Consider the following 56,537-nt stretch of genomic DNA (forward strand, 5'->3'; position numbering starts at 1 on the left):
CGTCACTTCACCTCGACCAACCACCCCACACCGTTAACACAACCAGCACATCGACTCACCCAAACCCACACAACCACTTACAGGACACGCCCTAGCCGCCCCCACGGGTACCCTCACCTCCCCCAACGTCTGGTCAGCCCTCGACTGCCCCGGCGGCTGGGTGGCCATCCTCGCCTCCGGCATGCGGCCGGGCGGCCTCACGGCGGCCATGCGGGTCACGGTGCATCAGCCTGTCAGCGCGGGGGAGGAACATCTCGTCCACGCGTGGCCGATTTCGGTGGATGGGCGCAAATACACTGTGGGCGTGGCGGTTTCGACGGCCGACGGCACGCCGTGTGCCACGGCGGAGGCGTTGTGGATCGGGCCGCGGGGCTGAGACCTTGCCGTCCCTTCAGTACCGTGGACGCATGATTTCGGCCGTGGTGTTCGACGTCGGTGAAACACTCGTGGACGAGACACGCGAGTACGGAACCTGGGCGGATTGGCTCGGGGTGCCGCGACACACGTTCTCGGCGGTCTTCGGCGCGATCATCGCGACCGGACTGGACTACCGGGAGACTTTCCAGGTATTCCGCCCCGGCTTCGATCTGGATCGCGAACGGCAGGCGCGGGTGGACGCCGGGCAGCCGGAGACCTACGGGGAGGATGATCTGTACCCGGACGCGCGACCCGCGCTGGCGAAGCTGCGCAGCCTCGGGGTCTGGGTTGGCATTGTCGGCAATCAGACCGTGCGCTCGGGACGCATCCTCCGAAGTCTGGGATTGCCAACCGATTTCATCGCGACCTCCGACGACTGGGGTGTGGCGAAACCGGCACCGGAGTTCTTCACCAAGATCGTGGAGGTAGCTCCCTTCCCGGCGCACGAGATCGTCTACGTCGGGGATCGAATCGATAACGACGTCACCCCGGCCAAGGAGGCGGGAATGCGCACGGCCTACATCCAGCGAGGGCCTTGGGGATGGATCCTCCGAGACAAGCCAGAGGTGGCCGAGCGGTCGGACTGGGTGATTCACGAACTCACCGAGTTGGCGGAAATCGTTGCGCGGGAGAACAACTCGTCAACTTAGGGCGTCGCCGAGGGATAACACCCCACCGTCGCGGCGTGAGCAAGCCGGGCATTCCTGAGTCGTAACCTGAACATATGGACCTCGGGGACCGGCTCCAATCCGCCCGAAGACGGCGAGGACTGACCCGACGCGAACTCGCGGAGTCCTCGGGAGTCGCGCCGTCGCTGATTCGCGAGATCGAACGAGGCGAACGCGAGGACATCGGCCTGACGACCCTGCGCCGCTTCGCCGTCGCTCTCGGATGCCCCGTGACCACGCTGCTCGGCCCGAATCCGGCACCGCCCGACACGAACGACGGCAGTACCCTCTGGGCACCCACCCGCGCGGCGCTGGAATCGCTCCCCGACACCCCCGCATCGGCCCCGACCCCCGGCCTCGAGGCGACCCTGTCGCACGCCACCAGGCTGTACCACGACAACGAGTACGAACGATTGGCCCGCGTGCTCCCCCTTCTGATCGAAGAGGCCGCGTCGGCCGCACCGCTTCTGCGTTCGCGCACACTGCAACTCGCGGGATCGGTGATGGTTCAGACCCGCCAACCCGCCCCCGCCCGCCGCGCACTGCACCGAGCCCTCACCGACGCGGAATCCACCGGCGATACCCTCGACGCCGCCTCGACGGTCGTCACGCTGTGCTGGCTCCTGATCGTGGAACGGCGATTCGACACGGTCCGCACCCTCGCCAGCCAGTGGGCCGACCGCACCCAGCCCCACCTCTCGACCGCGACCACCCGCGAGATCTCCACCTGGGGCTGGCTGCTGCTCCGCGGCTCCGCCGCCGCGGTCCGCGACAACCGCCCCGACGAGGCCGAGGACATGATGCGCCTCGCCGTCGCAGCCGCGGCCGCGCTCCGCCCGGAACCCGCTCCCTACCACCACTATTGGACGACATTCGACCCCACGACCGTCGCCATGAAACGCGTCGAGAATCTCGTGGTCGACAATCGTCCCGACCTGGCCCTGCGCCTCGCCCGCGACATCCCGCCCGATCCCCGCCCGACCTCCGACAACCGAAACCGGCACCGAATCGATGTCGCAGCCGCCCATCTCGAATTGGGCGACCCCGAGGCGGCATTCGACGTCCTGACCTCCCTCGCCCGCGACGCCCGACCATGGCTGGCCGAACAGCGTTCCGCACGAGACCTCCTCGGCCGGATCATCGCCGAGCGCCGCACGCTCACACCGGACATGCGGCAACTGGCCGACACGCTGCGGCTCGACATCCGATAACGAGTCCGCCGCTCACACCGGAATATCGAGCGCGACGGCGAGCTGCTCGGCATCGGGACGCACATTGGCCCCGCCATGCTTCACGAGTTCGGGAATGAGTGAACGAGCGTACAAACTGAAACCGAAGGTGTCCGGGGACGTCTCGTGCGCGCGCTTCAGCATCGTCACCGCCCCCAATGGCTCGCCCTTGAGATGGTAGGCGCGACCGATCTCGGTCTCGTGGAAACTACGCCGCGTGCACGAGGTAACCGACCCGAGGTTCAGCTTGTTGGCGTGCTGAACCGCGTAACCGCCGCGGACGAGGTCGCAATGGATGGAAATCGCGTAGCTCTCGACCATCGGCACACCAAATTTCAGCCACGGATGCTCCCGCGTCAGTGAACGCGCGAGCTCGAGCGCCTTGTCCCAATGCCGCCAGGCGTCGCCCTCCCGCCCGATCTTGGCGAACGACAACGCCATGGCGAGTTGCATCAGACCATGGAGTGCACGGTCTTCTTCGCTCCGCTCGAGATTCAACAGCGTACAGGCGTCTCGCGCCAATTCGACTCGAATCTCGGCTTGTTCACCGGCATCTCGGTAGACATGATTCACATACCACGCCGCGGCGGCGATGGCATAGGGGTCGTCCGCGTCCTGCGCGGCGATCATCGCCCTGTCCCCCGCCATCAGTACGAGATCGGGAACCGGCTGGAAACTGAGATACAACTGAACCAGGTGATAGACCTGAGCCAGCACGATTCGCGCGCGGCGGCGCTCGTCGTTTTCGAATTGCCTTGCGGCCAACCGGGCATCGGTCAGTAGTCCGGCCAATACCGGCGCGACCGTCGAACGCTGATGTCTCGTACCGTGCCACAATTCCCACGTCTGCCGGACCTGCGCCTCGAGAGCATCGATGTGGATCGGCTTGTCCCGCGCGGACGGATGCGGATAGCTCACCAGTGCCGCGGTGATCTTGTCCAACAGCGGATGCCGGAGTTTGCCATAGGCCGCCCGCGAAAGGGATTGGTCCCCGGTGAGGGTCGAAAGATCGTCCAGCCCGAGCGCTTCCGCCAATTTGATCAGCATCGGCAAACGCGGCTGCTGCAATCGACCGACCTCGAGGGCCTTGACCCACCCCTCGCTTCGCCCCACCAGCTGCCCGAGCACAGGCCGGGTCAGGCCCGCACCGATGCGCGCAGCCTTCAACCGCTGCGGAAATTCAGACATGCCAACAGGATACGCCGAATCACCACCAGGGGTATCGGCCGCAAGGGCACATTCTGTGCCTATCTACTGCCCGGCGCGAGCATAACCTCGTTGCGGAAGCGGTCAGCCGACCCGCATCGCACTCTGCTTCACATCGGTTGCCGACCAATTCCGAATTTCTACTCCGGTATTCCAGTGTCGCAGATCATTCATCGGTATGAGGATAAGGAGAAAGACATGGTCGCAGAAGGTTCGACGCTCGCTCGCCGCGCGCTCGGTCGGCAGTTGGAGTCGCTGCGGAAACGGGCGGGAATCAGCCAGTTCCAGGCCGCGCGCGTGCTGGGAATATCACCGCAGACGATGGGACGTCTGGAGGACGGATTGTCCGCGCCCTCGGCGCGCGATCTGTACATGAACGCGCTGTGCGATCGTTACGGGGTCTCCGATGACACGCGCCGCATGATTCTCGCTCTGGCACACGAGGTTCGGGCCGCGGTGAAGCACGGGGGCGGTTGGTGGCGGCCGCATGTGGACCGCGGGACCGACGGCTCCGATCCGTATTCGACCGTGGACGACGCCGTCAAGCGACTGACCGCGTGGTCGGTCATCCTGCTGCCGCCGGTCGTGCGGACTCCCGACTACTGCCGTGCGGTCGCGTGGACCGCGGACCCCAACGCGCCCACCGAGCAGGTCGAGGCGCGGATCGAGCGATCGCTGAAACCGCTCGAGCGGCTGAACGATTCGAACTTCACCGCCGAAATCTTCCTGTCCGAGGCGGCGATCCGCGAGGAATGGGGCGGCCCCGGCGTCATGGCGGAGCAGCGCCGCCATCTCGCCGAACTCACCCAACGCCCCAACGTCTCGATCCGCCTCGTTCCCTTCAACACCCGCAATCACATCGGCGCCCTCGTCGGACCCTTCTCGCTGCTGGAGTTCCCGCTCCTCCCCCACTCGAAGTTCGTCGAACCGCCACTCGTCTACATCGAGGAATACGTCGGAAATCTCTACCTCGAGCGTTCCGAGGAGGTTGGTCGCTACAAAGCCGCGTTGACCGAACTCCGCCGGGTCTCGTTGAGCGAAAGCGATTCCGCCGCACGGATTCTGGCAATATCGGACGAATAGTCGAGTGAATCCCGCTGCGGTCCAGCGAAATTCATTTGTTCATCTGTTCCGAAATCTCCCACAGACGGCGGGCGTTGTCCGGGTCCAGGGCGTACGCGGCGACCCCGGCGGCATCGATTCCGGCGGCCGTCGGGTCGTCGGGATCGGCTTCTCGGCAGTTCTCGAAGTAGCGGCCGACCGTCCCGGCGAGTTCGGGTGCGGTCGCGACGTAGACGCTGGTGGCCGCGCCTTGGGCGAGGGTTTTGAAGGTGTAGCGGCCCGAGGTGCGGAATTGGTCCACGGTGGCCTGGTCGTAGTGGCGCACGAGGTTGGAGTCGAGGATGGCCCCGGGGTGCACGGCATTGGCCTCGATGCCGTCCTCGGCCCAGCGGCGTGCGGCCTCGACGGCGAAGAGGACGTTGGCGGTCTTGGATTGCGCGTAGGCCAGGGCGGGATCATAAGCGCGCGTTCGGAAGTCGATGTCGTCGAAGTCCACGTTCGAGTTCAGGTGTGCGCGTGAGCTGACCGACACCACGCGGGCGCCGTCGGTCGCCCGCAACGCGGGCAGGAGCGCGGTGGCGAGTCGGAAGTGTCCGAGGTGGTTGGTGGCGAATTGCAGCTCGTGGCCTTCGGGGCTGCGCCGCAGTTCGGGGATGGCCATCACACCCGCGTTGCCGATGAGGATGTGCAGCGGTCTGCCGATGCTGGCGGCCGCGAGCGAGTCGATCGACGCGCGGTCGAGGAGGTCGAGGTGGGCGATGTGAACGTCGTCGTTGCCGGTGCTCGCGCGGATGTCGTCCGCGACGGCGGCGGCAGCGATGAGATCCCTTGCGGCGAGGACGGTTTCGGCACCCGCGGCGGCCAGCGCGCGGGCGGTTTCGACGCCGATACCGCTCGCCGCGCCGGTGATCAAGGCTCGGCGCCCGGTGAGGTCGACGCCCTCGACGACCTCGGCGGCGGTCGAATGCCAGTCGAATCGGGACGATGCGGATGTGGTGGTCATGTGGTCTCCTTCGGGTTGACGCGATCGATCAGGGGCCGGATCAGGGCGGCGATCTCGGTGGCCTCATCGAGATCGCCCCGCTCGCGCGCGGCCCAGTACCGGACCTTGAGTTCGAGGTAGCGGCGACGCAGCTCGAGCGTTTCGATCTCCTCGGCCAGACGCTGCGCGTGGGCCTCGAACAGGGCTCGCTGTTCGCCCGCGGCATCGTCGCCGCGGTGCCGACCGGTGAGGTAGCGGCGCATGTCCGCGACCGACATGCCGACCGCGCGGAGGTTGCCCAGCGTGTCGAGAGTGTCGATATCGTCCTCGCCGTAGCGGCGATGACCGCTGGAGAGATCGCGGTCGACGGGACGAACGAGCCCGATCCGTTCCCAGTACCGCAGCGTGCTCTCCGGCAGGCCCGTCAGCGCGGATGCCTGCGCGATCGTCCACTGGCGCTCGGTCACGCTCCGAGTATCGAAGACCTGAACCGCTTCAAGTCAATGAATTTCCCCATTCCGTCTCGTCTGTTCCGGTAAGGAGAATTCGAGAGCGAGGAGTGCGGATGCGGGATCTCGTGGTCACCGAGAACATCACCCTGGACGGGGTGATCGACGCGTCGGCGGGATGGTTCACCGTCACGGCCGAGGAGGACACCTCGGATGTGCTCGCCGAGACCATGCGGCACACCGAGCGGTGCGACGCCGTGGTGTTCGGGCGGGTCACCTTCGAGGAGATGCGCGGCTACTGGCCGCGGCAGATCGACGACGAGACCGGGATCGCCGCCGAGCTGAACGCCATGCGCAAATATGTCGTCTCCCGGAGTCTGGACGACCCGGGGTGGGAGAACAGCGTCGTGTTACGCGGACCGCTGGCCGAGGAGATCAACGCGCTGAAAGCCTTGCCGGGCAAGGACATTGTCACCACCGGCAGCATTCGGCTCGTGCACTCGCTCATCGCGGAGAATCTCGTGGACGAGTATCGGCTGTTCGTCTACCCGGTGGTTCTCGGCGAGGGCGCGCGGCTGTTCACGACCGGGCTGCCCCGGCTGCGGCTCATCGAGACCAAACGGTTCCGGTCCGGCGTGGTCCTGCTGCGCTACCGCACCGATCGAGACGAATCGCGACGACCCTGAGGTAACACTGCTCCCCGGCGAATCGGATCACCTCATACACCCCCGAATTCCGCACTCGCCGACAGGAGCAAGGCCGTGCGTACCTCAGCAGCCTCCCTCGTCCTGGCCCTCTGGGCCACGATCCTCGTCGCCGCCGGTACGACAGTGAGCGCGGCCGCACCGCCGGTAACCGACGTCACCCCGGGCGCGTTCTGCGACATCCCCAACCAACGCGGAGTCACCAAAACCGGCAAGCCCATGATCTGCGCGACCACCGCCACGGACGGCAAGTTGCGCTGGCGCGACGCCTGACCCCGAAACGACGAATGCCACGTGAACTCACGTGGCATTCGGGCGTCGCTGCGGGCCGTCACAGGGGCGGGAAACCCGCCGAACCCGTGCTGGCCCAGGTCCAGAATGCCGTCGCGTGCGCGATGAGGACGTTGGCGAGATCGATAACCGTGCTACCCATGGGGTTCCTTACATCAGGTGGTGACTTGCAGGGCCCAGGGTAGCGGGGGTCAGAGATTGCCCACGGCGTGTTCGAGTTTGCGGGCGACCAGGTCGCGGGCCTGCTCGCGCAGGGCGGGACGATAGCCACTGGGGTAGACCGGGTCGGCGGGGGCGTACTGCTTGAGGACCTCCTTGGCGAGAGTGATCTTGTGGACCTCGGTGGGGCCGTCGGCCAGGCCCATCACCTCGGCATAGGCCAGCATGTCCATGAAGGGCAGATCGTCGCTGACGCCGAGAGCGCCGTGCAGGTGCAGGGCGCGGCGGGCCACATCGTGCATGACCTTCGGCATGGCGACCTTGATGGCGGCGATGTCCTTGCGCACGTTGCGGTAGTTCTGTTCCTTGTCGATGCGCCACGCGGTGCGCAGCACGAGCAGGCGGAACTGCTCCATCTCGATCCAGGAATCGGCGATGGCCTCCTGCGCCATCTGCTTGCCGCCGAGCACACCACGGCCCATCGGCCGCGACACCGCGCGCTCGCACATCATGTCGAATGCCTTGCGCACCAGGGCAACCGTGCGCATGGCGTGATGCACCCGCCCGCCGCCGAGCCGGGTCTGGGCCACGAGGAAGCCCGCGCCCTCCGCGCCGAGCAGATGGTCGGCGGGCACCCGGACGTCGGTGAACCGCAGATGCGCCTCGTGGTCGCTGAAACCGGGGACGCGGAAGTTCTTCACGATCTCGAGCCCCGGCGTCTCGGCGGGCACGATGAACATCGACAGCCGCTCGTGCGGCGCGGCGTCGGGAGCGGTCACCACCATCACGATGTGGAAGGCGGCGTGCTCGGCGGCGGTGTTGAACCACTTCTCGCCGTTGATGACCCACGAATCGCCGTCCCGCACCGCGCGCGCCTGGAACGAGGTGGGATCCGAACCGCCGGTGGGTTCGGTCATCACATAACAGGATCCGATCTCACCGGCGAGCAGCGGGCCGAGATAGCGCTCCTTCTGCTCGGGGGTGCCGAAGTGGGCGAGGATCTCCGCGTTCCCCGAATCGGGGGCCTGGTTGCCGAAGACGAGCGGCGCCCACATCGACGTGCCGAGCATCTCGTTGAGCAACGCGAGCTTGAGCTGCCCGTAACCGGGGCCGCCCAGCTCGGGCCCGAGGTGACAGGCCCACAGTCCCTGTTCCTTGACCCGCTCCTGCAACGGTCGCAGCAGCGCCCGCACCTGCGGGTCGGCGCGGTTGTACGGGTTGAGTCCGATCAGGTCGAGGGGCTCGACCTCCGTGCGGACGAAGTCGGCGACCCAGTCCAGCTTGCGCTGGTACTCCGGGTCGGTCTCGAAATCCCAGGACATGATCAGCCTTTCGTGTGAGTGAGAGCCGTCGCCCGGTCCACACCGGGCGCGGTCATTCCGTCCAGAACCGTGGTGGCGACGATGTCGCCGATCTCCTCGGGGGTGCGCCCGCCGCCGGGCCGGTACCACAGGGTCACCGAATTCAGCATCCCCAGCACGCTGTTGGTGACCACGTGGTCGGCGGTGCGCAGCAGGCCCTCGCCGTGCCCGGCGTCGATCACCCGCTGCCAGCGCTCCTGCACCCGGTCGCGCAGGTCCTGCAGGTCGTCGGCGCGCTCGCCGGTCAGCGCCGAGACGTCGCGCAGCTGGATGGCGACCTCCTGCCGATGCTCGATGATGAGCCGCACATGACTGTGGATCAGCTTGCGCAGCTTGGCGATCGGATCGTCGTCGCTCGCCTCGATCTCGCTGGCCTCGGCGAGCATCACCTCGGTGTAGCCGCGCAGGATCTGGAACAGCAGCTCCTCCTTGGAGCCGATGTGGTAGTAGAGCGCGCCCCGCTGCACGTCGGCGCGGTCGCCGATCTCCGCGACGCCGGTGCCGTGAAATCCCTTGGTGGCGAACAGGTCCACGGCCACCCGCGTGATCCGCCACCGCGTCTGCTCGGCCGTGGCGGCCGGGGGTCTGCCGCGGCGGCGCTCGGGGGTGGTGGTCATCGCCAGCCTCCGTCGAGCGCCAGCGTCGCGCCGGAGCAGAATCCCGACGCCTCCCGATCCGCGAAATACAGTGCCGCGCCGACGATTTCCGCGGCCTCGCCGACCCGGCCCGCGGCATTGTGTCTGCTCAGCTCCGCGCGCAACTCCTCCGGCCACGACGCCGAGATGTCGGTGGCGAACGGGCCGCACTGGATCGTGTTGACCCGCACCGACGGTCCGTAGGTCTGCGCCACACCCAGCGTGAGCGCGTTCAGGCCCGCCTTGGCCGCCGAATACGGCACCGCGAACGGCTCGGGCCGCACCGCCTCGAGGGAGGAGACGTTGATGATCGACCCGCCCCCGGCCGCGGCCATGCGCGCCCCGATCAGCGCCGAAAGCCGGAACGGCCCTTTGAGATTCACGCCGATGACCTTGTCGAACAGGGCCTCGCTGACCTGATCGAGGCTGGGATACAGCGGGGAGAGCCCGGCGTTGTTGACCAGGACGTCGACCCGGCCGAACTCCGCGTAGGCGGCCTCGACCAGCTCGTCGCACTGCGACCACACGCTCACGTTGCACGCGACCGGCAGTGCGCGCCTGCCGAATTCGTCGGCCACCCGCTTCGCCAGCTCGGCGCACGCGTCGAACTTGCGACTGGCGATCACCACGTCGGCGCCGGCCGCGGCGAAGGCCAGCACCATCTCCCGGCCGAGCCCGCGACTGCCGCCGGTGACCACGGCGACCTTGTCGGTGAGTCCCATCCCCGCGCCCCTTCCGTCGTAATGTTCCATCCAGTACATTAAAGGCAGCGCGCGATACGATCAAGGGGTGTGAGGTCCGGCTTCTACCGCCGAGTAACATGACAGGCGTACTTTTTCCATCCGGCTTCTCGAAATGAGGCAGTAGATGACAGAGCGGATTCAGGTCGGCGAGCTTCAGGTGGCGAAAGTTCTCCACGACTTCGTCGAGAACGAGGCGCTCCCCGGCACCGGCATCGACTCCGCCGCGTTCTGGTCGGGTGCCGAGCGGGTCATCAGCGACCTCGCGCCGCGCAACCGGGCGCTGCTGGCCGAACGCGACGAGATCCAGGGCAAACTCGACGCCTGGCACGCCGAGAACCCGGGCGCGGGCTACGACAAGGCCGCCTACAAGCGGTTCCTCAGCGAGATCGGCTACCTGCGCGAGGAGCCCGCCGACTTCCGGATCGGCACCCAGAACGTCGACGACGAGATCGCCACCACCGCCGGTCCGCAGCTGGTCGTGCCGGTGATGAACGCCCGCTTCGCGATCAACGCCGCCAACGCCCGCTGGGGTTCGCTCTACGACGCCCTCTACGGCACCGACGCCATTCCCGAGACCGGCGGCGCGGAGAAGGGCAGCGGCTACAACAAGGTCCGCGGCGACAAGGTCATCGAGTGGGCCCGCAACTTCCTCGACGACGCGGTCCCGCTGATCACCGGCTCGCACGTCGGCTCGAAGAAGTACGCCATCGTCGACGGCGAACTCGAGGTCACCCTCGAGGACGAGACCACCATCGGCCTCGGCGACCCGCAGGCGCTGGTCGGCTACCGCGGCGAGCCGGAGAACCCGACCGCGGTGCTGCTGAAGCACAACGGCCTGCACATCGAGATCCAGATCGATCCGGAATCGCCCATCGGCAAGACCGACGACGCGGGCGTCAAGGACGTCGTGCTCGAGTCCGCGGTCACCACCATCATGGACTTCGAGGACTCGGTCGCCGCGGTCGACGCCGAGGACAAGGTGCTCTGCTACCACAACTGGCTCGGCCTGATGAAAGGCGATCTGGCCGAAGAGGTTTCCAAGGGCGGCAAGACCTTCACCCGCACCATGAACCCGGACCGGGTCTACACCGCGCTCGACGGTTCCGAGCTGGTGCTGCACGGTCGTTCGCTGCTGTTCGTGCGCAACGTCGGCCACCTGATGACCTCCGACGCCATCCTCGACGCCGACGGCAACGAGGTGCCCGAGGGCATCCTCGACGCCCTGATCACCTCGCTCATCGCCACGCACTCGCTGCGCGACGACGCCAAGCTCAAGAACTCGCGCACCGGCTCGGTCTACATCGTGAAGCCGAAGATGCACGGCCCCGACGAGGTCGCCTTCACCGACGAGCTGTTCGGCCGCGTCGAAGAGGTGCTGGGCCTGCCCACCAACACCCTCAAGGTCGGCATCATGGACGAGGAGCGCCGCACCACGGTCAACCTCAAGGCGTGCATCGCCGCCGCCAAGGACCGCGTGGTGTTCATCAACACCGGCTTCCTCGACCGCACCGGCGACGAGATCCACACCTCCATGGAGGCCGGGCCGATGGTCCGCAAGGCGGACATGAAGTCCCAGCAGTGGATCCTGGCCTACGAGGACTGGAACGTCGACACCGGCCTGGCCACCGGCCTGCCGCACAGGGCGCAGATCGGTAAGGGCATGTGGGCCATGCCCGATCTGATGAAGGCCATGCTCGAGCAGAAGATCGGCCACCCGCGCGCGGGCGCCACCACCGCGTGGGTCCCCTCGCCGACCGCCGCCACCCTGCACGCCACCCACTACCACCTCGTGGACGTGTTCAAGCGGCAGGCCGAGATCGCCAAGGGCGGCCTGCGCGCGAGCGTCGACCAGCTGCTCGAGATCCCGCTGGCCGCCGACACCAACTGGACCCCGGAGGAGATCCAGGGCGAGCTGGACAACAACGCCCAGTCCATCCTCGGCTACGTGGTCCGCTGGATCGATCACGGCGTCGGCTGCTCCAAGGTCCCCGACATCCACGACGTCGCCCTCATGGAAGACCGTGCCACCCTGCGCATTTCGAGCCAGCTCATGGCCAACTGGCTGCGCCACGGCATCGTCACCACCGACCAGGTGATCGCCAGCCTCGAACGCATGGCCCCCGTCGTCGACCGCCAGAACGCCAACGACCCCAACTACCGTCCCATGGCCCCCGACTTCGACGCCAGCGTCGCCTTCCAGGCCGCCAAGGACCTCATCCTGGAAGGCACCCGCCAACCCAACGGCTACACCGAACCCATCCTCCACCGCCGCCGCCGCGAGGCGAAGGCACTGGCCGACAAGAACTGAGCCGGCACAGCGAGAGAGGCCCCGGACGCATTGCGCCCGGGGCCTCGTCGTTCGCCGATCACCAAACCTCCAGGGTAGCAACGAGGTTGTCGACTAGACTGCTCCGTCATCACGGTCGGCTGAACCGGAGGGGGAATCTTGTCACGACTCGCGGAGCCCGCGCCCTTGGTGGACGGTGTCGACGAGCTCGCCGAGCTGCTCGGCCGCATCGATCGGGTTGTCGAAACCGGCGCGGGAGACGTGCTCGTCGTCCAGGGCGAGGCCGGAGTCGGAAAGACCAGTCTGCTGGAAACGTTGGCTCACCACGCCGTTCAGCGTCACGCCGACCGGGGCCTGCTGGCCGGATACGGACAGGCGATGCTGAATTCCCTGGCGTCCGACTCCTTCCAAGCGGTGCGGGAATGCCTGCGGTCGCTGACCTCGTCGGCCGAGCGATCGGGCTCTCGATCGAGGCTCGAGCGGTTGGCCCGCTCGTTCGGCGAACATGCTCCGGATTGGATCGAATCCGTTCCGGTGGTCGGTCAGTTGCTCGCGGCCGGAGTGCGCACGGGTCGGACCTTCGCGGCGTCCGGTCACGATCAGGCGGAGATCGACAGTCGGCTCGATCAGTTACTGCGTTTCATCGAGGACCTGCTCGCCGACGGTCCGGTGTTGATGATCCTCGACGACCTGCACTAGGCCGACACCGCCACCATCGATCTGCTCACCACGATCGCCCTGCGGATCGACGGGCCGCTCATCCTGGTGCTGGCGTTCCGCCCCGATCAGCTGCGCGGACAGGATCAGACACATCCCCTGCAACGGGCGGTGTACCGCCTGTGCCGGTATCGGCCGGGAACCATGGTGATGGAACTGCCGCGGTTGTCGAGCGCCGACACCGAGCTGCTGGTCCGCCGAGCGACGAAAGGCGCTGTGCTCCCGGCGCATTCGATGTCGCGCATCGTGCGACTGAGCGCGGGCAACCCGCTGTTCGCCGAATCCCTCGCGCGCTTGGGCGACCAGACGGATCGCGTTGCGCCACAACAGATCACCGCGGTCCTCGAGGAGCGGCTGTCCTACCTCACCCTCGAGGATCAACGGCTGCTCGAGACCGCCGCGCTGATCGGTTACAGCTTCGAGGTCGACTACCTCGCGCGACTCGCGCGCCTGGATATCGACGATGTCTACGACCGTCTGCACGTGCTGTTCGAGGAGTACGCGTTGGTGCGGCCCGCCGAACCCCGCGGCGACCTCGACCGGTATCTGATCCATCATCCGCTGTTCGCCGAGATCCTGCGGGAACGCGGGGCCCAGAACGCGCCGCGGTGGCGTCGCCAGCACGCCCGATTCCTGGAGATCCTCGAGGCCGAGCCGCACTGGGACGACGAAACGCAGGTGCGGGCGGCGGCGGTCGCGGTCGCGGCCCGCGATCGGGCCAAGGCGGGGCCCCTCTCGCTGGCGGCCGCCCGCCGCCAGCTCGCGCTGGGCGCGGTATCCAAGGCACGCGAACTCGCGGACATCGCGGTCGAGCACGCACCGTCGTTCCACTCGTGGTCACTGCTCGCCGAATCCCAAACGGTCAGTGGCGATCACAGCGCGGGCACCCGATCGTGCGCGGCGGCGCTGGCGTTCAGCGGAGCGGAACCGCTCGAACCCGATCAGGTCGCCGGCGTGCGGTTGCTGTGGGCGCGGAACCTGCGGATGACCTGCCGGTGGGAGGACGTGGACCGCGTACTCGACGAGTTGCTCACCCAGCACCTGACCTCCGGCGAGATCCGCGCCGAGGCGTTGATCCTGAGGGCCGAGGTCGCGCTGTGCGGTCCGGTTCAGGACACGGCCGGATGTATCGACCTGTGCGAAGCGGTCGCGTCGATGACCGCCGAGGCCGAGCTACGGTCGCGGGCCTTCGGGCATCGAGGTCTCGCCCACCTCGCCGCCTACGAACCGCTCGAGGCCGATCGGTGGCTGACGCGGTCCATCGAGGCGGCCGAGGACTCCGGCCATCCCTACGCCAGATACGAGGCACTGCACTGGCTGAGCAAGAAGACGATGGCCTGCCTCGAACTGGAACGCTCCTGGGCGCTGCTGGAGGAATTGGGCCGGATGTCGCGGACATCCGGTGTGGCGAGCGACAATCCGCCGCATCTGCGGGACTCGAGCCGCGTGCTCGGCTTGCGGGGGAACCACGCGGGCGCGGCGGAGGCGTTCGCACGGTACCTCGACGTCAGTCTCTCCCCCGGGCTCGACAAGGTGGCTATGACCCTCACCTGTCAGGTGATCGAGTTGGACGGCCTGCGCGGCCGGGAATCCGGCGCGGAGTTGCTCGCCCAGCTCCGGGCCGTGTGTGACCGGGATCTGCTCGCCGCGGACCGACGGGAGCGACTGATTCGACTGCTCGACACCCTCGAAGGCCGCGCTCGGGGGGCCAACCCCGTCGAATTCGCCGTCGCTCGGCTCGGTGTCGCACCCGACGACGCTCTCGCCGCCGACGCCATCTTCCGATTCGACGTCCCCAGTCTCACGAAACTGCGATCGCTCCTCGGACACGGTGCGGGATCGTGAAAGACCTTGCTTACGAGGACTTTCCATTCGCGCCGGGTGTGGTGCAGCTCAACCACGCCTCGTACGGCGTCACGTCCCGCCGGGTGATGCGCGCCGCCGAATCGGCCCGAGACCGGATCGAGGGCGATCCGAACATTCGACTCGGAGCCGAGTTGGTCGATCTCCTCCGGGACCGGACCGCGCGGGTCGCCGAGGCGTTCGCGCTCGAGCCCGAGCGGATTACGTTCTGCGCCAACGCGACCTCGGCCGCGGCCGCCGTCATCGCCTCGCTGCCGCTCACCGGAGCCGACACCGTGGTCGTCCTCGACACGGAGTACTCCTCGATCATCCGGGCATGGGAACTCGCCGCGGCCCGCGCGTCGGCGAATCTCGTTGTCGTGCCGGTGTCCTTGCCGTTCCACAGCGCGGAGCAACTGCTCGACGCGCTCGACACCGCGGTTCCGGGCTCCGTCCGTTACCTCCAGATGAGCCTGGTCAGCTCCTCGGCCGCGATCCGAATGCCGGTCGAGCGGGTCGCCGAGTGGGTGCGCGATCGCGGCGGCCGGTTGATTCTCGACGCGGCCCACGGCCCCGGCCACGTCCCGATGACTCCGTCGACATGGGGTGCCGCCGCGATGTTCGGCACCCTGCACAAATGGCTTCCGGCGGTGCGCGCCGTCGGGCTCCTCTGGCTCGCCGCGGATCTCGTCGACCGGGTCCGCCCGGCCGAGGTATCACTCACCTGGGACGCACCGGACCTGATCGAAAGATACTCCTGGCCGGGCACATTCGATCCGGTACCGCGCTTGACGATCGACACCGCGCTCGCGCAATGGGCCGAGTGGCGGGCACGCCACCTGCTGGCCGAATGCGAGGCCCTGGCCGACACCGGCTCCCGCCTGCTCGCCGACTGCGGCGCCCACCCCACAGCCGAAACCGCGTATCTGCCACCGCGATTGCGGGCATTCGTCCTCGAGGGTGTGACGGTCCGGCAGGTGAAGGACGCCACCCGCGCCGTGCCGCTACGGATCTGGGCAGGCCCCGGTCCGCGCGGTGAATGCCTGCTTCGCTTCGCCACCCACATCTACAACGACGAACCCGACCTCGAAACGCTCGCCCGCACGATCAAGGAGGTTCTCACCCGATGACCGTGCCCGCCATCCCCGAACGCCTCGAACGGGCGATCCTGTTCCTCCGCGGGGAAGACGAGGGCCGACGCTGGCTCGACGCCCTCCCGGATCGAATCGAACGCTACGCCCGGGCATGGCGGCTCGACCTGGACAGCGTCGCCGACAGCGGTGCGATGTCGTGCTGCGTCTACGCCACCACGGCCACCGGCACCGCGGTGGTGCTGAAGCTTCCGGTCGATCAGGAGTCCGGAGCGACGGAAATCGGTCTGCTCGACCATTGGTCGGCCACCGGAGCCACCCCCGCGGTTCTGGAACACGACGACTCCGGCGTCTTCCTGATGACCCGGATCGTGCCCGGCGATATCGTCTGGCCCACCGACGGCCCCGCCGACGCCGAACGATTCGGTGCGCTCCTGTCCCGGCTCAACGCCGCCGACCTCCCCGCACCGCCCGCTCTGAAGGATCTGGCCGAGGTCGCGGCCATGCGAATCGCCTGGGCCAGAGAGCGTTTCGCCGACCCCCGCTATGCCGTGGCGATGGCCGCGTTCGGCGCGGACCGTCATCTTCCCGCGGCCGAGCGGATCCTCGACCGGCTGCTCCGCACGACGACGCGACGCCACGTCCTGCACGCCGATCTGCAGGCGAAGAATATCCTGCGGGGCCCCGATCACTGGTACACGATCGATCCGCTCGGGGCACTGGGCGATATCAACGCCGAGGCGGCCCTGTGGGTGGCGATTCAGGACGGTCCGACGACGATCGCCGAGCGGCTGACGCAACTGAACGCGCATCCGTTGCTCGACGAGAGTCGTTTGCACGCTTGGGCTTACGTCTTCGCGGTGGCCGAATACCGAAGTTACCTTCCCGCGTCCGCCGAGCGGATGGCGACATTCGTCTCGGGTGTAAACGCGGTCGATACCGCACGCCGACTCGGCGCTGTCTGAGGTTGTCGTGTCGAATTCCCCTCCGCCACTCAGCCTTCCGACGGATGCGCCAACGGCCACCCGCCCGCCGCCAACCGGGACGCCACCCGGTTCACATCCTCCGCACTCGGCTTCTCATGAGCCAGCCCGGTGATGGCCGCCTCGATATCCGCGCGGTCGATGTCGGTGACATGCCCGTCGGTGAGGAGGCGTTCGACGACCTCGGCGATCTCTTCCTCGGTGAGTTTGCGGTGCAGGACCGCGAACAGGGCGACGTAGTCTTCGCGGGGGACGCCCTGGGGGTAGCCCGCGCGCAGCCAGTCCAGGACGCAGGTGAGGATCGACCGGTGTTCGGTTGTCATGGGGAAGCTCACTTCTTGGGGGGTTTGGCGCCGAACAGCTGGACGTCGAAGGTGTGGCTGATGAAATCCTTTGCGACGTAGAGGATTCCGGCCACGATGGCGGCGAGGACGATCGCGAAGCAGATGTAGGCGACGGCCTGGTAGACCGGGTTGCGGCGGGCGACCGCGCCGTCGGCGCCGACGGTCTCGAGGGACCAGAAGCGGATGCCGACGCCGCACAGGATCGGCAGGCCCGCGCCGAGGACGATGCCGATGGCCACGACCTCGCCGAGCGATTTCACGATGGAGACGAAGGTGTGCACGGTGCCTCCTAGACCGACGCGCCGGTGGTGGGGGTCGACACGTTGGACGGCGGGGTGAGGCCGCCCTCCCACTCGTCGTTGACGTTGTGGGTGCCGACCGGATTGCGCCGCGCCCGCAGGAACATGTACCCGGAGACCGCGAGCAGGATCACGAAGTCGACCAGCACACCGGCCAGCCCGCCGAACAGGTCCGCGATCCCCCAGCACAGCGCGCCGACCACGGCCGCCAGCGGCAGCGTGAGACACCAGGCGACGACCATGCGGCCCATGACCGACCAGCGCACCTCGGCCCCCGGCTTGCCCAGGCCCGTGCCGAGGATCGAACCGGTCGCGGTGTGCGTGGTCGACAGCGGCAGACCGAACTGCGCGGAGGTCAGGATGATCGACGCCGACGCCGATTCGGCCGCGAAGCCCTGCGGCGAGTCGATCTCCACCAGGCCCTTGCCGAGCGTGCGGATGATCCGCCAGCCACCGAGATAGGTGCCCAGCGCGATGGCCAGCGCGCAGCACACCTTCACCCACAGCGGGATGCTGTCGCTGTTGGTGTAGGTGCCGTGCGCGACCAGGGCCATGAAGATGACGCCCATCGTCTTCTGCGCGTCGTTGGTGCCGTGCGCGAGCGACACCAGCGAGGCCGACCCGATCTGCCCCCAGCGGAAGCCGGTGCGCACCTTGCCCTCGTTCGCCGCGCGGGTGAGGCGGTAGATCACGAACGTGCTCAGCGCCGCGATGAGCGCCGCCACGAACGGCGCCAGCAGGGCGGGCACGATGATCTTGTTGATCAGGCCGGTGCTCTTGTCGCCGGTCCAGATCACCCCGCTCGCCCCGAGCGCGGCCATCGCGGCGCCGATGAGGCCGCCGAACAGCGCGTGCGTGGAACTCGACGGCAGGCCGAGCAGCCAGGTCAGCAGGTTCCACAGGATGCCGCCGACCAGTCCGGCGAACACGATGTGCAACAGGTCCATGTGATGGACGTCGTTGATCTTGAGCAGCCCCCCGGAGACGGTCTTGGCGACCTCCACCGACAGGAACGCTCCGACAAGGTTCAGTACTGCCGAAAGTGCAACCGCCACACGAGGTCCGAGCGCACCCGTGGCAATCGACGTCGCCATCGCGTTGGCGGTGTCGTGGAAACCATTGGTGAAATCGAAGGCAAGCGCGGTGACTATCACAATCGTGAGCACAATGAGTTCTGCGGTCACGAGGTAGATCTTCCCCCGTTACCGCGCCTCGTTCCCGCCGTGGCGAGCAATTCACCGAAAGTTCAGCCCGGGAATACGAACACCGATGAACCCGTTACCGGCCGAGGTGAACATCTTGATCGTATACGCGCACCCCGAACCGGATTCGCTGACAGGATCATTGAAAGATGTTGCGGTGCAACAGCTTCGGCAGGACGGTCACGAGGTCCGGGTGAGCGACCTGTACGCGATGGGCTGGAAGTCCCACGCCGACGCCGCGGATTTCGGCGACGTCGCGGAAACGAATTTCATGCTCGCGTCCGGCGAGGCGTACGCGAACGGCTCGCTCACCCCCGATATTCGCGCCGAACAGGAGAAACTCCTGTGGGCCGACACCGTGCTGTTGCATTTCCCGCTGTGGTGGTACTCGATGCCCGCGATCCTCAAGGGCTGGGTGGACCGGGTGTTCACCTGCGGGTTCGCCTACGGCGTGGGTTCGCGCGCGTTACCCCGTTACGGCGCGGGCATTCTCAGCGGCCGCCGCGCGATGCTGGTGGTGACGATCGGCGGGCGCGAGCCGGGCTACTCCGACCGCGGCGTGAACGGGCCGATCGAGGATCTGCTGTTCCCCATCCACCACGGCATCCTCTACTACCCCGGCATGGACGTGCTGCCGCCGTTCCTGGTGCACGGCAGCCTGCGCGTGAACGACAAGCGGTTCGCCGAGATCGCCGCGGACCTGCGGGAACGCCTGGCGAAACTGGAGACGATCGAGCCGATCCGCTACCGCCCGCAGGACGGCGGCGACTACGACCGGAGCCTGCGGCTGCGGCCCGGGCTGGAACGCGACGGCCGGACCGGCTTCGCGGTGCACATCACGTCCTGAACCGGGGAACAAATCCGGCGGCCCCCTCGTTGAACAGCGCGACGAGGGGGTTTCCCGTGCGGCGCAGCGCGTCTCACCGGGAGAAAAATCAACCGACAACGGCGTAACGCTGTGTCACCATTGGCGATGTTCCCTCCGGCCCCGCGACGGGCCGGACGCAGCCACGAACAGCAGGAAGGAGGAGGTGGCCGATGCCCGACAAGGTAATGAATCCCGCAGGCGAACAACGACTTTCGAGTCCCGAGCAGCGACGCGAGTCCGGCCGCCTCCAGAGCCGGGCCTGACCCGCCCCGTCGATCTCCCCTTCCGCTCTCCACGAAACATGGTGGCTCCCATGCTGTTCGATTCTCCCGACGCGCCCGACAATTGGATACACACCGGTGTGCTGCTGCTCAACGCCTCCTACGAGGCGTTGTGCGAGATCGGCGCGGACCGGGCGATCGTGCTGCTCGTCTCCGGCGTGGCCGAGACCGTCGCCGATCGCGAGCCTTACGTCCCCATCCGTTCGCGGCATCTGGAATTAGCGCTGCCCGAGACGATTCGTCTGCTGCGTTATGTCTATCTCGAACACAGGGTGGCGCGGCACGACCACAGCCGCGCCACGCTCGCGGGCGTGCTGCGGCGCGACGGTCAGCGGTGCGGGTACTGCGCGGGCCCCGCGCGGACCGTCGACCACATAGTCCCGCGCAGCCGGGGCGGGACGAACACCTGGAACAACCTCGTCGCCGCGTGCGGGCCGTGCAACACCCGCAAGGCCGACCGCACCCCCGAGGAGGCCGGAATGCGGCTGCTGTGGGAGCCGAAGGCGCCCGACGAGCTGGCCCGCAGACAACGGCGGATCTGGAAGGACCTGTCCGCCACCCGATAGACCCCGAGAAAGGAGGGGATCCGATATGACGAACGCAGTACAGGAGCTCACCCTGGTGGATCTGCTCCCGCTCTCGGATTCGCAGAGCTGGGAACAGGCCGCGTGCAAGGGTGATCCGAATCACGAGGCGTGGTTCCCGTACCCGTCGCAGGACTTCGCGTACGCGCGGAGCGTCTGCGCGAGCTGCCCGATCCGCCGCCAGTGCGGGCAGTTCGCGGCCGACACCGGTCAGACCGGTGTGTGGGGCGGGCACGAGTACGACCGCGGACGGTTGGTCCGGGAGTAGCTCTCTACACTGGCAACCCGTGGGTACACATCGCAGTGCGGACGGTTCACGGGGTGTCAGCAAGGGGCTGGTGATATCCGTGGCGGCCGTGCTGCTGGTGATCGCGGGGATCGGTGGCTGGTTCTGGCTCAGTCACCGATCCGCCGACGAAAGTCGCAGCGCGGCCGCCGAATGCGTCGAGGGCGAGGCGACGCTGGCCGTCACCGTCGACCCCGATATCCTCGCGCCCGTCCGCGCCGCCGCCGACCGCTACAACGCCACCAAGCCCAAGGTTCGCGATCACTGCGCGAGCGTGCGGGTGACCGGGCGCCCCTCGGCGGCGATGGTGGCCGGATTCACCGGCCGCGCTTGGGATTCCGCGCTCGGACCCGAACCGGCGCTGTGGATTCCGGATTCGTCGCGGTCGATCGAGGCGATGCGGGTGCCCGGCCTGGTGGAGGGCGCGCCCGCCTCGGTGGCGACGAGTCCGATCGTGCTGGCCGTGCCGGAGCCGTTGCGTGCGGCGCTGGAGTCGGCGAAGACCGGCTGGGCGGATCTGCCCAAGCTGCAACAGGGTTCGCTGAGCGACGTCGGATTGCCGGGCTGGGGCGGGTTGCGGCTCGCGTTGCCCGACGGGGACGCGACGCTGGCGACGGCGACGACTGTCGGTGCGGCGCTGTCGAGTTCGGATCCGCTGGACGAGACGGCGGCCAAATCCGGTCAGGTGGTGTCGGCGATCTCCCAGCTCGCCGCGGGCGCGCCCGAGCCCGGGGATGTCACCGCCACGCTGGGCGCGCTGGCCGGGGCCGCGGATCCGGCGAAAGGGACGGTGCACGCGCTGCCGGTAACCGCTCAGCAACTGAAGGCGGTGTCCGGTGTCGCGCAGTACCGGCCCGCCGGTGCCGCGCCCGTCGCCGATCATCCCGCGGCCCTGCTGACCGGGCCGTGGGTCGACAAGACCGCCAACCTCATCGCGGGCCTGTTCGTGGACTATCTGCGCGCCCCCGAGCAGCAGAGGCTGTTCGCCGACCAGGGTTTCGAGCCGCCCGCCGCGACGGCCGTCCCGGTGCCCGCCAAACCCGTTCTGACGCAGGTGCGTTCGGTGCTCGCCAACCCGGTCCTGGGCGTGCACGCGACCGTGCTCATCGACACCACCGCCCCCATGGGCGCCACCGACGGCACCCTCACCAAACTGGGCAATACCCTCGGCGCCCTCCAGTCCACGATGGCCACCATGCCCGCCGACTTCGGCCTCGGCGTCTGGACCTACGCGCACGACTCCGACGACCCGTACAAGATCCTCTCCCCCACCGCACCCCTCACCGAACAGCACCGCACCGACCTGGCCAAGGCCCTGTCGAACGTCAGCCCCACCACCGACAAGAAGGACCGCGCCTACCCCGCCTTGGTCGCCGCCTACCGCAACGCGGTGAGCGAATTCTCGCCCGGCCGAACGAATTCCATCCTGTTGATCACCTCGGGCCCCAACGACGATTCCACGGTCACCGGCGACCAACTCCTGGCCGACATCACCCCCGACCCGAGCCACCCCATCCGGATCGACGTGATCGCGCTCGGCACCCAGACCACCCCGACCCTCCAGTCCCTGGCCCAGAAGACGGGCGGCACCTACACCCACGTCACCACCACGGACGACCTCGCCTTCGGCACCGCGGTCAACCAGGCCCTCACCAACCCCTGACCTGTCGGACCCCTCTGCCATCCTCTCCCCATGGGGAGGAGACCGACCAACCAACCACCACCGTGCACCTACATCCTCGCCAGCGCCCCGCACGGCATGCTCTACATCGGCTCCACCCGCAACCTGGTAGCCCGCGTCTGGCAACACAAGAACAACGTCGTCCCCAGCCACACCCGCCGCCACGGCATCCACACCCTGGTCTGGTACGAAGCCCACCACACCCTCGAGAACGCGATCCTGCTCGAGAAGCGGCTCAAGACGTGGAGCCGGGCTCGCAAGATCGCGTTGATCGAGGGGATGAATCCCGAGTGGGACGATCTCTATCGATCGCTGCTGTAGGCGTTCACTCCGAATCGGCGTACGCCGACAACGGCGGGCACGAGCACACCAGGTTCCGGTCGCCGTACGCCCCGTCGATGCGGCGGACAGCGGGCCAGACCTTCGGGCGCGGCGCGCCCAAACCCTGTGGGTAGACGGCGGTTTCGCGGGAGTAGGGGTGGTTCCAGTCGCCGACCAGGCTGGCCGCCGTGTGGGGGGCGTTGCGGAGGGGACTGTTGTCGACGGGCCATTCGCCCGCGGCTACTCGATCGATCTCCGCCTTGATGGCGATCATGGCGGCGATGAAGGCGTCGAGTTCTTCCAGGTTCTCGCTCTCGGTCGGTTCGACCATGAGGGTGCCCGCGACCGGGAAGCTCATGGTGGGGGCGTGGAAGCCGTAGTCGGCCAGGCGTTTCGCGACGTCGTCGACGGTGACGCCGGTGCGTTTGGTGATCTCGCGCAGGTCGAGGATGCACTCGTGGGCGACCATGGCGTTCTCGCCGGTGTAGAGGACCGGGAAGTGCGGATCCAGGCGGCGTGCGATGTAGTTCGCCGACGCGATGGCGGTGAGGGTGGCTCGGCGCAGGCCGTCGGCGCCCATCATGCGGATGTAGGCCCAGGTGATCGGGAGGATCGACGCGGAGCCGTAGCGCGCGGCGGAGACGGCGTGCGAACCCGACTCCAGCGGGTCACCGGGGAGATAGGCGGCGAGGTGGTCGCGGACCGCGACCGGGCCGACGCCGGGACCGCCGCCGCCGTGCGGGATGCAGAACGTCTTGTGCAGGTTCAGATGCGACACGTCGCCGCCGAAGCGGCCCGGACGGGCAAGGCCCACAAGGGCGTTCAGGTTCGCGCCGTCCACGTACACCTGGCCGCCCGCGTCGTGCACCAGCGCGCACAGCTCGGCCACCTCGTGTTCGAAGACGCCGTGCGTGGACGGATAGGTGATCATGATGCAGGCCAGGCGGTCGGCGTGATCGGCGATCTTGGCGCGCAGGTCGTCCAGATCGACGTCACCGTTGTCGCGGCACTTCACCACCTCCACCCGCAGCCCGGCCATGGCGGCCGAGGCGGCGTTGGTGCCGTGCGCGCTGGACGGGATGAGGCAGGTGTCGCGGTGGGTGTCGCTGCGGTCGAGGTGGTAGCGGCGGATCGCGAGCAGGCCCGCGTACTCGCCCTGGCTCCCGGCGTTGGGCTGCAAGCTGACCCGGTCGTAGCCGGTGATGGCGGCCAGCCACTTCTCCAGATCCTCGATCACGCGCACCATGCCGGGCACGTCCTCGACGGGCGCGTAGGGATGCAGGCGGGCGAAGCCGGGCCAGGTGATCGGCTCCATCTCCGCGGTCGCGTTGAGCTTCATGGTGCACGAGCCGAGCGGAATCATGCTGCGGTCCAAGGCGATATCCTTGTCCGACAGCTGTCGCAGGTAGCGCAGCATGGCGGTCTCGGTGTGATACCGGGTGAACGCCGGATGGGTCAGGAACTCCGAGGTGCGCGTCTCGATCGAGGGCAGCGCCGACTCGGAAACGCCCTCCGCGCCGAAACTTTCGAGCACGATCGCCACATGCGCCTCGGTGGTCGCCTCGTCGCACGCCACCGACACATGATCGGCGTCGACCGGCCGCAGATTCACCCCCCGCCCCTTCGCCTTGGCCACCACGGCCTCCGCCCCGCCGGGCACCCGCACCAGCACCGTGTCGAAGAACCGTTCGTGCACAACGGCTTCCCCGAGTCCGGCCGCGAGCCGTTCGGCGTGCCCGTGCACCCGCCGCGCGATCGCGCGCAGCCCGTCGCCGCCGTGATAACTCGCGTACATGGCGGCCACGATCGCCAGCAGCACCTGCGCGGTGCAGATGTTCGAGGTCGCCTTCTCCCGGCGGATGTGCTGCTCGCGGGTCTGCAACGCGAGCCGGTAGGCGGGATCGCCGTCGGCGTCCACCGACACCCCGACCAGCCGCCCCGGCAACTGCCGGGCGTGCGCGGTCCGCACGGCGAGATATCCGGCGTGCGGGCCGCCGAAGCCCATCGGCACCCCGAACCGCTGGGTGGTGCCGAAACACACGTCCGCGCCCTGCTCGCCGGGCGGCGTCACCAGCGTCATGGCCAGCAGATCCGCGCCCGCGGCCACGAGCGCGCCCCGATCGTGCGCCGCCGCAATGACATTCGTCCAGTCCACGATCCGGCCGGACGCGCCGGGGGTCTGGATCAGCACGCCGAAGAACTCCCCGTCGGGCAGCCCGCCGGAGGCCAGATCGGCTTCGACGATCTCGATGCCCAGCGGTTCGGCCCGGGTGGTGAGGATCGTGCGGGTCTGCGGGAACAGGTCGGCGTCGATCACCAGCCGCGCCGACTTGCTCGACCGGTTCGCCCGGCGCAGCAGGGTCATGGCCTCCGCGGCGGCGGTCGCCTCGTCGAGCATGGACGCGTTGGCGACCTCCATACCGGTCAGATCCGACACCATGGTCTGGAAGTTCAGCAGCGCCTCGAGCCGCCCCTGGCTGATCTCGGGCTGATACGGCGTGTAGGCCGTGTACCACGCCGGGTTCTCCAGGATGCCGCGCAGCAGCACGGGCGGGGTCAGCGTGTCGTAGTAGCCGAGCCCGATCATCGAGGTCGCCACGGTGTTCGAATTCGCCAGTGCCGCAAGCTCATCGAGCACCTCGTGCTCGGTGCGCGGGGCGGGCAGCGCGCACAGGCCGTGCGCCGCCGGGTCGTCGCGGATGCTCGCGGGCACCGCGCGGACCGCGAGGTCGTCGAGCGAATCGATGCCGAGCGCGGCGAGCAGCACCTCGACGGCGGCGGCATCGGGTCCGATATGGCGATCGGCGAAGGAACGGGTCACGGCAGCTCCCAGGGGTGCGGGCGGGCCCTCCCCCTCTGTCGTGGCGCCTGAGAGATTCAGGTCCCGGGCTCGGGCTCCTTTTCCCCATGGGCGGATGGCCCGCAACCGAATGCGGCCACCTCTTTCCAGAGGCGTCGAAAGTCCGTGCGGTCCCTGGTGCCTGAGAGATTGACGGGGAGGTGCTGCTCCTTCGGCGCCCGGGTCGCAACCCGGAACTCTCCCGCACGGCCGCGACGCACCGCCAAGTCTAGGCGGTCCCGGATTGCGCCGGTGTTACCGACCCCTAGCCGGTTTTGCTCATGCGCGCCTTGCGGCGGTAGGCCAGCTCGTCCTCGGGGCGGTCGCTGCTCGCGTGGTTCTCGGCGCGCTCGGCCGGGAAGTTGGCGATCGCGCCCGTCAGCTCGCGCATGGCGCCGCTGACCGCGATGCCGAACACGCCCTGCCCGCCCTGCAGTAAATCGACGACCTCTTCCGGCGAGGTGCACTCGTAGACGGTCGCCCCGTCGGAGAACAGCGTGATCCCGGCCAGATCCTCGACCCCGCGGCTGCGCAGATGATCGACGGCGATGCGGATGTTCTGCAGCGAGATGCCCGCGTCGAGCAGCCGCTTGACGATCTTGAGGACCAGGATGTCCTTGAAGGAGTACAGTCGCTGGCTGCCCGATCCCGAGGCGCTGCGGATGGACGGCACGACCAGACCCGTGCGGGCCCAGTAGTCGAGTTGCCGGTAGGTGATCCCGGCGACCTGGCAGGCGCTGGGCACGCGGTAGCCGACGAGTTCGTCGGGGACGGTGTCGTCGGGGAACAGGCCGGGCTGCACCGCGGCGGGCCGCGTATCCGCCGCGTCGGACCCCGTCTGCTGCGGTTGATCTCCCACGAACAACTCCCCTCACTGCTTCGCCGAAGTGGAACCACGGCCTAACTATCGAGGTTACTCCCTCGATTGTCCCGGCTCGATCCGCCTCGAGCCAGTCACCGCGAGGGGCGTGTTTTTCGACCTCTAGCTGAGGTTGATACTCCGCCGTCGGGGCCCGGATTGCCCCGGAATGACCGTTAACTATCGGTGGCCTTGAAATCGTCCGGCGACACCGACTCGAGGAACTCCTTGAACTTCTCCACCTCGTCCTCGCGCTCGTCGGGCATCACCAGCCCGGCCTCCTCGAGCACCGGCTCCTCGGCGTAGATCGGGCAACCCACCCGCAAGGCGATGGCAACCGAATCCGAGGGCCGCGCGGAGATGCGCACGTCGTTGTCGAAGACCAGATCGGCGTAGAAGGTGCCTTCCTGCAGGTCGACGATCCGGATCTCCTTGAGGGTGTGGCCGAGCTCGTGGATCATGATCTTGATCAGATCGTGGGTGAGCGGCCGGATCGGCGTGACGCCCTCCTGCTCGAGGACGATCGCGGTCGCCTCCGCCTGCCCGATCCAGATCGGTAGGTACCGATCCCCGGCCACCTCGCGGAGCAGCAGCACAGGCTGATTCTGCGGCTGCTCTACACGGATGCCGATCACTCGCATCTCACTCATGACTCCACCTCGCTGGCGCTCGACGGCCGTATCACCGAGTCTAGGCGATGAATTCAGCCGCCGAGTGCGCCGCGCACCGAGGTCTTCACCAGACTGGTATGCAGCGTCAGCGACAGGGCGGCCAGCTCGCGGATGGTCTCCTCCGCGCGGGCGCGGGCGTCGGCGTCGCGGCCCTTGGCGATGGGCGCGGCGATCTGCGCGATCATCGCGGCCTCGCGATCGGCGGCGAGCTTGAACGCGCGCAGATGCCTTGCCTCCAAACCGAATTCGCTCATCGCGCGGGCCGTGCGGGCCAGCGTGACCGCCTCGGTGTCGAAGAAGCCCGCGGCGCCCGGGGTGATCAGATTGGCCCGGATGAGTTCGGCGAGGAACTTCTCGTCGATACCGGCCTGCTCGAGCAGATCCGTTCGCGTGACGCGGATCTCGTGATCGAAGCGCAGCTCCTCCGGCGAGACCTCACCGGGAACCACGCCGAGCCTCCGGGGCGGGGGCGGGCCGGCCGCGGACGCGGAATCGGGCGCACGCCCCGATCCGTCCGCGTCGGCGCCGTCGGCCCGGGCGCGCGCCTCGCGCACCCCGAGCGTCGCGGCGCCGCTGTCGATCGCCTCGAGTTGTTCCTTGATCACCTTCAGCGGCAGGTACTGGTCGCGCTGAGCGGTCAGCACGAATTTCAACCGCTCGACGTCGGCCACCGAGAACCGCCGATAGCCCGAGGGCGTGCGCTCCGGGCTGATCAGCCCCTCCGATTCGAGGAAGCGGATCTTGGAGATGGTGATGTCCGGAAAATCCGGACGCAGCAGGTCCAGCACGGAGCCGATCGACATTCCTCCGCGGGTCCACTGCGCTGCGCCTGTCATCGCATCCGGCCCGTCAGACGCCCGCCGCGTCGTTCTGGGCGGCGCGCGGGCCGGTCAGGAACACCAGCCGGAACTTGCCGATCTGCACCTCGTCGCCGTTCTGCAACTCCGAGGAGTCCACCGGCTCGCGGTTGACGTAGGTGCCGTTGAGGCTGCCCACGTCGACGACCTGGAAGGTGTCGTTCTCGTTGCGGAACTCCGCGTGCCGACGCGAGACCGTGACATCGTCGAGAAAGATGTCGCTGTCGGGGTGGCGTCCCGCGGAGGTGGTCCGCTGATCGAGCAGGAACCGCGAGCCCGCGTTCGGACCGCGCTTGACCACCAGCAGGGCGGCACCCGGAGGCAGGCCCTCGACCCCTTGCACCGGCTGTTCGCCGGTCTGTTCCCCGGAGCGCGACGCGTCGACCTCGTTGAGGAAGTCAGCGCGGAACACCGATGTCGTCTCGGCCGCGCTCTCCCCGTAACCCGGGTCTTTGTTCTCGCTCACCCTTGCTCTCCTCCTCGAACCGATTATCCGTACAAGCATCGCGGCCCGGAATCCGTCCGCACCCGGCGCGACCGGCTGTCGCGCCCTTGGAGATTCCGGCACCGGTCGCCGGCACTTCTGTTGGCATTGACCGTACCCTGCCAGGGCGATCCCGTGCAGGTAGAACTGTGAAGGCCGCTTCAGCCCCCGATAACTCCTTGATAACCTGCGGCATCGAGGAGTTCGTCCAGCGCCGCGTCGAGTTTCGCGGCCTCGCCGACCTGCAATTCGAACAACCAGCCGTCCCCGTAGGGGTCGGTGTTCAGCGTCTCCGGCTCGGCGTCCAGAATGTCGTTCACCGCAACGACTTTCGCGTGCAGCGGCGCGTAGATGTCGGAGACGCTCTTGGTGGACTCCACCTCCGCGATGCTCTGGCCCGCTTCGACGTCGGTATCGACCTCGGGCAGCTGCACGAACACGACGTCACCGAGCTGTGACTGAGCGTAGTCGGTGATGCCCACGCGCACGCGGGTCGCGTCCACCCGGAGCACCCATTCGTGCTCCTCGGTGTAGCGCAGATCCTCGGGAACTGAGGTCACAGGTGCAATCCTTTCGAGGGCTCGTTTCTCGGCCGCGTCGTGATCACTTTATCGGCTCCCCGCTCGGGGGTCCGACGGCCGGTATCGCCCGGGCCACCGCCACCGCCTTGCCGACGTACAACAGCCCGGTCCAGACGTAGGCCGCCGTGCCCCACAGCAGCAGCGCCCAGCCGAAGGCCCGGCCGAATCCGGCCGCGCCCCAATCCATTTCGCCCGCCAGCAGCCACGGCAACGCGGACATCAGCGCGAACGTGGCCGCCTTGCCGAGATAGATCACCTCCGGCGGCGGGAGGTCGCGGCGGCGGTAGATCGCCAGCGTGAGCGTGAGGATCGCGTCGCGGGCGAGCAGGATCACCACGAACGGCCACGGCAGGATGCCGCGCACGAGCAGCCCGAGCACGGTCGCCACCAGATACAGCCGGTCCACGAACGGGTCCAGCAGCGCGCCCAGCCGCGAGGACTGGTCCAGCAGCCGGGCCAGCTTGCCGTCCAGGAAGTCGGTGAGCCCGCTGACGATCAGCAGGGCGAAGGCCCACCCGTTGGCGTGCTCGATCAGCAACAGCCACAGCAGCACCGGAACCCCGATCAACCGCAGCACACTCAGCGCGTTGGGCACGGTGAGGACGCGGTCGCCCGGATCTCCGGCGGGTTCGGTGGTCACAGCCTGTTGCATACCCGAATCGCGCGGGGGCCGCCATTCGGGCACGCCGGAGGGGTTGCGGCGACAGGTTAAGGTGAGTCGGCAATCGAGGGAGAGGAAGTCCATGCCCGACTTCGACTACGACGTGGTGGTGATCGGCTCCGGGTTCGGCGGGAGCGTGAGCGCCCTGCGGCTGACCGAGAAGGGCTACCGGGTGGCCGTGCTGGAATCCGGCCGCCGCTGGCCGGCCGAGGCCATCCCGAAGACGAATTGGAATGTGCGCAAATCCCTTTGGGCCCCGCGACTGGGCCTGACCGGTCCGCAGCGGATCAGCGTGCTCGGCAAGTGCGCGGTGTTCTCCGCGGCCGGGGTCGGCGGCGGTTCGCTGATCTACGGCAACACCCTCTACGAACCGCTGCCCGCGTTCTACGACGATCGGCAGTGGGCCCACATCACCGATTGGCGCGCCGAGCTCGCGCCCTACTACGACCAGGCCAAGCGCATGCTCGGCGTCGCGCCGAATCCGCGGGTCACCCCGGCCGACGAGGTGATCCGCTCGATCGCCGACGACCTCGGGGTGGGCGACACCTACCACCCGACCAATGTGGGCGTGTTCTTCAACGAGGCCGCTCCGGGCGAGGAGGTGGACGATCCGTACTTCGGCGGGGCGGGCCCCCGCCGCAGCGGCTGCATCCATTGCGCGCGTTGCTTCACCGGCTGCCCGCACAACGCCAAGAACACCACCCCCACGAACTACCTCTACCTCGCCGAGCAGGCCGGGGCCACGGTCTTCGAGCTGACCACCGCGACCAAGGTGCGGCCGATGCTCAAGGGCGGGTACGCCATCGAGACCGTGCGCTCGGATCGCTGGATTCGCAAGCAGCGCAAGACCTTCACCGCCGAACAGGTGGTGTTCGCGGCCGCCGCGCTGGGCACCCAGAAGCTGCTGCACAAGATGCGCGACGAGCGGGTGCTGCCGAATCTGTCGCCGCGGCTGGGCGAGCTGACCCGCTCGAACTCCGAGGCGATCCTCAACGTGGTCAGCGGCACCCGCGCCGATTTCGCCGAGGGCATCGCGATCACCTCGTCGATCCATCCCGAGCCCGACACCCACATCGAGGTGTGCCATTACGGCAAGGGGCAGAACGCGCTGTTCCCGATGTCGGTGCCGATGGTCGACGGCGGGGCGTTCCGGTTCCTGCGGTTCCTGCTGGCGATGTTCACCCGGCCGCTGGTGTTCCTGCGCAGCCTCAATGCCCGCCGGGCGTCGGAGAAGTCGGTGATCCTGCTGGTGATGCAGTCGCTGGACAACTCGCTGACCTCGTTCCGGCGCTGGGGACAGCTGAAGACGCGGCAGGGCACCGGGGAGCCGAACCCGACGTGGATTCCGTTGGCGCACGACATCGCTCGCCGCTTCGGCGAGAAGGTCGACGGCGATGTGCACGGGCTGTTCCTCGACGTGGTGAACATCCCGGCCACCGCGCACTACATCGGCGGCTGCGTGATCGGCGAGGGCCCGGAGAGCGGTGTGGTGGATCCGTATCAGCGCGTATTCGGCCATCCCGGCCTGCACGTGGCCGACGGTTCGGCGGTCACCGCGAACCTCGGGGTGAACCCGTCGCTGACCATCACCGCGCAGGCCGAACGCGCGATGGCCTTCTGGCCCAACAAGGGTCAGCCCGATCCGCGTCCGGAACTGGGCCGCCCCTACCGCCGCATCCGGCCCGTCGCGCCCGCGCGGCCGACCGTGCCCGACACGGCCTTCGGCGCCCTGCGCCTGCCGATCAGCCCCGCCGACCCCCGCGTGCCGACCGTCTGACATACCCGGCGGACGCGGGATCCCACCGGAACCCGCCCGGCCACATATGCTTTCGGTACCGAGTGTCGACGGGAAGGGCGGGCCGCAATGCTGGTGCGAGTGCAGAATCCCACCGGCACCCGAGCCGAGCGGGTGCTGATCGACTGGCTGCGCACCTGGAAGGGGCCCGGCGATCCGCACGGCGTGGCCACGGTGAACGTCAGCCTGTTCTACGCCGAACGCCTGCACCGGTTCGACGCGATCATCTGGACGCCGACCAGTTGCGTGATCATCGAGACCGAGACGCTGGTGGAGAACGTCAGCGGCGAACTCGAGGTGCCGCTGAACGGTCCGTGGCGGGTGGGCAGTCAGGTGGTGACGCTCGAGGGCACCGATCGCGGCACGCCGCTGGACCAGTCGCGCGAGCACACCTTCGCGTTGCAGAGCTGGCTGGCCGAGCGCGGCCTCGGCCAGCGGGTGGTGCACGGCGTGGTGCTGGTCGTCCCGCCGAGCGGCGCGAATCTGCGGGTGCGCCAACTGTGGAACGATCCGAGTTTCGAGGTGATCGTCGGCGACGACCGCAACCGGTTCGCCGCCTACCTCAACAACCTCGCCTCGCAGGGCCGCGCCCAGTGGACGGTCAACGACGTGGCGCTGGCGTTCCGCGGCCTGGCCATCCTGCCGTATCTGCCGTCCCCGCAGGATCTGGTCGGCGAGGGCTTCGGCGGCACGGTCGACATCACGCTGTGGTACGGCGGCCCGCAGCAGGCGCAGGCCGAGGCGTATCACGAACAGCAGCAGGCCATGGCCGCCGCGGGCGGAACGAGCGGGCTGGCCTTCTCCGCGCCCTGGTACAGCCCGTGGCAGCTGTACCCGCGCGAGCACGAGAAGATCGATATGGGCCGCACGTTCCTGCGCGTCACGATGGCCCTGGGGATGCTGGTCGCGGCGGCGTGGGCGATCTGGTTCGTGGTGTCGGTGCTGCTGACCTACGCGCCCTGATCGCCACGGCCGCACCGTAACTCGCGGTCACCAGCGCGATCGCCGCGCCCGCGCCGCCCAGCACGTCGGTCGGGTAGTGGTAGCCCAGCCCCACCATGCCCACGGCCACCCCGGCGAGCACCACCACCGCCACCGCGGCCGCAACGATCCGCGCCCGCGCACGCTCCAGCACCAACACGAAAGCCGTTGCGACCGCGACGAATTGGACCGTGTGCCCGCTCGGATACGCCAGGTAGTCGTGTAAGTGCCGGTGCCACAAAGGTTTCAGCAGCCAGGTGTTGACCGCGACCACCAGCTCCGGCACCACCAGCAGAAAGGCCACCGCCCACCACCGTCGCCGCAGCGCGCACCACAGCGCGGCCAGCGCCAGCAACGGCAGCACGACATAGCCGTTGCTCGGCACGACCAGCGCGTCGAGCACGCTTGGGCCGACCGTGCGGTCGACCTCCGCACCCACGGCCCGATCGAGGTCGGTGGGTCCGCCGTTCGCGGGAAAACCCAACGGCAGCAGCGCGGTGGTCAGCGCACCGGCCGCCACCGCGACGAGCCACCGCACCTATTCGCCCTGATGGGAGCTCGGGTCGTCGAGCATGGCCGCGTGCAACAGGGATTCGGGCACGCCGAGCGCCTCGACCAGGGTCGGAGCGTGCGGGCGCAGCCGGTCCACCAGCTCGTTCACCCCGCGCCGAACCGTCTTGGCGCGGTCGACCGACATGAAGCGGTGCATGATGTACCACGCCTGGTTCTGCTCGATGCTCGCGTACACGAACAGATCGCACACCGTCTCGGCCAGCTCGCGCGCCTCCGGATCGTCGATGCCCGCGATGCCCTCGATGAACGCCTCCAGGATCAACCGCTCGATGTGCGCCTCGCCTGCCAGCAGGATGTGGTCCTGCGCGTTGTTGAACGCCTCGAACGGGTTGGTGTCCTGCGCGCGGGCCCGCAGCCGGTGCGCGGCGGTGCGGACGAGATAGTCCTCGCGATCGGCGAACAGCTGCAACTGCACCGAGCGCCGCGCCAGATCGCCGTCGTCGATGCCCTCGTCGGAGCGGTCGCGCAACCGCTGGATCAGTTGGCGCACACCGGAACTCTCGCGCACCACGTCGCGGGCCATGGTGGCGGCGAAGCGCACCCAGCCCATGGCGTCCAGATCGCGGACCTCGTCGGCGTAGGCGGTGAGCAGTTCCTTGGCGACGAGCTGGGTGAGCACCAGGTTGTCGCCCTCGAAGGTGGTGAACACGTCGGTGTCGGCCTTCAGCGTCACCAGCCGGTTCTCGGTGAGATAGCCCGCGCCGCCGCAGGCTTCGCGGCACTCCTGGATGGTCACCGTGGCGTGGCGGGTCTGCGCGCCCTTGAGTCCGGCCGCCCGCTTCTCCAGCGCGCGCTGCGCGGTGGGGTCGAGATCCTGCCCGGTCTGGATGGCGTGCATGCGCCGCACGAGATCATTCTGCGCGAAGGCCAGCGCGAACGAGCGCGCCACCAGCGGCAGCAACCGGCGCTGATGGCTGCGGTAGTCCAGCAGCACGATCTCCTCGCCGGTCTCCGGATCGCTGAACTGCCGGCGCTTCTCCGCGTAGCGCAGCGCGATGCTCAACGCCACCCGGGCCGCCGCGGCGGCCGCGCCGCCCACGCTGATCCGCCCGCGCACCAGCGTGCCGAGCGTGGTGAAGAAGCGGCGGCTCGGGTTCTCGATATCGGAGCGGTAGGTGCCGTCAGGTTCGACGTCGGCGTACCGGTTGAGCAGGTTCTCGCGCGGAATTCGCACGTGGTCGAACATGATTCGGCCGTTGTCGACCCCGGGCAGCCCGCCCTTGAGACCGCAATCGGAGGTGGTGACGCCGGGCAGGTCGTTACCCGCCTCGTCGCGGATGGGCACCAGGAAGCAGTGCACGCCCTGACTCTGGCCGCCGGTGATCAGCTGCGCGAACACCGCCGCCATCCGGGCGTGCTCGGCCGCGCCGCCGATATAGTCCTTGCGCGCCGACGCGGTCGGGCTGTGCACCACGAACTCTCGCGTCGCGGGATCGTAGGTCGCGGTGGTCTCCAGATTGGCGACGTCGCTGCCGTGCCCGGATTCGGTCATGGCGAAGCAGCCCAGCAGGTCCAGCGACAGCAGCCGCTTGACCACGTCCCGGTGCCGCTCGGTGCCCAGGTTCTCCACGGCCCCGCCGAACAGCCCCCACTGCACGCCGCACTTCACCCACAGCGACAGATCGGTGTAGGCCAGCATCTCCAGGCCGGTGACCGCCGCGCCCGGTTCGCCGGTGCCGCCGTTCTCGAGCCGGAAACCCTTCTCGGCGAGACCGAATTCGGAGACCAGCCGCATCTGGTCGAGCACCCGCGCCCGCGCGGCCTTGTAGTCGAGGTAGGGATCGCCGAACAGTCGATCGTCGTCGAGCTGCCGCCGGGCCTGCTCGCGCACCTCGCCCCAGGGGCCGTCGAGTGCCGCTCGTAGATGTTCCGCTGGGGTCTTGCCTCCGGTCGCCATAATCCGAAGATAACCACGAGCGAACCGGTGACACCCGTGATCGGCCTCACGTGTCGGTACGCGGAGCTGACGATTGTGTAACACGTCGCTAACTTGGCGAAGTATGAGCGATGAGGTGATGACCCAGCCGATCCAGGTGCTGCCGCCACCGGATCCGCAGACCCGGCTGCGGCATTGGGCAGGTCGTGTCGTGGGCCGGTTGGTGGCCGAGCGGCAGGCGACCGTCGACGCCGTCGTCCCGGCGCCGACGCCGTTGCAGCCCATCGATCTCACCGACGACGCCCGCGTGACCCAGGTGCTGGACCTGGCCGAACGCGTCGGCGACGTGGTGCTCGCCTCGGGCACGTCGGTGATGGACACCACCACCCAGGTCGAGTTCATCGCCTCCACCTACGGGTTGTCGCAGATCGATATCGATGTGACCTACAACGCGATCCGCATCTCCGCCGACCGCGGCCCGTCGCTGCCGCCCGCGAGCACCATGCGGGTGGTCAACTATCGTTCGCTGGACTTCACCCGGCTCGCCGCGGTGGACCGGCTGACCCGGCGCATCCGCCGCGAGGTCGTCCCGCCCGAGGAGGCGCACGCCTATCTCGATCGGATCTGCTGTGCGCCGCATCCGTACAGCCGCTGGGTGGCGACCCTCGGCTGGTCGCTCATGGCCGCGGCCATCGCGGTGCTGCTCGGGGGCGGGACGCTGGTCGCGTCGGTCAGTTTCGTCGCCACCGCGCTCATCGACCGCACCAACCGGGTCTTCAACCGGCTCGGGCTGCCGTTCTTCTTCCAGGCCATGGCGGGCGGGGCGATCGCGACCGCGCCCGCGATCCTGCTGGCCACCTTCGCCGGACGCATCGAGGCCAATCCCTCGCTCATCGTCGCGGCGGGAATCACGGTGCTGCTCAGTGGTTTACAGCTGGTCGGCTCGGTCGAGGACGCGATCACCGGGGCGCCGATCACCGCGGCCGCGCGCATGCTCGAGGTGATGATGATGACCGGCGGCATCATCGCCGGGGTCGCGCTGGCGTTGCGGGTGGCGGAGATGGCGCACGCGGTGTCGCCGACGATCGATATGTACTCCTCCACCGGCATCTCGAATCTGGGGATGCAAGTGCTGGCCGGTGCGATCGCGGCCCTGGCCTTCGCGCTGGCCTGCTACGCCGAGCGCCGCGCGCTGGCCGCGGCGGGGTTGAGCGGTGCGGCCGCGACGGTGTGTTACGTGCTGGCCGAGGCGGCCGGTTTCGGTCCGGTGGTGTCCTCGGGGTTCGCCGCGACGGTCGTCGGTCTCGCGGGTGGTCTGATGGCCCGTCGCTCGCTCACTCCCCCGCTGGTCGTGGCGATGGCCGGGATCACCCCGCTGTTGCCGGGTCTGAAGGTGTATCGCGGCCTGTCGGCGCTGCTCAACGATCAGTTGCTGATGGGGTTGAGTCAGCTGCTGGCCTCGTTCGCGGTCGGCTGCGCGCTGGCGGCCGGGGTGACGCTCGGCGAGTGGATCGCGCGTTTCCTGCGGCAGCCGCGAATCCTCAAGCGGTTCCGCGGGATTCGGCGACCGGTGATCGCGTCGAATCGCTAGGCCGGTCCGGGGGTCAGGCCGATGGTCCGGGCGAGATCGGCCAGTGTCGCGTCGAACAGCGCGTCGGGATCGCTGACCGGCATCGGGTAGTTGCCGAACACCTCGAGGGTCACGTGCCCGTAGAGCCGTGCCCAGAACTGGATCATCAGGTAGGTGACCCCGAGGTCGAGTTTCTCGGCGGGGAACTTGCGCTCGGTGATGCCGAGCAGCGCGCCCTGGAATCCGATCAGGTCCTCCCGCAACGCCTCCGGGATGACGTCGGCCGAGGGCGTGACGATGTCGTAGGCGGCCAGCAGCCGCCCGGCCGCGGCGAGGAAGATCCGCCCGAACGGTTCGTCGAACTGCCGCATGGCGCTGGTGCCCGCGCCCGCCGGGGAGGCGAACACGAGGGTGAACTCGTGCGCGTGGTCCAGCGCCCAGCGCCGAAAACCCTTGCAGATGGCGAACAATTGCACGATGCCGTCGTCGGGCAGCTCGGCCACCTGACTCGCCAGTTCCTCGGCCAGATCCGCGCAGATGTCCAGGCGCAGCGCGGCGACGAGCTCCTCCCGGGAGGCGTAGTACCGGTACAGGGCGGGGGCGGTGATCCCGAGTTCGCGCGCGATCGCGCGCAGGGTCACCGCCTCCGGACCCTGGTGCACCAGAAGGGTTCTCGCCACTCGCCGGATGTCCGCGTCGCTGACCGCGGGCACCCGGCCCCTCCGCGCCGGCTCGCTCACCCGTCCGAGCCTAGCGGCCCTGGACAACTCACTCTCAGGTGACCTGCCGGTTCGTGATGCGGTCACGAGTGGCTCACTCGCAGGGGACCTGCCGGTTCGCGGTGCGCTCGCGGGCAGCTCACTCGTAAGCGACCTGCCAGTTCTTGATGCCGTTGAGCCAGCCCGAGCGCAGGCGGGTGGGCTCGGAGATCTGGCGCAGGTTCGGCATGACGTCGGCGATGGCGTTGAAGATCAGATCCAGTTGCAGCCGAGCCAGATTCGCGCCCACGCAGTAGTGCGTGCCGGTGCCGCCGAAGCCGACGTGCGGGTTGGGGTTGCGCAGCACGTCGAAGTCGAAGGGCTTGTCGAAGTGCTCCTCGTCGAAATTGGCCGAGGCGTAGAACAGGCCGACGCGCTGGCCTTTCTTGATCTGCTGCCCGCCGAGTTCGTGATCGGCCAACGCCGTGCGCTGGAAGGCGATCACCGGGGTGGCCCAGCGCACGATCTCGTCGGGCGCGGTGCGCGGGCGCTCGGCCTTGTACAGCTCCCACTGCTCGGGGAAGTCCACGAACGCCTTCATGCCGTGCGTGGTGGCGTTGCGGGTCGTCTCGTTGCCCGCGACCGCGAGCAAGATCACGAACCAGGCGAATTCGTCGGAACCCAGTGCCTCGCCGTCGATGTCGGCGGTGACGAGCTTGCTGACGATGTCGTCGGCCGGGCACTTGCGGCGTTCCTCGGCCAGGTTCCAGGAGTAGCCCATGACCTCGGCGGTGGCGACCCGATGGTTGCCGTCGAAGTCCGGATCGTCGTAGCCCATCATCTGATTGGACCAGTCGAACAGCTTGTTGCGGTCCTCCTGCGGCACGCCCAGCAGTTCGGCGATGGCCTGCAACGGCAGCTCGCAGGCGACCTGCTTGACGAAGTCGCCGCCGCCGGTCGCCTTGGCCTCGTGGACGATTCGCGCGGCGCGCTCGGTCAGCGCCGCGCGCAGGCTCTCCACCGCGCGCGGGGTGAAACCGCGGGAGATGATGCGGCGCAGCTTGTCGTGCGCGGGCGGGTCGGTGTTCACCAGCATGGCCCGCTGGATGTCGATCTCCTCGCGGGCGATGTCGCCGTTGAAGCGGATCACCGCGGTGTTCTCGTGGGTGGAGTAGAGCTCGGAGTTCTTCGAGATCTCCTTGATGTCCTCGAGTTTGGACACCACCCAGTAACCACCGTCGTCGAAACCGCTGACCCCGTCGGGCTGGTCGACCCACCAGACCGGGGCGGCGCGGCGCAGCTCCGCCCACTCCTCGATGGGCAACCGGCGGGCCAGCAGGTCGGGATCGGTGAAGTCGAAGTCGTGCGAGATGGACGGAGCGGACACGGAACCTCCTTTGGAACACGTTCCACTGGAGTGAACCACATCACAGAGCTTTTGTGAACACCTATTAGTAAATAATGTTCACAAGACCTCAGTACGCCCCGTCGCCGCGGGTCACCGCGCCGATCGTCTTCGCGATGAGCAGCAGGTCCATCACCATCGACCAGTTCTCCACATAGGACAGGTCCAGCCGCATCGAATCCTCGAGCGACAGGTCCGAGCGCCCGCTCACCTGCCACAACCCGGTGAGGCCGGGCTTGACCAGCAACCGGCGGCGCATGACCCCGTCGTAGGACTCGACCTCGCGGCGCACCTGCGGGCGCGGACCGACCACGCTCATCTCCCCGCGCAGCACATTGAAGAACTGCGGCAGCTCGTCGAGGGAGAACTTGCGGATGATCCGGCCCACCGGGGTGATGCGCGGATCGTCGCGCAGCTTGAAGAACAGCGGGTTGCCGCCGTTGGCGTCGATGAGCGCGCTGATGTGCCGGTCGGCGTCGGCGTACATGCTGCGGAACTTGATCATCCGGAACGGCCGGCCGTCGCGGCCGATCCGCTCGGAGCGGTAGAACACCGGCCCGGCGCTGGTGGCCTTCACCGCGACCGCGATGGCCAGCAACACCGGGGCGATCGCGAACACCGCCGCCGCGGCGAAGCAGAAGTCGAAGGCGGACTTGCCGATCGAGCTGGCCCGCCCGTACTGCGGCCTGCCCACGTGCAGCATCGGCATATCCGCGACGAAGCGGTGGGTGAGCCGCGCCCCCGCGATGTCGACCAGTCCGGGCGCCACCACCAGTTCCACCCCGAGCGGGTCGAGTTCCCACGCCAGATGCCGCAGATCGGCCGGGCCCAGATGTTCGGTGGCGGTGATCGCGACGGTGTCGGCCCCGGTGAGCCGCACCGCCGCCGCCACCGACCGGTCGTCACCGACCACCGGCACCTCCCGATCCCCCACGGCCAGAACGGATTCCGAGTCATCGGGCGTACACACGCCGACGACCTGATGGCCCGATCCCGGATCGCGGGAGAAGGCGGTGACCATGGCCCCCGCCGAGCTCCGCCCGCCGACCACCAGCACCCGGGTGCGGTAGCCGCCCGCCTTGCGCCGCCGGGTCACCCAGCCGCGCCACACCCGCCGCTGCACCATCAGCCCGAGCACGCCGAGCGGCAGCGCGATCGCCAGATAGCCGCGCGCGATATCGAAGCGGAACAGCAGCGAACCGATGGCGATCGCGCCGAACAGTCGCAGCGTCGCCGCCACCACCCGGCGGTATTCCTCTGTGCCGGAACCGATCACGCGCGGTGAACGACTGCCCGAGACGGCGAGGAACACCGCCCACGCCGCGCCGAGCAACACCGAGACGACGGTGTAGCGCACCTCCACCGGTAGCGACACCGCCAGCGGTGGGTCCGCGGGTCCGCCGAAGCGGATCACCTGCGCGGCGGCCACCGCCAGCCCGACGACGGCGAGGTCGCCCAGCCACAATCGCCGGGCGTACTCGATCTGCCACCGCTCGCGCTCGGAGCGCGGCGGGATCGCCGGGCGCGTGGGCGTACCCGCGCGGAGTTCGAAACTCATGATTGAACGCACCTCCCCCATGGGAGAACTCGGCTCCGTTCCGATCCCCGCTGACCGGTCCCCCAAGGGCATCGGGCCATGACAACCGACGGGACGACGATGTTTCGCCGCCCAGGTTCCGAATGTTACGGCTCACAAGCGCCCGGCGTGCGACGAATCTGCCTCGGCCCCAGCGTATCTCGGCGGTAGCCAAAAACAAACCAACCGGTTTTCGATAACTTCCCCCATTCACCCCCGGAAGGGGTTCGTTGCTGGTTCCCCGGGCCATCGGCCGTTGTATACAGAAACAACCTTTCTGTTCCGAAGCGTTTGCCCGATAGCTGTTGGAACACTGGGGATTTCGGGGGCGAAAACCGACCGGAACTCGCGGGAAAGTCCTCGTGGTCTCACCGTGACCCTGCCGAAAGGTGTTGTAACGTAAGCGAGGTCGACGTCGACGCACTCTTTCGTTCGGCGGTTCCGCCGACGATCCCGGCTCGGCGAAAGGTGGGGAATTCCTCGTGCGGTGCCGCCTGTGCGATTCCGATGATCTGGTGAGCGTGCTCGACCTCGGGGCCACCCCGCCCTGTGAGAAGTTCCTGACCGCGGCCGAACTCGACCTCCCCGAGGCGACCTTCCCGCTGCATCTGCGGCTGTGCGCGAAATGCCTGCTGCTGCAACTGCCTCCGCTCATCACGCCGGAGGAGACGTTCACCGAGTACGCCTACTTCTCCTCCTACTCCGACAGCTGGGTGCGGCACGCGCGCACCTTCGTCGGCCGCGCGATCGCCGAACTCGGCCTGGGCGCAGACTCTTTCGTGATCGAGGTCGCCAGCAACGACGGGTATCTGCTCCAGCACGTGGCCGCCGCGGGCATCCGCTGCCTGGGCGTCGAACCCTCGGTGAACGTGGGCGCGGCCGCCCGGGACCGGGGCGTGCCCACCCGGACCGCGTTCCTCACCGAGGACCTGGCCCGGGAGATCCGCGCCGAGCACGGACCGGCGAATCTGGTGGTGGCCAACAACGTCTACGCGCACGTCCCGGATCTGCTCGGCTTCACCCGCGCGCTGCGCGATCTGGTCGCCGACGACGGCTGGGTCACCATCGAGGTGCATCACGCGCTGAATCTGGTGCGGCTGGGCCAGTTCGACACCGTCTACCACGAACACTTCCAGTACTACACCGTGCTGTCGGCCCAGCGCGCCCTCGCCACGGCGGGGCTGACCGTCGTCGACGCGGAAACGCTGCCCACGCACGGCGGTTCGCTGCGGCTGTGGGCGCGCCCGGATCCGGTCGCGCGGGTGCGCCCGAGCGTGGCCGAACTCCTGCGGGCCGAGGCCGCGGCCGGATTACACGATGTCGCGGGCTATTCCGAGCTGCGGCCGCGCGCCGAACGGGTCCGCGCCGAGCTGCTGCGCTTCCTGCTGGACTGTCGCGCCGACGGCCGCCGCGCGGTCGGCTACGGTGCGCCCGGCAAGGGCAACACCCTGCTCAACTACTGCGGTATCCGCCCGGATCTGTTGTCCTACACCGTCGATCGCAATCCGTACAAGCACGGCCGCTACACCCCCGGCACCCGCATCCCGATCCATCCGCCCGAACGCCTCGACGCGGACCGGCCGGACGTGGTGGTGGTGCTGCCGTGGAATCTCGAGGCCGAGATCACCGCCCAGCTGCGCCACGTCGGCGACTGGGGCGGGGAGCTGATCTATCCGCTGCCCACACTGCATCGGGCGCGCACAGCAGGGAGTCACTCGTGAAGGTCGTTCTGTTCTGCGGCGGCTACGGCATGCGCATGCGCGGCGGGGCCGAGGATCCGGTGCCCAAGCCGATGCAGCTGGTGGGCCCGCGCCCGCTGATCTGGCACGTGATGCGCTACTACGCGCACTACGGCCACAAGGATTTCGTGCTGTGCCTGGGCTACGGCGCCAACCACATCAAGAACTTCTTCCTGACCTATCAGGAGTCGGTGTCCAACGATTTCGTCATCCGCGACGGCAAGGTCGAACTGCTGGCCTCCGACATCAGCGACTGGACGATCACCTTCGTCGACACCGGACTGGAATCGGCCATCGGCGAACGACTTCGGCGGGTGCGCGAGCATCTGGCCGGGGAACGGTACTTCCTCGCCAACTACGCCGACGTGCTCACCGACGCGCCGCTGGACGAGATGATCGACAAATGCGTGGCCGCCGACGCGGCCGCCTCCATGATGATCGTCCCGCCGCAGTCGTCGTTCCACTGCGTGGACGTGAACTCCGCGGGCGGCGTGGAGCGCATCACCCCGGTGTCGCGGCTGCCGATCTGGGAGAACGGCGGCTATTTCGTGCTCGGCCAGGAGATCTTCGAACTGCTGCCGCCGGGCGGGGATCTGGTCGAGGACGTGTGCGGCGCGCTCGCCGCCCAGGGACGGCTGATCGGCTATCAGCACCTGGGCTTCTGGAAACCCGCCGACACCTTCAAGGAACGCGCCGAACTCGACGCCGCCTACCACTCCGGGCGGCGGCCGTGGATGGTGTGGGAGCGCGACGGGGCGCCGTGCTGACCCTGCGTGGCGAGGTCCGCGAGATCGCGCTGCTGGGCGCGCACTGCGACGATCTGGCGATCGGCGCGGGCGGCACCCTGCTCGTCCTCGCCGAGGCGACGCCGGGGCTGCGGGTGCGCGCGCTGGTGTTGTGCGGCGGCGGCACCGACCGCGCGGACGAGGAACGGGCCGCGCTCGAAGCGTTCTGTCCCGCAAGCGATCTCGACCTGACCGTGGCCTCGTTCCCGGACGGGCGCACGCCCGCGCACTGGGCCGAGGTGAAGGCCGCGGTGGCCGCGTTCGCCCGCGGCTGCGCGCCGGATCTGGTGTTCGCGCCCCAGCCCGGCGACGCCCATCAGGACCACCGGTTGCTGGCCGAGCTCGCGCCCACCGAATTCCGCGACCATCTGGTGCTCGGCTACGAGATCCTCAAATGGGAGACCGATACGCCGCGGCCCACGCTGTTCCATCCGCTGCCCGAACCCGTCGCGGTGCGCAAGGCGGAGCTGCTGTCGAAACATTATCCCTCGCAACAGGACAGGGACTGGTTCGACGGCGAGTCCTTCCTCGGCCTGGCCCGACTGCGCGGGGTGCAGTGCCGCGCCCGGTACGCCGAGGCGTTCGTGGTCGACAAGGCCGCCGTCGTCTTCGGAGGTGTGTGAAATGCGGGTACTGCTCACCGGACATCAGGGTTATCTCGGCACGGTCATGGCCCCGGTGCTGGCCGCGGCCGGGCACGAGGTGACCGGCCTGGACGTCGGCTGGTTCGCCGACTGCGTGCTGGGCGAGGCCCCGCCCGATCCGCCGGGGCTCGGCGTGGATCTGCGGGAGGTGACCGCCGATCAGCTCGCTGGATTCGACGCGGTGGTGCATCTGGCGGCGCTGTCGAACGACCCGCTGGGCGCGCTGGCCCCGCGGATCACCTACGACATCAACTATCACGCCTCGGTGCGGCTGGCCCGCCTCGCCAAGGCGGCCGGGGTGCGCCGATTCCTGTATGCCAGTACGTGTTCGGTGTACGGCGCGGCCGGGGCCGAGCTGGTCGGCGAGGACGCGCCGCTGCGGCCGCTGACCCCCTATGCGGAGAGCAAGGTGCGCGTGGAGGACGATGTGGCCGCGCTCGCCGACGCCGATTTCTGCCCGGTGTTCCTGCGCAACGCGACCGCGTTCGGGTTCTCGCCGCGGCCGCGCGCCGATATCGTGCTCAACAATCTGGTCGGGTACGCGGTGCTCACCGGGCAGGTGCGGGTGCTGTCGGACGGCACGCCGTGGCGGCCGCTGGTGCACGCCGCCGATATCGCGGACGCCTTCGCCGCCTGTCTCACCGCGCCCGCGGCGCGAATCTCCGCGCGCGCCTACAACATCGGCGACGAGTCGAACAATCTGACCGTCGCGCAGATCGCGGCGGCCGTGGTGGAGGCGGTCCCGGGTTCGGAACTGGTGATCACCGGCGAGACCGGCGCGGACCCGCGCTCGTACCGGGTCGACTTCGCCCGCGCCCGCACCGAATTGGGGTTCGCCGCGCGCTGGAGCGTCGCGGCGGGCGCGGCGGAACTGGCCCGGGAGTACCGCGCCCGGGGGCTCACCGCCGCCGACTTCGCCGAGCGCTTCACCCGGCTGGCCCGGCTGCGCGAACGCAAATCCGCGGGCGCGCTGGACGATTCGCTGCGCCGCGTCACGATCGGGGCGTGAGGTGCGGCGAGGCGAGGAGTTCGGCCCAGCTTCCGGCGGCCCGATCCCGCTCCGACATCACGGTGACCGGGAGCGGCCAGGCGATGCCCAGGTCCGGGTCGTCGTGGGCGACGGCGAGGTCCTCGGCCGGGTCGTGCGGGCGGTCGATGCGGTAGCACACGTCGGCGACGTCGGTGAGCGCCTGGAAACCGTGCAGGAAACCGGGGGGCACGTACAGATGCCGGAAGTCGTTGTCGTCCAACAGGAACGCCTGGGCGCGGCCGAAGGTCGGCGACTGCGGCCGGATGTCGACGAGCACGTCGTGCACCGCGCCGTGCGCGCACCGCACGAGCTTGGCCTCGCCGCGCCCGGACCGGCCGTGCAGTCCCCGGACCACGCCGCGCACCGAGCGCGACTGCGAGTCCTGGACGAAGGCGGCGGCCGCGCCGGGTCGCCCGAGGTGGGCGCCGAACTCGACCGCGTCGAAGGTGCGGGTGAACAGCCCGCGCGCGTCGCGATGCGGCCGCGGGGTCAGGACCAGCACGTCGGCCAGTTCGGCGGATTCGATGCGCACGGGGACATGGTGTCATGAGCCGCGGGTGCCGCGCGTGCGGGTCCGATCGGCTCACCGAGGTGCTCGACCTCGGGAAAATGCCTGCGGCCGACCACTTTCCGAGCGACGGAACGGCCGAAGACGATCCGCTCTATCCGCTCGCCATGGTGCTGTGCGAGCGGTGCGGGCTGGCGCAGCTGGCCGAGGACGACACCGTCACCGACGAACCGCGCGGGGTGGAGCCGCGGGCGCTGCGGGAGCAGGCCGTCGACGCGGTCACCCGGATCGCCGCCACCGGCATCCTGCGCGACCGCACGGTCCGCGAGTTCGGCAGTCCGCACGGCGGCACCTGGCTGCCGCTGCTCGCGGCGCACGGCGGCGTCGAGAGTCCGGACGCGACGGCGGATGTCGTGGTGGACGGCTTCGGGCTCATGCACGCCCCCGATCAGCGCGCCGCGGCCGCCGAACGCGCGGACGCGCTGCGCCCGGGCGGGGTGCTGTTGGTCCAGTTCCATCGGCTCGGCGCGATCCTCGCCCAGGGTCAGTGGAACGCGCTGCGGCACGGGCATTTCGCGTACTACTCGCTGACCGCGCTCGCCCGGCTGCTGGCGGGGGCGGGCCTGCGCCCGGCGACGGCGTGGGAGTTCGACCTCTACGGCGGCACGGTCCTGGCGGCGTTCGTGCCGTGGCGGGCCGCACCCGACGCGCGGGTGCGCCGCGTCCTCGACGCCGAGACCGGGCTCACCGATCCGGCCGTGCTGTCGCGATTGCAGGCCGAGGCCGACCGGCAGGCCGAGCACCTGCGGTGCTGGCTCGAGCGCGAGGCCGCGGCGGGTCACCGCGTCCACGCCTACGGCGCGGCCTCGCGCGCGGTGGCGTTGTTCGCCCGCGCCGGGCTGCGGCGGTCGCTGCTGGCCGGGGTGGCCGACGCCTCCCCCGCCAAGCGCGGCCGCCGGATGCCCGGCACCGACATCCCGATCATCGGACCGGCGGAACTGGTTGCGGCGCAACCCGATCGGGTCCTGCTCACGCTGCCGGATCTGGCGCGCGAGGTCGACGCGGCGCTGCCCGCGCTGCGCGGCCGATGGGTGACGGAGGTCCCGCGCCCGCCGTGACGTGCGGACGCGCAGGATGCTCGACGGACGGGGCCGCACCGCGACCGGTGCGGGAGGAACAGTCGGTACGGACCGGCAGCAACTTTCGGCGCGGCGGCACAACGCGCCCGAGGATGAGGGAGTCGGAACATGAACTACAGCAAGCACACCCGCGCCGCCGCGCGGACCACAGCCGCCGCCGTCGCCGCGACCTTCGGCGTGCTCGCGGGGCTCGGGACCGCATCGGCCGGGGTGGACGGCGTCGCGGGCATCGTCGATCACGGTCAGCGCACCGTGGAGGCCATCTCCGAGGACACCCGCATCGATTTCGTGGCCCCGCTGGACGGCAATCCGCTGACCCGCGAGTGGTTCCACAACGGGCGGGCCAGCTACCGGGTGTCGGGGCCCGGGGCCGAGAACTGGCACGGGCACATCACGATCGGCTACATGGTCGGCTATCCGGCCACGCTCAACGGCAAGATCAGATTCCAATATCAGACGCCCGGACTGGAATTGGAGCTCGGCAACGATCCCAAGCTCGACGTGTTCGATCTGATCCCCCGGGTCGGCGTCGAGGTGGAGGCCGGATTCGGGCCGGGCATCCAGACCATCGAATGCGCGGGCGGCGACATCTCCGGCACCGAGGGTTTCGTGCAGATGTCCGGCTTCCACGGCACGGTCACCGGGGTGCTCGGAACCACCACCATCCGGCCGTTCGTGAAGGTCGTCGGCGCCAGCGGTGACACCGTGATCACCTACGGGCCGACCTCGTCGATCTGAGCGCGTCCGCCGACCGGATCCGCAGCCGTTCCAGCGCCTGGCGCACCAGGCGCACATCCCCGGCCAGCACATCGGAAACCGCGATCAGGTCCGGATATTCGCGGCCCAGCCGGTGATGGAAGCGCGCCATCTCGGTGAGCTTGGACACCGTGGAGGTGTTGCTGCACAGGTTGAACGAGGAGTTGCGCCAGGCGGCGAGGATGGCCGGCATCCCGTAGAACAGCCCGAATTCGCAGACCCGGGCGAACAGGTCCACGTCCATCGGGAACACCAGATCGCCCCGGAAACCGCCCGCGCGTTCGAAGTCGCGGCGGCGGAACATCGCCGCCGCGGTCGGCCCGAAGTCGGCCGGGCCGCGCCGCACGATCGTGCGCATGAGCGCCCCGGCCGGTTGCGGGCCGAGCAGGCCGGGCAGGCCCAGATCGGTCTCCTCCACCGCGCCGGATTCGTCGATGACCTCGAATTTGGCGGCGGCGCAGGCGATCTCGCGATCGGCCAGCAGATCGACCTGCGCTTTCAGCGCGCCGGGCAGCAGGATGTCGTCGGCGCAGACGACCTTGACCAGCTCGCCCGAGGACAGCGCGACCGCCTTGTTCCAGTTCTCCCCGATGGGCAGCAGGCGGTCGTTGTGGTGCGGGTGCACGCGGTGGTCGTCGAAGGAGTGCGCGATCTCGGCGGTGGCGTCGGTGCTGGCGTTGTCGAGCACGGCGACCTCGAAGTCCAGGTCCTGGTCGAGGATCGAGCGCAGGGTGGTCTCGAGGGTGCGGGCGGCGTTGTAGGCCGGTACGCAGATCGACAGGGTCGTCATAGCTCCCCCTGGGCGGGTGCGATGGTCGGTTCGTCCGCCACGAGCCCGAAGACGCGGTCCAGGGCGCGGCGGCCCGCGGCGATCTGGTCCTCGGCCTTGCGCCACAACGGTTCCCGGAGTTCGGGCGCGCGCTCCCATTGGCGGCGGACGGCCTCGGTGAGCGCCGCGTCGAGGCCGTCGCCGCGCAGGTCGACCACCTCCAGTCCGGTGCCGAACATCTCGGCGAGGCCGTGGAACTTGTCGTCGTAGTAGCGCGAGGCGGTGACGCCCACGGCCGGAACCCCTTGGGCGAGCGCGAAGACCGCGAGATGGTAGGCGCTGGTCACCACGACGCGGCAGCGCGAGACCTGGCGGGCCACGTCGGCGGCGCTCGCGCCGCGCCCGGCCGGGCGGCGCACCCGCGGGGCGCCCGCGAGCAGCGGCAGCGTGCAGCGGCGGTCCTCGGAGTCGTACTCGGAGATGATGAGCGGGGCCAGGGGCGCGCCGAATTCGGCCGACAGGCCCCGCACCCGTGACCCGAGCACCGTCCGGGCGTGGTCGCTCACCCGCGCGTAATCGGCCACGCGCAAACAGATTCCGAGATCGCCGCCGAGGTCGTCGGGGCGCAGCCGATAGGCCAGTTCCACCGCGTCGTCCCCGGTGACCAGGACGCGTTCGGGCGCGACGCCCAGATCGACGAGCAGGGCCGGGCCGCGGCGGCCCTCCCGCAGCGCGATGAGCCCGACGCCGGGCAGGACCCGCGCGGCGAGGTCGAGCAGCGCCGGATCCTCCAGCGGGCCGATGCCCTGTCCGATCATGGCGGTCGGAATGCCTTGCGATTGCGCGTATTCCAGCAGCGTCAGGGTGCGGCGGGCCTGGTAGCGGTCGACGTCGGTGAGGTATCCGCCGCCCTGTGCGAGCACGAGCGAGGCGTCGGCCGCCGCGGCGGGCAACGACGGCAGGCTCGGCTCGAGGTCCGCGGCGACCGCCTTCCGACGCAGCGCGCGCACCCGCGACTTGGGCCCGTCGGTGGCCGCCCGCCACCGCAACACGGCCGCCCCCACCGGCCGATCCCACGGACTCCGCTCCGGCCAGTGCCCGCCCCCGGCCAGACAGATCGGCTCCGCCTCCGGCACCACCGCCCGCAGAATCCGCGGCTGATCGGTGAGCACCCCGATCCGCGCCCCCGCCCACCGCTCCCGCAACCGCTCCACGGTGACCGCCATCATGGCGATATCCCCCCGATTGCGCAGCCAGTACTCCCCGTTCTCGACCAGGACCCGGATCTCCCCGTCCCCGGGCCGCGCACCGAACTTCCCCACTGTGTAGTTCCCTCCGCACGTCCGGACACCGCCGGTTGATCGGTCATTCCATCGCACCACGCCACCGATCGTTACGCAACGACCCCAAAACCCTTCCGCACCAACATGGTTCCGGTCGGTATGGTCGCTCGGGCGGTCCGGCCCGCGTCGATCCGCGTTTCCGGCCCGGGTGTCCTACACTGACTGACGGACGGAAGTCCGTGTCGCGGGCGGGGCCGGGGCAATCCATCGACTCAGGAATTGTATGGTAGGGCTGCGCGTGCACATGACCGGGGCGGAATGGTTTTCCGCGAGTCCCGGGGGGTTGAATCGGTATTTCACCGATCTGTTCGGGGCGCTGCGCGGGATGGATGATATTCGGGTCACCGCAACGGCTTTCGGGGACGCGCCGGAGGGCGGGCGGAGCTGGGGGGCGACCGGGGGGACGACCCTGGCACGCGGGCGTCGCGCGTTTTTCGACCGGACGGAAATATCGCGGGAAACGATCGTGGATCGCCATTTCTGTTTGTACGGCCCACCGGCCCCGGGACCGCTCGTGGTCCATTTCCACGGGCCGTGGGCGCGGGAGAGCCGGGCGGCCGGGGAATCCGGGCGGGCGGTGCGCGCGAAATATCTTCTCGAACGGCTGCGCTACGCCCGCGCCGACCGGTTCGTGGTGTTGTCGGACCGCTTTCGCGATCTGCTCGCCACCGACTACCGGGTGCCCGCCGAGCGGATCGCCGTCATCGCGCCCGGGGTGGACCTCGACCGGTTCCCCATCCCCGAACCGCCCCAGGCCGACGCCGCCCCGCTCGTGCTGTGCGTGCGCCGCCTCGAACGTCGCATGGGCATCGACGTCCTGCTGCGCGCCTGGCCGGGCGTGATCGCGCGCCACCCCGAGGCGCGACTGCTCATCGTCGGAACCGGCACGGCCGCAGGCGAATTGCGCGTGCGCGCCGCCCACGACGACACGATCACCTTCGCCGGCCGCGTCGGCGACGACGAACTGACCCGCCTCTACGCCCGCGCCGCCTGCACGGTGGTGCCCTCGCGCGCCCTCGAGGGTTTCGGGCTCATCGCGCTGGAATCGCTCGCCGCGGGGCGCGCCCCGATCGTCACCGACTGCGGCGGCCTGCCCGACTCCGTGCGCGGACTCGACCCGTCGCTGATCGTGCCCCCCGACGACGCCGAGGCGCTCGCCGACCGCCTGACGGCCGCCCTCGACGGCCCCCTGCCCACCGCGAAACAGTGCCGCGCGCACGCGGAATCGTTCACCTGGACCCGCGCCGCGCGCGCCCATCTCGCCCTCTACCGCGAGCTGGCGGCATGAGAGCGGTCTTCCTCGCCCACACCGCGGTCCCGTCCGGGGCCGAACTGGCCATGCTCCGCCTGGTGTCCGCGCTGCGCGCCCACCTCGACCCGGCGGTCGTGTACACCGCCGACGGCCCGATGGTCGCGCGCACCCGCGAGCGCGGCATCGAAACCCGGCTGCTGCGAAACGATTTCGACAGCCGAACGATGACCATCGCGACGGCGAGCCCCCGGCGGCTGCTCGCCGGGGGTCTCGAGCTGCTGCGCGTGGGCTGGCGGGTCGGCGCCGCGGTACGGGAACTGGAGGGCACGGTGCTGGTCGCGCAGAGCACGAAGGCGCTGCTCATGGGGGCGGTCGCCGCCCGCCGCGCCCGGGTGCCGCTGGTGTGGCAGGTGCACGACCGCGTCGCCGCGGACTACTTCGGCCGCGCCCTCGCCCCGTTCATCCGGCTGCTCGGCTGGCTGCTCGCGCACGCCTACCTCGCCAACAGCCGCGCCACCCTCGCCACCCTGCACACCTGGCGACGCCCGGCCGCGGTCGCCTACCCCGGCCTCGAACCCCGGCCGCCCCGGCCCCGGCCCGCCCAGCGCCCGCCCGCCGACACCGTGGTGGCGATGGTCGGTAGGCTCGCGCCGTGGAAGGGCCAGGACCTGTTCCTGCGCGCGATCGCGGACGCGAAAACCGTTCCGCGCCACATCCTTCTGATCGGCGGCGCGTTCTTCGACGAGGAGCCCTACCACGCCGAACTCGAACGCCTCGCCGCCGACCTCGCGCTGCCGGTGACCTTCACCGGGCACGTCGACGACCCGGAGGACCGGCTGCGCCAGGCCGACATCCTCGTGCACTGCTCGGTGCTGCCCGAACCGTTCGGTCAGGTCGTCGCCGAGGGCATGCGGGCGGGTTGCGCGGTGATCGCGACCCGCCCCGGCGGCCCGGCCGAGATCGTCGAACACGGCCGCAGCGGTCTGCTCGTCCCCGCCGGTGACCGTGCCGCGCTCACCGCGGCCCTCGACACCCTCATCCACGACCCCGGAACGCGCGCCGAGCTCGCCGACGCCGCCCAGCTGCGCGCGCGCCGTTTCGACATCGCCGAGTCGGCCCGCACCGTGGCGGCGCTGCTGGGCTCGGTACGGCGAAAGTGAGTGCGGCATGACCGAATCCGACGAGACCGGGCCTCGCCCGCGACCGGTCAAGCACGGCCCGCTGGCCGTGCTGCGCGACATCGGCTACGTGAGTTTCGGCAAGTACGGCCAGTACGTCATCACCGTGGTCACGCTGCCGCTCATCGCGCGCCAGCTCGGCACGCACGGCGTGGGCCTGCTGGCGATCGGCATGTCCGCGTACTTCATCGGCTCGCTCGCGGTGGATCTGGGCATCACCTCGTTCCTCGCGGCCAAGGTGCACGACGACGACACCGGCGCCGACATCGCCCGGCTGCGCGGCACCTACTTCGCCATCCGCGCCACCACTCTGACCGTGCTCGGGCTGGCGTTGCTGGTGAGCCTCGTCGCCGGGGTGCGGCCGCCGCTGCACATGATCCTGCTGGGCCTGTTCGCCGGTGGCGTGTGGTCGATCTCGGAGGACTGGCTGCTCATCGGGCAGGGCCGGTTCGGGGCGTCCACCCTGTATCAGGGCATCGGCCGGGTCGGCTATCTGGCGCTGCTGGTGGTGCTGCTGCCGCGGCTGCCCAGCGCGTCCACCGCGATGCTGTGCCTGTTGTTGTCGTCGCTGGTGACCGTCGCGCTCACCTGGTGGGACGCGTTGCGCACCTTCGGGATTCCGGGACGGCCGGGGCGGTTCGGGCAGGTGCTGCGGATCGGCGCGCCGGTGGTGACGTCGCGGGCGCTGGTCACCAGCTACGGTCAGGGGTCGGCGGCGGTGTACGCCGCGGTCCTCGACGCCGCCTCGCTGGGCCTGTACTCGGCGGGCGACCGGTTGGTGCGCGCCATCCAATCCCTGCTCGACCCCATCGGTTTCGCGTTGCTGCCGCGCATGGCCCGCCGCAGCGCCGACGAGTCGTTCTGGCGGCACTCGATCCGCTCGCTCGGCGCGTGCGTCTCGGCGGCGGTGCTCGCGGTGCTGGGTGTGTGGCTGGCCGCGCCGCTGTTGATCCACATCATGTTCGGCGGCGCGTTCACCGGGGCGGTGCCGCTGCTGCGGCTCGAGGTGCTGATCCTGCCCGCCACCACGATCACCTCGTTCGTCACCACCGCCGTGCTGCCGGTCCGGCAGGACACCGTCGGCGTGCTCGTCGGGGCGGTGATCGGCACGGCCGTGGCGGCGGGCGCGCTGACGATCGCCGTGCACACCCATTCGGTGTGGACGCTGGTGTACGGCACCCTGTGCGCGGAGATCTCGGTCGCGCTGTGGTATCTCGTCCGGATGCGGTGGCTGGTGCTCCGGGAACGCGCGGCCCGCGACGCCGCACCCGAAACCCCGGCCGTGCTGGCGCTCGAGGCGGACGCGACGTGAGAATCCTGTATCTGGGCGATGATTGGGTCGGCAGCAACGCGCGCTCGCTCGCCGACGGATTCCGCGCGGCCGGGCACGAGGTGCTCGTCGTCGACACCACCGCGGTCACCCTCCCGGCCCGGCTGTCCCCGGCCTGGACCTACGCCAAGGCCACCGGCCGCCGCGCCCCCTGGGACGTGGCCGCCGTTCACGACGAAATCGACGCGCTCGCACGGGATTTCGCGCCCGATATGCTGTTCGCGTTCAAATCCGTCCATCTCGACCAGGGCAGGCTGCTGTCGGTCCCGGCGGCGCTGCGCGTGCACTACAGCCCCGACGACGTCGCCAATCCCGAGAACACCAGCGCCGAATACCTCGCGCGCGAATCGGAGTGGGATCTGATCGTCACCACCAAGCGGCACAACGTCCCCGAACTGCGCGAGCGCGGCGCGCGAGCGGTCGCCTACGTCGCCAGCGCCTACGATCCCGCCTGGCACCACCCCTGCGCGCGGCGCGGCGGGGAACGCTTCCTCGCCGGATTCATCGGCGCGCAGCGACCCGACCGCACCGGCCTGCTGGTCGATCTGGCCCGCGCGCACGGCGACGATTTCGTCGTCTACGGTCCGGGCTGGCGGCGGGTCGCGCCGCTGCGCCGCACCCGCGCGGCGGTGCGCGGACCCGTGTACGGGGAACGGTTCTCCCTCGCGGTGGCCGCGGTGACCGCCAATCTGGTGCTGCTCAACTCCGCCAACCGCGACACCCACACCTGCCGCAGCTACGAGATCCCCGCCGCCGGTGGGCTTTTCGTCGGCGAGCGCACCGCCGAGCACGCGGAGCTGCTCACCGAGGGCAGCGAATGCTTCCTGTTCTCCTCCCCCGCCGAACTGCGGGAGATCCTCGACCGCTGCGCGCGCCGCCCCGACGAGGCCGCCAAGGTCGCCGAGGCCGGGTATCGCCGCATCGTCACCGGGGCGAACAGCTACCTCGATCGCGCCCGCGAGATCGTTCATGCGATCGGGTAACGACCGGCGGGGTCGCGCGGACATACGGGTGATGAAGGACACCCGGTGACGGGCGCCGCGCCGCCCCAAGTAGCCTCGGTCGCAGGCGCGTTGGCCGTGATCGTGCTCGCGGCCCTGTGGCTGCCCGGCCCGATCCGGGTCGTCCTGATCGCGCAGACCGCGCACTGGTCGCTGTCCTACGTCGCCCGGCCGGTGGTGCTGCTGTGGGTGCGGCCCGAACCGCACTTCGGCGACAACCTGCCCGATCCGCGGCTGGCCGCGCTCGGCTACGACCCCGGCATCGCCACGGTGCTGCGGCCGGTGGCGTTCGGGCTGTGGGTGTACGCCGCGCTGATCGTCGGCTACGCGCTGTGGGCGCGGTCCCGGCGCGGCGTCGAACAGCCGCCGCATCGGCCCATCCCGTTCGCGGAGGATCGCACGTTCCGCCAGACGCTCGTCGTCGTCTACGCCCTCGGCACGCTCGGTCGCCTGGCCGCGGTCGCCACCGGAACCAACGGGCGCGCGGGCGAATTGGAGAGCCCCAACGCGGTGCTCAACCTGATCGGCATCCTCGCCACCATCGGCGCGGTCGGCCTGATCGTCTATCTGCGCACCGACCGCACCCGCGACACCGTGCTCATCCTCGGCGCGCTGACCCTGGGCGAGCTGCTGTGGACCGCGGCCACCCAATCCAAGACCCCGATCATGGGCGCCGCGCTCGCGATCGCCGTGCGCTGCGCCATGACCGGCTGGACGCGCGCCAATCTCACGGCGGTGCTGGCGATCGCCGCGCTCGGCCTCGGCGGATTCGGCTGGTTGCAGTCGCTCAAGGCCGACTCCGCCACGAAAGCCGAAGCGGCCGTGACGGATTCGTCCTACCCCCCGGTGGTGCACCCGTTCCTGAGCCTGCTGCGCCGCTTCGACGGACTCGAGGCCGCCACCGACGCCTACTACGCCGGGCCGCACTCGTGGCTCACGCCCGGCGAGGTGGTCTCGCACGCGGTGCAGAGCCTGGTGCCGTCGCAGCTGCTGGGCGCGGAGAAGTTCCGGTCCGGCGCGGAGTGGGCGATGCGGGTGCGCGGGCAGTCGACCGATATGAGCCAGGTCTCGGTGTCGCTGGCCGAGGGCAATATCAACGAGGGGTACGTGCTCGGCGGCTACGGCGGTGTGGTGCTGGGGGTTTCGGTGACCTTCCTGCTGCTGCTGTTGTGGACGCGGTCACTGTACAGCCGGATGGTGCCGCTGCCGGTGTTCGCGCTGGCGCTGATCGAGGTGCCGGTGCTGTTCGAGCGGGGCATGCTCGGCACCGTGGAGACCGTCGGGAAATACCTCCAGGCCATGGTGTTGGTCTGGATCACATATCTGCTGGTGGGTGAGTACCGGCGCCAGGTGGCCGGGGAATCGAGGACCGCGCAATGGGTTTGAGCGATCTGTGGCGACTGGCCCGGCGGCGCTGGCCCGTCATCACGCTGGCCGTCCTGGTCTGTGTGGGCGCCGCCTACGGCTACGCCCGGAGCCAGACCGCCACCTACACCGCGTCGAGCACGTGTTACGTGTCGATGGCGACGGGCACCTCGGTCAACGACTCGTATCAGGGCGGGCTCGCCGCCCAGCAACGGGTGCGCTCGTATCTGGAACTGGTCACCAGCCAGACCGTCGCGCAACGCGTGAAAGATCAACTGGGACTGACGATTTCGGCGGACACCCTGCGCGGCCGGATCACCGCGGTCGCGCCCCCCGCCACCACCCTGATCGTGGTGTCGGCGACCGATCGCACCCCCGACGGGGCGCGCCGCATCACCGACGAGGTGGTGTCCCAGTTCCGGCATCTGGTCGACCAATTGGAGACCATCCAGTCCGACGCGGCCCCCGCCGCCCGCGTCGCCGTCGTCGACCGAGCGCAGATGCCCAGCGGCCCCAACGGCCCACAGACCACCCGCCTGCTGGCGCTCGGCCTGCTGGGCGGGCTCGTGCTCGGCGGCCTCGGCGCGCTCGCCCTCGACCGGCTCGATCGGCGGCTGCGCACCTCGACCCAGGTCGAGCAGATCGTGCCGGTGCCGATCCTGAGCATCATCGACGACGGAAAGCCCAGCGCCGCGGGCGAATTGCGGCGTCTGCGGATGCGACTGGCCGACGAACCCGATTTCCGGGTGCTGCTGACCTCGCTGTCGCCGCATTCGGAACCGGATGTGGCGATCGGGCTGGCTCGCGCCCTGGCCGACGCGGGCCGCCGGGTGGTGCTGGTGGACGCCGACACCACCGGCGAGGGCAGCTCCACCCGCATGCCCGCGACCGTCGGCGCGGGACTGTCGGAGCTGCTGCGCCGCTCCACGCCGCTGGACAACGCCATCACCTACTGGCCCGAGGTCGGGGTGAGCGCGCTGCCGCTGGGCGTGCCGGACCTGCGCACCCCGGATCTGCTGTCCTCGGAACGGTTCGGCGAGATCATGGCGAAGCTGTGCAGCGACTACGACCACGTCGTGGTGGAGGCCGCGCCGGTGCCGGTGGCCGCGGACGCGCTCGCGTTGGCGCGGCGCTGCGACATCACCATCGGGATCGTCGAACTCGGCGGCACCGAAGGGCAGTTGCGCGGCGCGCTCGCCACCCTCGGACCGGACCGGCTGACCGGTGTGGTGGTGTTCGCCCCGCAGCGCGACGCGTTGCGGAACCTGTTGTCCGCCTTCGGGGCTCGCCGATGACGCCGACCGGTCCGCTCGCCAGGCGGCGCATGCTCGCCGCGACGCTCGGGGCCGCGGCGGCCGGATCGCTGGCGGCGTGTTCCGGCGACGATCCCGATCCGCGACCGGGTTTCCGCTCCCCGCACGTCGGGGAGGCGCCCTCGGCGCGCGATGTCCGCGATTTCGGCGCGGTCGGCGACGGCAAGGCCGACGACACCGCCGCCCTCGCCCGCGCCGCCGCGGTCGGGGACCGGCCGCTGGTGCTGTATCTGCCGTCGGGGCAGTACCGGGTCACCAAGTTCCCCG

General features: G+C 69.3%; 55 protein-coding genes and 1 riboswitch (1 of these 56 running past the window's edge). Of the genes, 31 read left to right on the forward strand and 24 right to left on the reverse strand.

Annotated features, from left to right (window positions below; genetic code table 11):
• The first annotated feature begins 407 nt into the window (after nt 1-407).
• Nucleotides 408-1,067 carry an HAD family hydrolase gene (locus ACWDSJ_RS31510; RefSeq protein ID WP_450036232.1) on the forward strand — a complete coding sequence of 220 codons (660 nt, stop codon included), beginning with the start codon at nt 408-410 and terminating at the stop codon, nt 1,065-1,067.
• A 74-nt stretch (nt 1,068-1,141) separates the two neighbouring features.
• Nucleotides 1,142-2,296: a helix-turn-helix domain-containing protein gene (locus tag ACWDSJ_RS31515; protein WP_450036234.1), complete on the forward strand. Its 1,155-nt coding sequence runs from the start codon at nt 1,142-1,144 to the stop codon at nt 2,294-2,296.
• 12 nt (nt 2,297-2,308) lie between these two features.
• Here ACWDSJ_RS31515 and ACWDSJ_RS31520 read toward each other — a convergent pair whose 3' ends face one another.
• Complete coding sequence (locus ACWDSJ_RS31520; protein ID WP_450036236.1) at nt 2,309-3,502, reverse strand: helix-turn-helix domain-containing protein; 1,194 nt, start codon at nt 3,500-3,502, stop codon at nt 2,309-2,311.
• Nucleotides 3,503-3,718: 216 nt separating this feature from the next.
• Between ACWDSJ_RS31520 and ACWDSJ_RS31525 the strand changes: the two genes are divergently transcribed.
• Complete coding sequence (locus ACWDSJ_RS31525; protein WP_450036238.1) at nt 3,719-4,603, forward strand: helix-turn-helix domain-containing protein; 885 nt, start codon at nt 3,719-3,721, stop codon at nt 4,601-4,603.
• Between the two features lie 31 nt (nt 4,604-4,634).
• Here ACWDSJ_RS31525 and ACWDSJ_RS31530 read toward each other — a convergent pair whose 3' ends face one another.
• Nucleotides 4,635-5,585: an SDR family NAD(P)-dependent oxidoreductase gene (locus tag ACWDSJ_RS31530; RefSeq protein ID WP_450036240.1), complete on the reverse strand. Its 951-nt coding sequence runs from the start codon at nt 5,583-5,585 to the stop codon at nt 4,635-4,637.
• Nucleotides 5,582-6,031 carry a MerR family transcriptional regulator gene (locus ACWDSJ_RS31535; RefSeq protein WP_450036241.1) on the reverse strand — a complete coding sequence of 150 codons (450 nt, stop codon included), beginning with the start codon at nt 6,029-6,031 and terminating at the stop codon, nt 5,582-5,584. Before ACWDSJ_RS31535 ends, ACWDSJ_RS31530 begins: the two co-directional genes overlap by 4 nt.
• A gap of 98 nt (nt 6,032-6,129) precedes the next feature.
• Between ACWDSJ_RS31535 and ACWDSJ_RS31540 the strand changes: the two genes are divergently transcribed.
• Both ACWDSJ_RS31540 and ACWDSJ_RS31545 read left to right on the forward strand, forming a co-directional pair.
• Nucleotides 6,130-6,699: a dihydrofolate reductase family protein gene (locus ACWDSJ_RS31540; RefSeq protein ID WP_450036243.1), complete on the forward strand. Its 570-nt coding sequence runs from the start codon at nt 6,130-6,132 to the stop codon at nt 6,697-6,699.
• A 75-nt stretch (nt 6,700-6,774) separates the two neighbouring features.
• Nucleotides 6,775-6,990: a hypothetical protein gene (locus ACWDSJ_RS31545; RefSeq protein ID WP_387360974.1), complete on the forward strand. Its 216-nt coding sequence runs from the start codon at nt 6,775-6,777 to the stop codon at nt 6,988-6,990.
• Between the two features lie 209 nt (nt 6,991-7,199).
• Here ACWDSJ_RS31545 and ACWDSJ_RS31550 read toward each other — a convergent pair whose 3' ends face one another.
• From ACWDSJ_RS31550 to ACWDSJ_RS31560, 3 genes are read right to left on the reverse strand one after another with little or no spacing between them, the layout of a single operon-like run.
• A complete protein-coding gene (locus ACWDSJ_RS31550; protein WP_450036245.1) occupies nt 7,200-8,489 on the reverse strand; it encodes an acyl-CoA dehydrogenase family protein in 1,290 nt (429 codons plus the stop codon).
• A 2-nt stretch (nt 8,490-8,491) separates the two neighbouring features.
• Nucleotides 8,492-9,145: a TetR/AcrR family transcriptional regulator gene (locus ACWDSJ_RS31555; protein WP_450036247.1), complete on the reverse strand. Its 654-nt coding sequence runs from the start codon at nt 9,143-9,145 to the stop codon at nt 8,492-8,494.
• Complete coding sequence (locus ACWDSJ_RS31560; RefSeq protein ID WP_387361313.1) at nt 9,142-9,885, reverse strand: SDR family NAD(P)-dependent oxidoreductase; 744 nt, start codon at nt 9,883-9,885, stop codon at nt 9,142-9,144. The genes ACWDSJ_RS31555 and ACWDSJ_RS31560 overlap by 4 nt, the downstream gene beginning before the upstream one ends.
• A 145-nt stretch (nt 9,886-10,030) precedes the next feature.
• Here ACWDSJ_RS31560 and ACWDSJ_RS31565 point away from each other — a divergent pair, with 145 nt between their 5' ends.
• From ACWDSJ_RS31565 to ACWDSJ_RS31585, 5 genes are all read left to right on the forward strand, one after another.
• The gene (locus ACWDSJ_RS31565; RefSeq protein WP_450036249.1) at nt 10,031-12,214 is read left to right on the forward strand and encodes a malate synthase G; all 2,184 of its coding nucleotides are present in this window, start codon (nt 10,031-10,033) and stop codon (nt 12,212-12,214) included.
• Between the two features lie 138 nt (nt 12,215-12,352).
• Nucleotides 12,353-12,892 (forward strand): AAA family ATPase, encoded by a 540-nt coding sequence (locus tag ACWDSJ_RS31570; protein WP_450036251.1) that lies wholly within the window; start codon nt 12,353-12,355, stop codon nt 12,890-12,892.
• A 66-nt stretch (nt 12,893-12,958) separates the two neighbouring features.
• Entirely contained in the window at nt 12,959-14,755 is a 1,797-nt protein-coding gene (locus ACWDSJ_RS31575; RefSeq protein WP_450036252.1) for a hypothetical protein, read from the forward strand.
• Complete coding sequence (locus tag ACWDSJ_RS31580) at nt 14,752-15,882, forward strand: aminotransferase class V-fold PLP-dependent enzyme (protein WP_450036253.1); 1,131 nt, start codon at nt 14,752-14,754, stop codon at nt 15,880-15,882. Before ACWDSJ_RS31575 ends, ACWDSJ_RS31580 begins: the two co-directional genes overlap by 4 nt.
• The gene (locus tag ACWDSJ_RS31585) at nt 15,879-16,808 is read left to right on the forward strand and encodes an aminoglycoside phosphotransferase family protein (protein ID WP_450036254.1); all 930 of its coding nucleotides are present in this window, start codon (nt 15,879-15,881) and stop codon (nt 16,806-16,808) included. Before ACWDSJ_RS31580 ends, ACWDSJ_RS31585 begins: the two co-directional genes overlap by 4 nt.
• Before the next feature lie 29 nt (nt 16,809-16,837).
• Here ACWDSJ_RS31585 and ACWDSJ_RS31590 read toward each other — a convergent pair whose 3' ends face one another.
• The 3 genes from ACWDSJ_RS31590 to ACWDSJ_RS31600 are packed head-to-tail and all read right to left on the reverse strand — an operon-like array spanning nt 16,838 to nt 18,653.
• Complete coding sequence (locus ACWDSJ_RS31590; protein WP_387360960.1) at nt 16,838-17,149, reverse strand: DUF3349 domain-containing protein; 312 nt, start codon at nt 17,147-17,149, stop codon at nt 16,838-16,840.
• 8 nt (nt 17,150-17,157) lie between these two features.
• The gene (locus ACWDSJ_RS31595; RefSeq protein WP_450036256.1) at nt 17,158-17,451 is read right to left on the reverse strand and encodes a hypothetical protein; all 294 of its coding nucleotides are present in this window, start codon (nt 17,449-17,451) and stop codon (nt 17,158-17,160) included.
• 8 nt (nt 17,452-17,459) lie between these two features.
• The gene (locus ACWDSJ_RS31600; protein WP_387360956.1) at nt 17,460-18,653 is read right to left on the reverse strand and encodes an inorganic phosphate transporter; all 1,194 of its coding nucleotides are present in this window, start codon (nt 18,651-18,653) and stop codon (nt 17,460-17,462) included.
• Nucleotides 18,654-18,759: 106 nt separating this feature from the next.
• On the opposite strand from ACWDSJ_RS31600, the gene ACWDSJ_RS31605 reads away from it, so the two are divergent.
• The 5 genes from ACWDSJ_RS31605 to ACWDSJ_RS31625 all read left to right on the forward strand — a co-directional run bounded on the left by ACWDSJ_RS31605 (nt 18,760) and on the right by ACWDSJ_RS31625 (nt 22,692).
• A complete protein-coding gene (locus ACWDSJ_RS31605; protein ID WP_450036360.1) occupies nt 18,760-19,518 on the forward strand; it encodes an NAD(P)H-dependent oxidoreductase in 759 nt (252 codons plus the stop codon).
• A 334-nt stretch (nt 19,519-19,852) separates the two neighbouring features.
• Nucleotides 19,853-20,386 (forward strand): HNH endonuclease, encoded by a 534-nt coding sequence (locus ACWDSJ_RS31610; protein ID WP_450036258.1) that lies wholly within the window; start codon nt 19,853-19,855, stop codon nt 20,384-20,386.
• Between the two features lie 25 nt (nt 20,387-20,411).
• The gene (locus ACWDSJ_RS31615; protein WP_387360952.1) at nt 20,412-20,672 is read left to right on the forward strand and encodes a WhiB family transcriptional regulator; all 261 of its coding nucleotides are present in this window, start codon (nt 20,412-20,414) and stop codon (nt 20,670-20,672) included.
• Between the two features lie 19 nt (nt 20,673-20,691).
• Nucleotides 20,692-22,353, forward strand: a complete 1,662-nt coding sequence (locus ACWDSJ_RS31620; RefSeq protein WP_450036260.1) for a substrate-binding domain-containing protein — start codon at nt 20,692-20,694, stop codon at nt 22,351-22,353.
• A 30-nt stretch (nt 22,354-22,383) separates the two neighbouring features.
• Nucleotides 22,384-22,692, forward strand: coding sequence for a GIY-YIG nuclease family protein (locus ACWDSJ_RS31625; RefSeq protein ID WP_450036261.1), 309 nt, complete (start codon nt 22,384-22,386; stop codon nt 22,690-22,692).
• A gap of 4 nt (nt 22,693-22,696) precedes the next feature.
• On the opposite strand, the gene gcvP is transcribed toward ACWDSJ_RS31625, so the two are convergent.
• The 7 genes from gcvP to ACWDSJ_RS31660 all read right to left on the reverse strand — a co-directional run bounded on the left by gcvP (nt 22,697) and on the right by ACWDSJ_RS31660 (nt 29,635).
• Nucleotides 22,697-25,513 (reverse strand): aminomethyl-transferring glycine dehydrogenase, encoded by a 2,817-nt coding sequence (gene gcvP / locus ACWDSJ_RS31630; protein ID WP_450036262.1) that lies wholly within the window; start codon nt 25,511-25,513, stop codon nt 22,697-22,699.
• Nucleotides 25,514-25,650: 137 nt separating this feature from the next.
• A riboswitch (glycine riboswitch) is annotated at nt 25,651-25,746 on the reverse strand.
• Between the two features lie 50 nt (nt 25,747-25,796).
• Nucleotides 25,797-26,390, reverse strand: coding sequence for a MerR family transcriptional regulator (locus ACWDSJ_RS31635; protein ID WP_387360944.1), 594 nt, complete (start codon nt 26,388-26,390; stop codon nt 25,797-25,799).
• A 176-nt stretch (nt 26,391-26,566) separates the two neighbouring features.
• Entirely contained in the window at nt 26,567-27,040 is a 474-nt protein-coding gene (locus ACWDSJ_RS31640; protein WP_387360942.1) for a bifunctional nuclease family protein, read from the reverse strand.
• A 53-nt stretch (nt 27,041-27,093) separates the two neighbouring features.
• A complete protein-coding gene (gene ftsR, locus ACWDSJ_RS31645) occupies nt 27,094-27,864 on the reverse strand; it encodes a transcriptional regulator FtsR (RefSeq protein ID WP_450036263.1) in 771 nt (256 codons plus the stop codon).
• Between the two features lie 46 nt (nt 27,865-27,910).
• A complete protein-coding gene (gene garA / locus ACWDSJ_RS31650; protein WP_387360938.1) occupies nt 27,911-28,384 on the reverse strand; it encodes a glycogen accumulation regulator GarA in 474 nt (157 codons plus the stop codon).
• 179 nt (nt 28,385-28,563) lie between these two features.
• Complete coding sequence (gcvH, locus tag ACWDSJ_RS31655; protein WP_450036265.1) at nt 28,564-28,962, reverse strand: glycine cleavage system protein GcvH; 399 nt, start codon at nt 28,960-28,962, stop codon at nt 28,564-28,566.
• Nucleotides 28,963-29,005: 43 nt separating this feature from the next.
• Nucleotides 29,006-29,635 (reverse strand): CDP-alcohol phosphatidyltransferase family protein, encoded by a 630-nt coding sequence (locus ACWDSJ_RS31660; protein WP_450036266.1) that lies wholly within the window; start codon nt 29,633-29,635, stop codon nt 29,006-29,008.
• Between the two features lie 91 nt (nt 29,636-29,726).
• On the opposite strand from ACWDSJ_RS31660, the gene ACWDSJ_RS31665 reads away from it, so the two are divergent.
• Complete coding sequence (locus ACWDSJ_RS31665) at nt 29,727-31,421, forward strand: GMC oxidoreductase (protein WP_450036267.1); 1,695 nt, start codon at nt 29,727-29,729, stop codon at nt 31,419-31,421.
• Between the two features lie 99 nt (nt 31,422-31,520).
• Nucleotides 31,521-32,402: a nuclease-related domain-containing protein gene (locus ACWDSJ_RS31670; RefSeq protein ID WP_450036269.1), complete on the forward strand. Its 882-nt coding sequence runs from the start codon at nt 31,521-31,523 to the stop codon at nt 32,400-32,402.
• On the opposite strand, the gene ACWDSJ_RS31675 is transcribed toward ACWDSJ_RS31670, so the two are convergent.
• Nucleotides 32,320-32,958: a phosphatase PAP2 family protein gene (locus ACWDSJ_RS31675; protein WP_450036271.1), complete on the reverse strand. Its 639-nt coding sequence runs from the start codon at nt 32,956-32,958 to the stop codon at nt 32,320-32,322. The genes ACWDSJ_RS31670 and ACWDSJ_RS31675 overlap by 83 nt on opposite strands.
• A complete protein-coding gene (locus ACWDSJ_RS31680; protein WP_450036273.1) occupies nt 32,959-34,890 on the reverse strand; it encodes an acyl-CoA dehydrogenase family protein in 1,932 nt (643 codons plus the stop codon).
• Nucleotides 34,891-34,993: 103 nt separating this feature from the next.
• On the opposite strand from ACWDSJ_RS31680, the gene ACWDSJ_RS31685 reads away from it, so the two are divergent.
• Nucleotides 34,994-36,460: a threonine/serine ThrE exporter family protein gene (locus ACWDSJ_RS31685; protein ID WP_450036274.1), complete on the forward strand. Its 1,467-nt coding sequence runs from the start codon at nt 34,994-34,996 to the stop codon at nt 36,458-36,460.
• Here the strand turns inward: ACWDSJ_RS31685 and ACWDSJ_RS31690 are convergent.
• The 3 genes from ACWDSJ_RS31690 to ACWDSJ_RS31700 all read right to left on the reverse strand — a co-directional run bounded on the left by ACWDSJ_RS31690 (nt 36,457) and on the right by ACWDSJ_RS31700 (nt 40,100).
• Nucleotides 36,457-37,179, reverse strand: a complete 723-nt coding sequence (locus tag ACWDSJ_RS31690; protein ID WP_387360922.1) for a TetR/AcrR family transcriptional regulator — start codon at nt 37,177-37,179, stop codon at nt 36,457-36,459. The two genes, ACWDSJ_RS31685 and ACWDSJ_RS31690, sit on opposite strands and share 4 nt — an antisense overlap.
• A gap of 118 nt (nt 37,180-37,297) precedes the next feature.
• Nucleotides 37,298-38,524: a cytochrome P450 gene (locus ACWDSJ_RS31695; RefSeq protein WP_450036276.1), complete on the reverse strand. Its 1,227-nt coding sequence runs from the start codon at nt 38,522-38,524 to the stop codon at nt 37,298-37,300.
• An 88-nt stretch (nt 38,525-38,612) separates the two neighbouring features.
• Nucleotides 38,613-40,100, reverse strand: coding sequence for a sugar transferase (locus ACWDSJ_RS31700; protein ID WP_450036278.1), 1,488 nt, complete (start codon nt 40,098-40,100; stop codon nt 38,613-38,615).
• Nucleotides 40,101-40,600: 500 nt separating this feature from the next.
• Between ACWDSJ_RS31700 and ACWDSJ_RS31705 the strand changes: the two genes are divergently transcribed.
• Genes ACWDSJ_RS31705 through ACWDSJ_RS31720 form a run of 4 tightly spaced genes read left to right on the forward strand, consistent with a single transcriptional unit; the run spans nt 40,601 to nt 44,295 of the window.
• Nucleotides 40,601-41,839: a methyltransferase domain-containing protein gene (locus tag ACWDSJ_RS31705; RefSeq protein ID WP_450036280.1), complete on the forward strand. Its 1,239-nt coding sequence runs from the start codon at nt 40,601-40,603 to the stop codon at nt 41,837-41,839.
• Nucleotides 41,836-42,624 (forward strand): glucose-1-phosphate cytidylyltransferase, encoded by a 789-nt coding sequence (locus ACWDSJ_RS31710; protein ID WP_450036282.1) that lies wholly within the window; start codon nt 41,836-41,838, stop codon nt 42,622-42,624. The genes ACWDSJ_RS31705 and ACWDSJ_RS31710 overlap by 4 nt, the downstream gene beginning before the upstream one ends.
• A complete protein-coding gene (locus tag ACWDSJ_RS31715; RefSeq protein WP_387360912.1) occupies nt 42,588-43,265 on the forward strand; it encodes a PIG-L deacetylase family protein in 678 nt (225 codons plus the stop codon). Before ACWDSJ_RS31710 ends, ACWDSJ_RS31715 begins: the two co-directional genes overlap by 37 nt.
• Before the next feature lies 1 nt (nt 43,266).
• Nucleotides 43,267-44,295 carry an NAD-dependent epimerase/dehydratase family protein gene (locus ACWDSJ_RS31720; RefSeq protein WP_450036284.1) on the forward strand — a complete coding sequence of 343 codons (1,029 nt, stop codon included), beginning with the start codon at nt 43,267-43,269 and terminating at the stop codon, nt 44,293-44,295.
• Here ACWDSJ_RS31720 and rfbC read toward each other — a convergent pair.
• Complete coding sequence (rfbC, locus tag ACWDSJ_RS31725) at nt 44,279-44,848, reverse strand: dTDP-4-dehydrorhamnose 3,5-epimerase (RefSeq protein WP_450036286.1); 570 nt, start codon at nt 44,846-44,848, stop codon at nt 44,279-44,281. The two genes, ACWDSJ_RS31720 and rfbC, sit on opposite strands and share 17 nt — an antisense overlap.
• A gap of 14 nt (nt 44,849-44,862) precedes the next feature.
• Between rfbC and ACWDSJ_RS31730 the strand changes: the two genes are divergently transcribed.
• Both ACWDSJ_RS31730 and ACWDSJ_RS31735 read left to right on the forward strand, forming a co-directional pair.
• The gene (locus tag ACWDSJ_RS31730; protein WP_450036287.1) at nt 44,863-45,942 is read left to right on the forward strand and encodes a class I SAM-dependent methyltransferase; all 1,080 of its coding nucleotides are present in this window, start codon (nt 44,863-44,865) and stop codon (nt 45,940-45,942) included.
• A 129-nt stretch (nt 45,943-46,071) separates the two neighbouring features.
• The gene (locus ACWDSJ_RS31735) at nt 46,072-46,701 is read left to right on the forward strand and encodes an MspA family porin (protein WP_450036288.1); all 630 of its coding nucleotides are present in this window, start codon (nt 46,072-46,074) and stop codon (nt 46,699-46,701) included.
• On the opposite strand, the gene ACWDSJ_RS31740 is transcribed toward ACWDSJ_RS31735, so the two are convergent.
• On the reverse strand, nt 46,673-47,509 hold the full coding sequence (locus tag ACWDSJ_RS31740) for a glycosyltransferase family 2 protein (RefSeq protein ID WP_450036290.1): 837 nt from the start codon (nt 47,507-47,509) through the stop codon (nt 46,673-46,675). The genes ACWDSJ_RS31735 and ACWDSJ_RS31740 overlap by 29 nt on opposite strands.
• Entirely contained in the window at nt 47,506-48,810 is a 1,305-nt protein-coding gene (locus tag ACWDSJ_RS31745) for a polysaccharide pyruvyl transferase family protein (RefSeq protein WP_450036292.1), read from the reverse strand. Before ACWDSJ_RS31745 ends, ACWDSJ_RS31740 begins: the two co-directional genes overlap by 4 nt.
• A 265-nt stretch (nt 48,811-49,075) precedes the next feature.
• Here ACWDSJ_RS31745 and ACWDSJ_RS31750 point away from each other — a divergent pair, with 265 nt between their 5' ends.
• The 7 genes in view from ACWDSJ_RS31750 to ACWDSJ_RS31780 are tightly spaced (at most 45 nt apart) and all read left to right on the forward strand, a layout consistent with a single transcriptional unit that may run on beyond the window.
• Nucleotides 49,076-50,119, forward strand: a complete 1,044-nt coding sequence (locus tag ACWDSJ_RS31750; protein ID WP_450036361.1) for a glycosyltransferase family 4 protein — start codon at nt 49,076-49,078, stop codon at nt 50,117-50,119.
• Nucleotides 50,116-51,243 (forward strand): glycosyltransferase family 4 protein, encoded by a 1,128-nt coding sequence (locus ACWDSJ_RS31755; RefSeq protein ID WP_450036294.1) that lies wholly within the window; start codon nt 50,116-50,118, stop codon nt 51,241-51,243. The genes ACWDSJ_RS31750 and ACWDSJ_RS31755 overlap by 4 nt, the downstream gene beginning before the upstream one ends.
• Before the next feature lie 7 nt (nt 51,244-51,250).
• Nucleotides 51,251-52,573 (forward strand): lipopolysaccharide biosynthesis protein, encoded by a 1,323-nt coding sequence (locus ACWDSJ_RS31760; protein ID WP_450036296.1) that lies wholly within the window; start codon nt 51,251-51,253, stop codon nt 52,571-52,573.
• Nucleotides 52,570-53,574: a CgeB family protein gene (locus ACWDSJ_RS31765; protein ID WP_450036298.1), complete on the forward strand. Its 1,005-nt coding sequence runs from the start codon at nt 52,570-52,572 to the stop codon at nt 53,572-53,574. The genes ACWDSJ_RS31760 and ACWDSJ_RS31765 overlap by 4 nt, the downstream gene beginning before the upstream one ends.
• 45 nt (nt 53,575-53,619) lie before the next feature.
• Complete coding sequence (locus ACWDSJ_RS31770) at nt 53,620-54,978, forward strand: hypothetical protein (RefSeq protein ID WP_450036299.1); 1,359 nt, start codon at nt 53,620-53,622, stop codon at nt 54,976-54,978.
• A complete protein-coding gene (locus tag ACWDSJ_RS31775; RefSeq protein WP_450036301.1) occupies nt 54,969-56,252 on the forward strand; it encodes a Wzz/FepE/Etk N-terminal domain-containing protein in 1,284 nt (427 codons plus the stop codon). Before ACWDSJ_RS31770 ends, ACWDSJ_RS31775 begins: the two co-directional genes overlap by 10 nt.
• On the forward strand, nt 56,249-56,537 hold the start of the coding sequence (locus ACWDSJ_RS31780; RefSeq protein WP_450036302.1) for a glycosyl hydrolase family 28-related protein. 1,070 nt of this gene lie beyond the right edge of the window; the window shows 289 of its 1,359 coding nt (coding positions 1-289); its start codon is at nt 56,249-56,251; its stop codon lies off the right edge, out of view. Before ACWDSJ_RS31775 ends, ACWDSJ_RS31780 begins: the two co-directional genes overlap by 4 nt.

Source organism: Nocardia sp. NPDC003482 (assembly GCF_053588115.1).

Excerpts from the sequence above, each read along its gene's own strand:
- ACWDSJ_RS31510 (WP_450036232.1), top strand. The coding sequence starts at position 408 with ATGATTTCGGCCGTGGTGTTCGACGTCGGTGAAACACTCGTGGACGAG.
- ACWDSJ_RS31515 (WP_450036234.1), top strand. The coding sequence starts at position 1,142 with ATGGACCTCGGGGACCGGCTCCAATCCGCCCGAAGACGGCGAGGACTG.
- ACWDSJ_RS31520 (WP_450036236.1), bottom strand. The coding sequence starts at position 3,502 with ATGTCTGAATTTCCGCAGCGGTTGAAGGCTGCGCGCATCGGTGCGGGC.
- ACWDSJ_RS31525 (WP_450036238.1), top strand. The coding sequence starts at position 3,719 with ATGGTCGCAGAAGGTTCGACGCTCGCTCGCCGCGCGCTCGGTCGGCAG.
- ACWDSJ_RS31530 (WP_450036240.1), bottom strand. The coding sequence starts at position 5,585 with ATGACCACCACATCCGCATCGTCCCGATTCGACTGGCATTCGACCGCC.
- ACWDSJ_RS31540 (WP_450036243.1), top strand. The coding sequence starts at position 6,130 with ATGCGGGATCTCGTGGTCACCGAGAACATCACCCTGGACGGGGTGATC.
- ACWDSJ_RS31550 (WP_450036245.1), bottom strand. The coding sequence starts at position 8,489 with ATGTCCTGGGATTTCGAGACCGACCCGGAGTACCAGCGCAAGCTGGAC.
- ACWDSJ_RS31555 (WP_450036247.1), bottom strand. The coding sequence starts at position 9,145 with ATGACCACCACCCCCGAGCGCCGCCGCGGCAGACCCCCGGCCGCCACG.
- ACWDSJ_RS31560 (WP_387361313.1), bottom strand. The coding sequence starts at position 9,885 with ATGGGACTCACCGACAAGGTCGCCGTGGTCACCGGCGGCAGTCGCGGG.
- ACWDSJ_RS31565 (WP_450036249.1), top strand. The coding sequence starts at position 10,031 with ATGACAGAGCGGATTCAGGTCGGCGAGCTTCAGGTGGCGAAAGTTCTC.
- ACWDSJ_RS31585 (WP_450036254.1), top strand. The coding sequence starts at position 15,879 with ATGACCGTGCCCGCCATCCCCGAACGCCTCGAACGGGCGATCCTGTTC.
- ACWDSJ_RS31590 (WP_387360960.1), bottom strand. The coding sequence starts at position 17,149 with ATGACAACCGAACACCGGTCGATCCTCACCTGCGTCCTGGACTGGCTG.
- ACWDSJ_RS31610 (WP_450036258.1), top strand. The coding sequence starts at position 19,853 with ATGCTGTTCGATTCTCCCGACGCGCCCGACAATTGGATACACACCGGT.
- ACWDSJ_RS31615 (WP_387360952.1), top strand. The coding sequence starts at position 20,412 with ATGACGAACGCAGTACAGGAGCTCACCCTGGTGGATCTGCTCCCGCTC.
- ACWDSJ_RS31625 (WP_450036261.1), top strand. The coding sequence starts at position 22,384 with ATGGGGAGGAGACCGACCAACCAACCACCACCGTGCACCTACATCCTC.
- ACWDSJ_RS31640 (WP_387360942.1), bottom strand. The coding sequence starts at position 27,040 with ATGAGTGAGATGCGAGTGATCGGCATCCGTGTAGAGCAGCCGCAGAAT.
- ftsR (WP_450036263.1), bottom strand. The coding sequence starts at position 27,864 with ATGTCGATCGGCTCCGTGCTGGACCTGCTGCGTCCGGATTTTCCGGAC.
- ACWDSJ_RS31660 (WP_450036266.1), bottom strand. The coding sequence starts at position 29,635 with ATGCAACAGGCTGTGACCACCGAACCCGCCGGAGATCCGGGCGACCGC.
- ACWDSJ_RS31665 (WP_450036267.1), top strand. The coding sequence starts at position 29,727 with ATGCCCGACTTCGACTACGACGTGGTGGTGATCGGCTCCGGGTTCGGC.
- ACWDSJ_RS31680 (WP_450036273.1), bottom strand. The coding sequence starts at position 34,890 with ATGGCGACCGGAGGCAAGACCCCAGCGGAACATCTACGAGCGGCACTC.
- ACWDSJ_RS31685 (WP_450036274.1), top strand. The coding sequence starts at position 34,994 with ATGAGCGATGAGGTGATGACCCAGCCGATCCAGGTGCTGCCGCCACCG.
- ACWDSJ_RS31700 (WP_450036278.1), bottom strand. The coding sequence starts at position 40,100 with ATGAGTTTCGAACTCCGCGCGGGTACGCCCACGCGCCCGGCGATCCCG.
- ACWDSJ_RS31720 (WP_450036284.1), top strand. The coding sequence starts at position 43,267 with ATGCGGGTACTGCTCACCGGACATCAGGGTTATCTCGGCACGGTCATG.
- ACWDSJ_RS31730 (WP_450036287.1), top strand. The coding sequence starts at position 44,863 with ATGAGCCGCGGGTGCCGCGCGTGCGGGTCCGATCGGCTCACCGAGGTG.
- ACWDSJ_RS31735 (WP_450036288.1), top strand. The coding sequence starts at position 46,072 with ATGAACTACAGCAAGCACACCCGCGCCGCCGCGCGGACCACAGCCGCC.
- ACWDSJ_RS31740 (WP_450036290.1), bottom strand. The coding sequence starts at position 47,509 with ATGACGACCCTGTCGATCTGCGTACCGGCCTACAACGCCGCCCGCACC.
- ACWDSJ_RS31750 (WP_450036361.1), top strand. The coding sequence starts at position 49,076 with ATGACCGGGGCGGAATGGTTTTCCGCGAGTCCCGGGGGGTTGAATCGG.
- ACWDSJ_RS31755 (WP_450036294.1), top strand. The coding sequence starts at position 50,116 with ATGAGAGCGGTCTTCCTCGCCCACACCGCGGTCCCGTCCGGGGCCGAA.
- ACWDSJ_RS31760 (WP_450036296.1), top strand. The coding sequence starts at position 51,251 with ATGACCGAATCCGACGAGACCGGGCCTCGCCCGCGACCGGTCAAGCAC.
- ACWDSJ_RS31775 (WP_450036301.1), top strand. The coding sequence starts at position 54,969 with ATGGGTTTGAGCGATCTGTGGCGACTGGCCCGGCGGCGCTGGCCCGTC.